Genomic DNA, 57671 nt, shown 5'->3' with positions numbered 1-57671 from the left:
CACAGAACTATCTATAAAAGTAAAAACGTTCATATCTGGATGAGGCCCTTGAGCAACAGGATCTACCAGTCCCGGTTTTGGAAAAGTAGTCACTTCATAGAGCAATGCTCTCAAAGCATCAGAACCAATTTGATAGTATTGTGCATTGATGACCGATCGTCCTCTGCTCATGCCATCTCCCCGTTTCCAAATTCTTTGTCATACACCTGAGTAATTTTTGCTTGTAGATCCGCAACAGTATGCCGTCTGGATCTCGCACATTCTCGAGCGGGTCTATTACAAATGAAGCATCTCCGAACAGGCAGATTTAACTCTGTCCGCGACATAGGACCTTTGTGACTGCTGGTCAAAACATCTAAATCAAATAATCGTCCCAATCTGTCAGTATCCTCAAATTCTGCTGCTAAGGCTTTTACTGTGAGTGCAGGTTCTCTTAGGAGAATAAATGCCTCGCTTCCTGAATCTTTATTGGCTTGCTTTAATATGACTGGTTCATATGTTTGTTCCTTCATAAAACTCAAGAATCGAGCCATTCCCGTTTCGAACAATTGATTAATCCACTGATTATTTTTAATTGGGCCCGGAATATTCAATTTAGCCGCAATGATAGTGTGTTTAGGATTCTCTTCCAAAAGCTGTTGCTGGTACGAAACCCGATCATCTTTATTTTTCAAAACGTCACTAATTCCCTGAGGATTACCTTCCCTGAAAATAGATTCCAATTCGATTCACTTCCTCTTAAAAAAGCACCGTTTATTCAACGGTGCTTCACTATTATATAACTAATCTTTAACTTCTCGAATTGTGTCAATCAATGTACCATCACGATATTCAATGAGTGCCACAGTACGATCTGTAAATTCTAGTGGCTTAGGTTCACCCACTTTATCTTGAGCCATTTTTTGTAACTCTTCAATAGAATAAACTGGCACACCTGGCAACGAACTAAGTGCAGAAATTAAGTCTTTTCTATTTGGATTAATCGCAATCCCATATTCTGTTACAAGAACATCTACAGATTCACCTGGAGTAACGACTGTGGTAACGTCTGGTACCACAGTTGCAATACGTCCACGAACCAATGGAGCAGAGATAATTGTCAATTTTGCAGTTGCTGCATCTTGGTGTCCGCCGATAGCGCCACGGATAACCCCATCAGATCCTGACATAACATTAACATTGAATTTTGTATCAATTTCTAGTGCACTTAAAATAACAACATCCAATTGATCTACCATTGCACCTTTGTTATCTGGATCTGCATACCATGAAGCATCAATTTCTTGTTGCTTCCCATTTGTGTGCATTGATTCAGCTGCACCTTTATCAAAATCTTGAACATCCATTACTCGGTCGATTAAACCTTCGTTCAACAAATCAGTAGTAGGCTTTGTTATTCCCCCAAGAGCAAAGGACGCATGAATTTGATTATCAATCATTGCTTGTCGTAAATAACGTGTAACCGCTAATGCTGCTCCACCGGAACCAGTTTGGAAAGAAAAACCATCCTTGAAGTATGGTGAGTTAACGATGACGTCGTTTACAGTTGAAGCAATTTTTAATTCCTTAGGATCTTTAGTGAAACGAGTAGCACCTGACCCAATTTTTTCTGGATCACCAACTTTATCAACTTTTACAACGTAGTCTACCTGTGTTTGACGGATAGAAGCTGGTGTATTGGGATATGGTTTAATATTGTCTGTCAACAATACAACTGTATTTGCATACTGAGCATCCATTAAAGCATAGCCAAGAGAACCAAAAACTGCATCCCCTTCCATACCATTGGCATTTCCTAATCGGTCTGCGTTTGGTACGCCTAGGAAGGCAACATCAATCTTAATGTCACCATGCTCGATTGCTCTGGCGCGATTACCATGTGAACGGAAAATCACTGGATTTTCTAGTCCACCATGAGATACAAAATCACCTAACGAGCCGCGCATTCCTGAACTTGTAATATTAGTAACTGTGCCGGCTTTAATGGCTTCAATCACCATATCATTCATTACATTAGTCAATGAGGAAGGCGCTAACGTCAAATCTTTAATGCCTTGGTCAATAATTTCTCGCATTACGGCATTGAACACAAAGTCCCCATTTCGGAAATGGTGATGGAATGAAATTGTCATGCCATCTTTTACAGTGTTTTTAACGACTTCCTTGATAGAATCGACAACTTTATCATCACCAGTTGAAACATGAACTGTTGGTGCGACACGCTGAATAGATGGATGGCCTATTTCAGTCGTCTCAAAGGCCTCGTAACTAAGGCGCTTCAATAACTCCTCTGGTAATTCGCGATTTACACTATTTTTCAAGATAATTTCCCTCCTCATCAAGTAAGTTAGATGCCTTGGCTAGCATCATAACTCTTTGTGCTCTTAGAACAACTGGCCGATCAACCATTTGACCATTCATTGAAATAACACCTGAGCCCTTTAACTTAGCTTCTTGAATGGCATTAATCACATTTTTAGCATTCTCAATTTCCTTTTCAGTAGGTTGATAAACTTCATTAACCATTGGAATTTGACGTGGATTAACTAATGATTTTCCATCAAATCCAAGTTGATGAATATAACGGGTCTCTCGATAGAAGCCTTCTGTATCATCCATATTTGTAAATACAGTATCAAACGCAGCAATTCCCGCTGCACGAGCTGCATGGAGAACCATGTTTCTAGCAAATTCAAGTTCCGCACCATCAGGATATCGGTGTGTCTTCATATCTGTTGTGTAATCTTCTGCCGAAAGTGCAACCCCAATCATTCTGTCAGATGCCGCTGCGATTTCTGCCGCGTTGATAACGCCTTTTGCACTTTCAATGGCAGCCATAACATGTGTCGATCCCACTTCACGACCAACCTCTTTTTCGGAGGCTTCAACATCTTTAACAAGCATTTGAATCATTTCTGCAGATTCTACCTTGGGAAGTCTAATAACATCAATACCAGCTTTAACCATTGCTTTAACGTCATTAGGATAATATGGTGTGTCCTGCCCATTCACTCTGACAACAAGTTCAGCTTCACCATAGTTTTGAGATTTCAGTGCTTCATAAACCAAGATACGTGCTGCGTCTTTTTCAGTCATAGATACAGCATCCTCTAAATCAAACATAATTGAATCTGCACCATAAATTCCAGCATCCTTCACCATCGCTGGATTATTTCCTGGAACAAACATCATTGTTCGGCGCAAACGTTCTTCAGTATCTGCCATGCTTACAGTACCTCCCATTCTGGTTTATCAGTAGTTCCCAATGCTCGTTGACCAGCAGCAATAGTTCTGGCCTTAATAACACAGTCTAAAGCGCCCTTATCTACGGCCTTAATTTTTGCACTTGTGACACCCAATTGTTTTAATGTATCTGTAATTACCTTAGTAATTTGATCACCAAATTGTTTCTTAACATCAGATTCCAGCTCAATTTCAAAATCGTTTGTACCTTTTGAAATCATAATTTGAATATCTGATGACTCTAAGGTCCCTGCGACTGCAGTTTGTTTAATTTCCATTAATATTCATTCCTTCCTGAATACGATGACTTAGTTGTTCTTGATTATCAGTAATAAATTGGTATGTCGGTGCTGGAACCAATGATTCAATTGCAGTAATTCTATTTTCTTGAATCAAGTGTCTAACCTCAGTGGCAGTGATAAAGTTCTGACTTTTTGATTTAAGACGCTCAATTTCCACTACTTGAATTTCCGGTGAAAGTTCCCGTTTCAATACCTCATTATATTTTTTGGTTGTTTTGGATAATGGCTCAGTTCCAACAAATCGCTTTTTTATGTTGAGGAATGGTGCGATTTGAGTTTTAAAAACCTGAGCATCTAAGGTGGTTTGATACTCTATTTCTTCGTCAGTAGACTTCAAGAAATATGCTGGAAATGTCGTATAGCTCACTAAATAGTCATTACCATTAATCACCGAAACATTTTCGAGATCACCGGTCCCCGCTTTAACCAGGCTAGTTCGCTCAACAGTAGTAAAAAGGGATAAATCTGTGCTTACAACGAAGACGTAAACATAGTCACTTTCACATGCTGCCTGTTCGACTAAATAACGATGACCATTCGTAAAGGGATTCGCATTCATCACAATAGCGGAAATACGCTTTTGACCTTGGTTACTAATTTGCGGGATTTCAGCAAGAAAATCTTGGATGCCTGGAGTTCCAGTTTCTAAAAACGTCCCCTCACTTGATCGTGCAAGCTCGTGAAAACCAAGGTGTTGAAAACTAGTAGAATATTTGACCTTGGTAAAAACAAAGATATGAAAAATTTTATTCTGAAATAAATAGTTTACTAAAGCATTTACGATTGTGTTAAATCGAGATCCTTGTGTGACGCCTTTGTTACAGACGCCAACATACTTTAGTGTGTTGCCAGCTAAAGAGCCAGTGGCAACAAGCTGATTATCCTCATAAATACCTAAAGTTTTATCAATTTTCTCAACTTCTTTGTCGGAAAAATTGCTAATATCTAGCGATTTCAAAAAATTTTGCCACCGCAACCTAACTTTAGAATCATGGAGATTTAATTCGACAATTTCGTTCAACCTACCACCTCCTCAACTATTTATTTTCAGAAGCATATTTAACTATTGCATTTACAACACTTGGCACGACTTTTTTATCAAAAACACTGGGAACAATATTTTTCTTTGTGGGCTTTTCTATAACATCAGCCAAAGCTAAAGCCACAGCTTTTTGCAAACTACTGTCAACCTGCTTAATGCCACTTTCTAGTAACCCTTTAAATAACCCCGGAAAAGCTAAAATATTGTTCACTTGATTAGGATACTGGCTTGAGCCAGTCGCCACAATTGCGGCCCCCGCTTCTGACGCTACTTGCGGGTTAATCTCTGGTTTGGGATTAGCTAACGCGAAAATAATAGGTTGGGCATCCATTTGTTTGACATCATCATCAGTCAAGACGTCTTGATCTGATAAGCCTATAAAGACATCTTGTCCTGAAATTACCTCTGAAAGAGATTTATGCTTGTCAGAACTGGGAGTGTCTAACTTTTGTGCTAAATTTTTCTGATAGTTATTGGCTGCTTCATCATCGCCTGTAATAACGCCATTAATGTCAACCAAAGTAATGTGCTTCGCACCTACTTCATACAATAGATTGGCCGTAGCAAGACCCGAAGCGCCAACACCATTAACAATAATATTGGCCGTTTCTAACTTTTTCCCTACTAGTTTCAACGAATTGATAAGTCCAGCCAAGACAACAATTGCGGTTCCTTCTTGATCGTCATGATACACAGGAATATCAAGTTCCCTTTTTAGTTTTTCTTCAATATCGAAACATCTTGGTGCTGCAATATCTTCCAAATGGATTCCAGCAAATGATAACGAGGTATTCTTAATAGTTGACACAAATTCATCAACATCTACCTGATCAATTGCAATTGGAATCGCATCTATACCAGATAAGTCCTTGTACAGAAGCGCCTTACCTTCAATGACTGGTAAGCCGCCTGCTGGACCTATGTTGCCTAATCCCAATACGGCTGAGCCATCAGTAATTAGAGCGATAAGTTTCCCACTCATTGTGTATTTATTTTTTAATTGGGGATTTTCCGCAATTAACTTTGAAATAACAGCGACTCCAGGAGTATAAGCCTGACTAAGATCATGTTTAGATTTCACATCCAACTCAGAATTAATATCTAGTACACCTGTATACTTTTCATGAAGCTTTAATATCTCATCCGTTTCAGTCAAAACATCATCCTTTTCTTTATGATTGTGCAGCATTTATCAAATCAATTAATAATTTAAGTTTACCTCTATTTTTAAATATTTTCAAATTTAGGATGTATTTTTAATAAATTTAAATTAGTTTCGACTTAAATGTAAGTTAATTAAACTTTTTTCTCAAAAATTGATATGATAGACCTTAATTAGGAGGCACATTATGGATGACACTAAAAATAAAGAGCAGCTAGCTAATCTGGCCAGAGACTTCTATCTCTCTAAAATGACAATCGCAGAAATATCGAAAAAATATAACCTAAGCCGTTACTTAATTTCAAAATCACTTGACGAAGCGCTTGAAACTGGTCTTGTTAAAATAAATATCAACGCCCCAATCGATCGAAATTTGGAGTTAGAAGCATTTTTTAAAAAGAATTTTAATATCCAAAATGCCTATATCATCAAGGATGCTGATTCTTCAAATGAAGACAGCGAAAATATTGTTGAATTCGCAGCTCAGACCATTCAAGAAATGATTACTCGAAATCGAATTATTGGTGTTTCCTGGGGTGGTACAGTTCTTAACACCATTAATCATTTTCAAAGCGAGGTGCGTGACGACACAGTTTTCACTCAATTTATGGGCGATAATTTGAAGTACAATTCCGTTTCTGGCTCGACGCCACTTGTTCAAAAGGCAGCATCCAAATATAGTGCAAAATACGTTACCGTACCAGGTCCACTATACATTCTGAACGACAATATTAGGCAATCACTTCAGGAAGAGCCTGCACTAGTTCCCGCATTTTCAATGATGTCTAAGATGGACATGCTATTTACCGGAATCGGGACCATCGCATCTATCAATTCAATCAGTACTTGGCGACAACACGTTCCTGAAATTCTTGAAAATGTTGATTTAGATAAGGTAAGCGGCATGCTGTACGGACGCCCATACGATATCAATGGAAATATTTTAACTTCCGGTAAAGATAAGTTTTTTGGCGCTTCAATGGATACTATTTTGTCTGTTCCTACTCGTTTGGGGATTATCAAAAGCAAATTCAAAGGACGTGCACTTCTTGGCGCCTTGCGTGGCGAACTTTTAACCGATTTTGTCACCAATGAGGGCGTGGCCAATCGAGTCTTAATGGAAATGAATAGTTAAGATTCTAGCCGATTCAAAAATTCCTCCAATATCTGGTTGAAACGTTCCGGTTGTTCCGCCATTACTAAATGCCCCGCATCTTCAACAATTTCGTACTCACCATGAGGTGCAATTTCTGAACTAATTTTTGCAAAATCTGGATTGAAGTATGGGGACTTTGCGCCAGCAACTGCTAGAAAGGGGACTTTCATGGTTCCTAAAACATCTCGCCAGTCTTGTGCATTGTGATCAAGCCGGAGCGGATAATTTAGTTCAGCATCGTAGGGATGTTTTAACCTCGCATTTTGTACTAAATCACGCGTTTCATCATCTATTTGCACTATATTTGCTTTTGCCATTGGAAGCCTCAATATTTCTGGAAATTCTGACCAGGTGAGCCCTTTATAGCCCAATTGCCAATTTTCATCATTTACCATCTTAGGGCTTTGATCTATATCCACAAAACCACTAAGTTTACTATCTCCAAACAAAGAAATATATGAAAAAATTGTCGCTACTCCCATAGAGTTACCTATAGCTATAAAATGATCTAACTTGAGCGCATCTAACACTTCAGCGAGGTCTTTCCCATGACGGCTCATGCGTCGCCCTAACACCGTATGCTCGGAACTTCCCTGATTACGCTCATCAAGGCAAATTACTCGAAAGCCCATATTGAGCAAAAATCGTTCAGTTGGATGCCATAGTTCTTTATAGCTTCCTAATCCCGCTAAAAGAAGAATCGGTACCCCTTGTCCTCTATCTGTATATTCTAATCGTACATTATCTTCCGTCATCAATTTCATTTTCGTACCTCAATATCTAATTAAAAAACAGCCCTGAATAATTCAGCACTGTTTTTTATTTTTACCAAAGACCGATAAGCTTCATCCATAAAGAACCAAAGCCAATCCAAATAATCAAATATACGATCCCTATAATGAAATTCATTTTCCACCAATCTTTTTGTGCAACATATCCTGAACCGAACATAGCTGAAGCAGAACCACTCGCATAGTGAGTCGTTGAGCTAAACAATGAAGCTGTATATCCAAGCATCAGCGCAGACATCGTTGCTGGTGCACCAGCAGCTATAGCAACTCCGAGCAAAGCACCATACATAGCCGAAACATGTGCTGTACCACTCGCAAATAGATAGTGAATATAGAAATAGAAGACACATAGGATAACCAACACAATCCCCCAGCTCATACCGTGAAGCGAGTTAGCAATTGTATGTGATAACCAAGGAATAAATCCGAGCTTTGTTAATTCATTCGCCATGAAGATTAAAATTGAAAACCAAACAACAACATTCCAAGCTCCACGTTCATTTAAAACATCATCAATGGTGATAACCCCAGTGATTAGCAATAATGAAACAGCAATAAATGCTACCAAAGTTGCTTCCATTCCGATGAAACTAGAAAGAATCCAAAGAACTAAAGCAATGCAGAAAACAGCCGCCATTAACTTTTCTGCAAGTGACATCTTGCCCATTTTCTCAAGCTCATCTTCAGCCCATTGTTTTGCATCTGGTGTATCCTTAATTTCAGGTGGATACATTTTATAAATAATATATGGCACAACCAAAAAACTAATAACACCGGGCAGAATACTTGCTGCCAACCAGCTAAACCACGAAATATGAACGCCAAAAGCAGTTGCTAACGATACCGAAACTAAGTTAGGCGCCATAGCAGTTAAGAAAATAGCACTATCAATAACGTTCCCGTGAAAGGCAGTATAAACAAGAAATGATCCAATTTTACGTCCTGTCCCATCCTCAGCTCTAGAACCAAATGAATGTGCAATAGAATCGACAATTGGTAAAACAATCCCACCAGAACGGGCAGTATTACTTGGAGTGGCTGGTGAAAGCACCAAGTCCACGCCCATTAATGCATAGGCAAGTCCCAAGGTTCTTTTACCGAATAATTTTACAAAGATAAGGCCAATACGCTTACCAAATCCAGTCTTAATAAATCCGCGAGACAAAATGTATGCCATGGCAATCATCCAGACTGTTCCGTTACCGAAAGCTAACATTGCATCGTCCAATGGCACTATGCCAAACAATACTGTTAGGGTAATCCCAATCAATGCAACAGCAGCAATTGGCAGTGGCTGTGTAATACAACCTAAAATGGTAGCAACGAAAATTGCTAAAATGTGCCAACCAGCCATAGAAACACTAGCTGGTTTTATTGGTGATGCAAACCAAACAATCAAACCCACGACAAGGGGTAAAATAAATTTTTTATAATCAACTTTAGACAGTTGTGACATTAGGAACACTTCCCATTTTTATTTTTGTGAATCAATTAACAATTGTTAGCAAAAAAATTTTAGGCTTTAACTTCCTCTAACACTTTATTCATTTCATATGCTGAATGCTGCATTTTTTTAGTTTCTTCTTCTGACAGCGGTACTTCTAGGACCTGTTGAATACCGTTACCATTAATGATTGATACAGTACCCAGATAAATATTCTTTAACCCATACTGACCATCCAGAGGTGCTGAAACCGGCAGTACCAAATCTTCATTCATCAGAATAGCTTTACAGATAATGCCAAGACTCATTGCTACACCATAGAAAGTAGCACCTTTGTAGCCAATAATTTTGCCACCTTTTTTCTTCACTTCAGACTCTAATTCTAGTAAATCATCGTCTGTAATATTTTGAATATCTCTAATTGCCTCTCCGGCAACTTTTGCCTCATCAAAATTGGCAAACGAACTATCACCATGTTCTCCCAAAACGTATGCGTTAATTTCTCGCACATCAACATCTAATTTATGAGCCAGCGCAACTTGTAACCGTGCTGAATCTAAAGAAGTTCCGGTACCAATGACTCTTTCTTTTGGAAATCCTGATAATCTTTGTGTCATGGTCGTTAAGATATCAACTGGATTGGCAGAGACTACAAAACAACCCTTAAATCCGCTCTGTACAACCGGTGAAATTATTGATTCTAAAATCTTAGTGTTCTTTTCAACTAGGTCAAGACGCGTCTCCCCAGGTTTACGCGGTACTCCGGCCGTAATAACAACAATTTGGGCTTCTGAAGCATCACTATAATCCCCAGTACGAACGGTAGCTGAACCAGAGAATGGTGTAATATCCTCTAGGTCCAATGCATCTCCCATAGTGTGATCTTTTTTTATGTCCACAATGACTAATTCATCAACGCCACCACTTTGCAAAATTGAAAAAGCAAAGGATGACCCAACGGCACCGTCACCAACCAAGATGACCTTATGCTTCTCTTTATTCATAAATATAAACTTCTTTCTTTTCCAAAGTTTGAACTATATTTCACATAAATTATAACATAATTATTTTATAAATGTTAAAAATATAAATAAATATTTATATTTTTAAAATAATAATTAATTAATTGACATTTATCTATAATTAATGACTATTTTTAAAAATCCAAAAAGTCAAAAAAATAAATAGCCTATCGCTACTATATTTTTCTATCAATCACTCAGTACAATTTGACTCATTAAATTAACGAACTGATCCTCTAATTCAGTCAATGGATAATCTTTTCGTATAGCGATTGAGATATTAAATCGTTCAGGTACCTCATCCTCCAACGGTATACTAACTAGTCTGTCTGTCGGATTAACTACATCTTTCACAATTAAACTAATACCCAGATTAGCGGCAACAAGCCCCTTTACCCATGCAATATCCGGGGGAGTATAAGTTACTCTAGGCGTTACTCCCGCAGATTCTGAATATGCTTTAAACGCTAAAGGATGTACATACTTACTGTCCAAATTAATAAAATCTTGATCCTTTAATTCAGCGAATTTTACTGAGCTTCGTTTAGAAATCTGATTATCAGGGCTTGCAATAATATTGAATGGTCGTTTACCTAAGTGAATAGATGTAAATTCTTCAAAATCCAAGGGTTTTATTGAACCCAACAATGCAATATTAATTTCTCCTTTTTTCAAGGCCGAAATCAAGTGACCGGATCCAGTCTCGACGACATCTGTCTGCTGCAAAATGCCACTTTTTAGCAATTTACCGGCTACTTGGGGAAAGTAAAGCATCCCAATAATTGGTGGTAATCCAAACTTGATTCTTTCTTGCTTAGCATCATTTATCTCAACATGTGCTAGCTGTAACTGTTTATTAATCTTTTGCGCATTCTTGTACAAGAGCTGGCCAGCTCTTGTTATATGGGTCTGCTGGTGAGCCCTATCTTGCGTAACTAATTCTACCTCAAACTCACGCTCAAGCCGCTTAACCGCCTGTGTAACTGCCGGCTGCGAGACAGAAAAAGTTGCTGCTACTCTCGTATATTTTCGTAATTCTACCAAGGACATAAAGTAATCTAGATCTTTTGTATTCACCGTGATCACCCATTTATCAAATTTATTATCAGAGTTATTCTAACACGATTGAATTTATTAGTTTTCTAAATACGTAAACACTTGTTGTCCCGCTTGGCGGCCAAAAATAACGGTTTCCGCAATGGAGTTACCACCAATTCGGTTGTTTCCGTGAAGACCACCAACAATTTCACCGGCTGCATATAGGCCTGGAATCGTTTGACCGTCTTCTTTAAGCACTTGCGTATCTTTGTTAATTGCAATACCACCCATAGTGTAGTGAACGGCAGGTGCGATATGGATTGAGTAGAATGGGCCATGAGAAATATCACGATCCATACCAGTTGTCCGACCGAATTCTGCATCATTCTTGTTTGCAATTGCAGTATTCCAAGTAGCCACTGCGGCTTGAAGGTTAGCTGCATCAACACCAGTCTCCTGGGCGAGTGCTTCAAGCGTTTCACCAGTCTTAACCAAACCAACGTGATCGTAAAATTCGATTGCTTTTACACGGTCACGAATACCGCGGTCGAATACTAAGTAAGCACCAGTACCACCGAGTGAATCGATAGCAGCTGTGACGTTCTTACGCGTATCAAGTTCGTTCACGAAACGCTTACCTTCGTTGTTAACCAAAATGGCACCTTCACCACGAACTGCTTCGCCAATCAAGAAAACATGGTCGAAGTCTTGTTGAACCGTTGGGTGAACTTGAACTTGGTCCATATCAACTGCTTTAGCACCCAATTTAGTAGCCAAGGCAATTCCGTCACCCGTAGCACAAGGTTGGTTAGTCGTCTTGTAGCCTTTAAGATCAGGACGGTATTTTGCCAATAAATCTTGGTTGGCACCAAAACCTCCAGTTGCAAGTACAACGGCACCAGCTTTGATTTCCTTTGGCGTACCATCAGCCGTTACCTTTAATCCACTGATTTTACCGTCTTGTTCAGTAATTTCATCCACTTTTACCTTATGGAAAATTGGAATTTCAAGTTTTTGGGCAAGTTTCAATAATTCGGTCACCAAGAAACCGCCGATTGGAGCCATTGAACTTGGACGATGGGTTCTCATCTTACTCATCCCACCGGTAATGGTGATGTCATCAAGCTGAATATCATGGTCAGCTAACCAATCAATTGCAAGCGCACTATGTTCCGTAAAGTACTTCAAGAGCTCAGGGTTATTGAGATTGCCACCACCCTTATAAGTTTCAGCATAAAAGTCTTCGAAACTGTCGACCACTTTGTGCTTTAATTGCACGAGTGTCTCAGCCGCGTTCATTCCTGATGAAGCCCGCGTGGTGTTGCCACCTAAACGGTCCATCTTTTCAAGAATAACGGGATTCAAACCTAATTCTTTTGCTTGGACAGCAGCTGTCAGACCCGCACCTCCTGAACCAATAACAACAAGGTCATATTGATTTTTTAACTCGCTAGCATCAGCGGGTTCGAATACAAATTTTTCTGGCATCGTAATGTCTCCTCTATTTTTAGTCTAGTTCATTGCGGGTTCTGCTAAAAAAGCCAAGTAGTTATCCATGCAAGTATCCAAGAACTTCAGAGTTCCTTCATCATTAAGATTGCCATTTTCGTCGAATTTATCCTTAACATTTGAAAGCATAAACTCGTTACCCGGTATCACCTTGGCGTTAACCCCTGGTGAGTCTAAAATCTGGCGTAAGTTCATTTGAGAACGAACCGTTCCCTGAATGCCGTATGAGGCGCCGACAATCATGACTTCCTTGTTATCAAATGGGTGACGTGAGCTAGATAACCATTCGATAACACTCTTTAATGCGGCTGGAATGGCATGATCATATTCTGGTGCTGCAATGATGACACCGTTAGCGGCTTCGATTTTATCCGCCATTTCGTTCACGATTGCTGGCGGATTCTTCATCCCATTTTCGCAGAACAATGGTACTTCGTTGATTTCTTGAATTTCAATATTAACTTTTTCCGCAAAGTGTTGCTTCATGAATTTTAACAGAATTCGGTTAAACGAAAAGTCTGCATTACTGCCGACAATTCCAATTAATGTTGGTTTCATTGATAATTCCTCTACTTTCTAATTCTCGTCTCTCAAAAAAACTAAAACGTGGCCGATACACAGGCCCATTACGCCAAGTGCTAATAGTAAAATACCTTCTACCATAGTTCAGGTCCTACTTGGTTTGATCGATGTTGGTCATCTTCAAAGGATCAACCCACTTGTCAAAGTCTTCAGCAGTGACTTTGCCAGAGTTGATTGCGGCTTCACGAAGCTTAACACCTTGCTTATCGGCTTCTTGGGCAATCACAGCACTGTCGTGGTAACCAATGTGTGGTGAAAGCGCCGTAACCGTCATTAATGAGTTATCGACCAATTCTTCCATTCGTTCAGCATTGACAGTCAAACCGTGGATCATCTTGTCGGCAAACCCGGTCATCGTTCCACGAAGCAAGTCAGCTGATTCCAAGAAGGCATCAATCATAACTGGTTTGTAGACGTTTAATTGGAAGTTACCTTGTGATGAAGCCATCGTCACAACAACGTCATTACCCATGACGCGAACAGCTGCCATTGTTAGGGCTTCTACTTGGGTTGGGTTAACTTTACCTGGCATAATGGATGAACCTGGTTCGTTAGCTGGAATGTTTAATTCGCCATAACCGGCACGAGGACCACTTGCGAGGAAACGAACGTCATTACCAATCTTCATTAAATCAGCAGCTAATGACTTGAAAACACCGTGGACCGCATTCATGCCTGAGTGAGCTTCAAGGCCGTAAAACTTGTTGGTATCAGCATCAAACGTAATGCCGTAAACTGCTGAAATACGTTTGGCAATTTCTGCATCGAAACCTGGTGCAGCGTTAAGTCCCGTTCCAACAGCGGTACCGCCCATTGGGAATTCGGCAACTGAACTGGCAAGTGCCTTCAGTGATGCAAGATCATGTTCCAACATGCTTGCCCAGCCACTGACCTCTTGACCAAATGTAAGTGGCGTTGCATCTTGCAAGTGAGTACGGCCAATTTTAACCGTTCGCCAGTACTTGTCTTGCTTAACTTTTAATTCAGCAATCAGGTGTTCAATCGCTTTTTCCAACTCTTGAACGGCAACACTTGCTGTGATGTTCATAGCCGTTGGGAAAATATCATTTGAACTTTGACCCTTGTTAACATCATCGTTTGGCAAAATTTCGATAGCTGAGTTTAACTTAGCAGCTTGGTGAGCCACCACTTCGTTGACGTTCATGTTGGTTTGAGTACCTGAACCCGTTTGGTAAACTTTTAGTGGAAAGTCCTTACGGAGGTCTTCATCAGACAATTTCAATAATTCGTCGATGGCTTCAACAATTAATTGACCTTTTTCTATGCTGATTTGGTTTAATTCTTGGTTAGCTTGTGCGGCAGCCTTCTTAATTTGAAGCAAAGCCCGAATAACATCAATTGGCATCAATTGACCAGTTGGAAAGTTGTTACGACTCCGTTCTGTTTGAGGACCCCATAAAGCTGAGGCTGGAATTTTAACTTCTCCAATGGTATCTGATTCAATTCGGTAATCGTCGACTGTTTGCATAATGATTCCCTCCAATAAATATTTTGGTATTTTATAAATGTGAAATTAGTAACATGAATAGGCAAAAAAACTTTACGCTGGAATAATAACTTACTTGTGAAGTTATAGTCAAAACCTGCCATACCTATAAATTTAACTTATGAGGTTGATATATCAACACTTTCGGTCGCTTTTTTAAATTGTGAAAACTAATTCAAAAATTTCATTTAAAATAAATATCAGTTTTTTATTGTATAACTATCGAACAAATCATTCCGAACAAAAAAAGATTCCAACCCTCATCCGAGGATTGGAACCTTCATCTAACTATTCAATTATGATTACTTCGTTGTAGTCGTTAATACCAGCGTTTCAGTCGTCACGTCATTTGCAACAGGCTTGAACTTCATGATACCAACAGCATCCATATTGGTGATAATCACGATCATTGCGGTGTCCTTACCGGCTGCCTTAATGGCATCCAGGTCAACTTGCGCCACAACGTCACCGTGCTTAACCGCTTGGCCGTCACTGACTTTAACGTCAAATGGATCACCCTTCAATTCAACCGTATCTAGACCCATGTGCAACAGGATCTCTAAGCCAGCGTCGGTCTTAAAACCAATCGCATGCTTAGTTGGGAAAACCGTCATCACAGTACCGTCAACTGGGGCCGTAATGGTACCAGTGGTTGGATTGATTGCAAAACCATCACCCAGCATTTTTTCAGCAAAAGTCTTGTCAGCAACATCTGCTAAATCAACGTAGTTACCGGTAGCAACACTGTAGAAGCTTTCAGTGACGCCACTAGTTGCAGTTGATGCAGCTGGTTCAGTAGCTGGTGCTGCCGTAGTTTCAACCTTGGTGATAGGTGCCTTAGTCTTGTACAAACGTTCCAACTCATCGGCGACGAATTGAACTTCGGTACCAATAACAATCTGCAAGTTGGTCTTATCAAGCTTGTTTAAACCAGGTGCCCCACTCCGCTTAATGGCGTTTTCGTTAATGGCATCTGTATCTTCTAGTTGTAAACGCAGACGAGTTGTACAGTTATCAACTACCTTGATGTTGTCTGCACCACCAATAGCTGCGTAAATTTTCTTTGCTTCAATCGTGTACTTATCATCACTGTCACTTGTCTCAACAGCATCTTCGCTATCCTCGTCATCATCAGTCACTGCCTCACGACCAGGGGTCATCAAGTTAAACTTCTTAATGGCGAAGTTGAAACCAAAGTAGTAAATAACTGCCATGACTAATCCTTGAAGGATCAGCATGTATGGCTGGTTAGCAATTGGGTTCTTGAAACTCAACACAAAGTCGACTAACCCTGCTGAGAAGGCAAATCCAGCCGTCCAGTGCATAAATGCAGCGAGCGCCAATGATAAACCAGTAAAGAGTGCGTGAATCACGTAAAGTGGCCATGCCACAAACATAAATGAGAATTCAAGTGGTTCAGTAACCCCAGTAAAGAATGAAGCTAAGGCGCCGGCTAACATCAATGAACCGACTTCCGCTTTTCGTTCTGGACGGGCATTTTTATAAATGGCGAATGCACCAGCTGGTAAGCCAAACATCATAACTGGGAAGAATCCAGCTTGGAACATCCCCGTAACCCCTTTAGTACCCTGTGAGGCAAGGAATTTACCAATATCATTGATACCAGCAACATCAAACCAGAAAACAGAGTTTAAGGCCTGGTGCAATCCAGTTGGAATCAACAAACGGTTGAAGAAACCGTAGAGTCCGGCCCCAACTGCGCCCAAGTTCACGATTGCTTCACCGAAACTAACGAGTGCTGAGTAAACAGGTGGCCAGATAAGGAATAAAATAGCACTAACAATCATCATGACGAATGCTGCCATGATTGGTACGAACCGTTTGCCACTAAAGAATGAAAGTGCCATTGGCAACTTAATCTCGTGGAAACGATTATATAATGCGGCCGCAATCAAACCGGCCATAATCCCGATAAAGACGTTTGAAATTTGAGAGAATGCGGGATCAACAGCGGTCAATTTAGCACCGGTTAACGCTGCAATAGTTTCTGGTTTCAAAACGTTGACTGGCAGTTCAAAGGCAACTAATCCGGCAAAGGCTGCTGCCCCGTCTTTGTCTTTAGCCATCCCCAGGGCCACACCAACGGCGAATAGGATTGGTAATTGGTTTAAGACCGCCAATCCACCTTGTAAAATAAAGGTCGCAACTGAATTTTGACCAAATGACAGCCAGTAATTAGCAATACCGACCAATAGTGCGGCTGCCGGTAATACGGCAACTGGAAGTTGCAGTGAACGTCCTAACCTTTGTATGTAAGCTTTCACGATGATTCCTCCTCGGGTTTCTTTCTATCTCTTGCTATCATGAGGTTTACCATTCTATGAAAGCGTTTGCAATTAGATTACAATTAGGATTTTTTTCGCTGTCATTGAAGTTTCGATTGATTGACTTCCATATAGGCAGCTGTATAATTTCCTTAACTATTATAAGCGTTATTTTATTCATTACAAGTCCATAGATAGGAGTGTTTATTCATGTCCTCGCTAAACCCAACGCATCGTTATTCACAACAAGCTGATCGTCGAACTAAGCAATTATTCAATACCTCCAATATTTTGATTTTACTGGCCGTCGTTTTAGCCATTGTCCTCAAGTCTTAGTGGTACCTGCTCATCATCGTGGCAACAGTGCTCTTTTGGCCAATTTACGTCCAAACTCGCAAGACGGTTGCTGTTTACGATTTAACCGACCAACAAGAACTGACCGTTAACAATCGTGAATGGATTCAATTTAAAAAAGACCATCCCGACCAAATTGGTAAGAATGGCGAAAAATAAGCATATTTCTTTTAACCCGATTCCGTCCTCCCTTACACTTGAGTCAATCAAGCAAAGGAGGACGTTTTTTATGCCATGGAGTATGACCGACTACCCTAATTCAATGAAAAATATGGATAACCTAGTTCGTAAAAAGGCCATTGATATCGCCAACGCCCTTGTTGTAGACGGCTATGCCGAGGATCGCGCCATCCCCATCGCCATGAAACAGGCCGAGCGCTGGTTCGAACACGCCTCTACCTCAGAAAAGACGGATTTCGATGAGGAACCTAATCCCACCAAACGGGACCACCATGAAAAGGATCCTTCCAAGGCCCGCCTTCTCGATGCCGATGAGGTGGTGCAGCATCAAGAAGATGGTTGGGCCGTTTTTGCGAAAGGCGCAGAACGCGCGAGTGATGTTTTCGAAACAAAGGCCGAAGCCGTTAAACGTGCACGAGAAATTGCTAATAACAAAGCATCTAACGTCCGAGTCTACCGAAAGGATGGGACGTTGCAGGAAATTCAAACACCTTGATGAGCGGACAATCAAAAAAAAACTAGCCTCTAAAGGCTAGTCAGCTTAAATCATCTATACTTGTATCAGGGACGTTGGTGAAAAACCAGCGCCCTTTTTTCGTCCAAGGCAGTATGACATCATAGCTAATGGGTTACATTTCCCCATTTAATCTGGATTATTTACTCCTATTCAGAATAGTCATCAGAAACTACATTCCATTCATCGCCATCCACCGTAATCTTATATTTTTCTAATTGCCCATTTTCATTGATTCGATAAAGTGCAGCTCGTGGAGATACAGACGGGGCAGCTCCTGCTGCCTTCATATTCTTTGAATCATGATTTTCTCGTACATCTATATACAGCAAGCCATCCTTTTGAAATTGTTCAAAGTAATAATCTGCCATCGTAAATTCATTATTCTTTCTAACATCGGACCACACCCACTTTTTAACCTGTTCCTTTGTTAGATTCGTTGTATCTTTACCCACTGAATTTGAAACTGCGTAACTTTGACCAGCTCCTACTTTAGTTAATGAAACCAACTTAGATCCAAAGCGAGTTCTAATCTTGCGACTACTTACATATTCAACCTTATATACGCTAAATAGCTCATTTCCAGAATATGATTTTAATAAGTAGGTATTCAGTGCAACCTGTTTAGACATTAAATGGTCGTTAATTCCCCAGCCATTCCCCTCAAGTTTCGCTTTTTTATCAGATTTATATAACACATTAACGCCCGTCAGACTGTCTGGCATGATACTAAATGTCACCTTGATGTACGGGTAGGTTGAATCATCGTCCCCCATAACAGTTCTTGTTTTCTCGAATCCTGACCGCCAACTAGCCTGTAACTTTGCTGGTGCGCTATCAGTCCATTTTCCATCCGTATCACCTACGACATAGCTCCCTTTGATATCCTTGTAGGTTGTTTGAATAGTGTAAAATTCGCCAGTAACTGAAAGTTTCAGCGAATAATTTTCCCCGGACGAACTGACCATCCGCAGATTATCTGGATTTCCAGCCTTTCCAATAGAAATAGAATTCACTTTACCATCTGCAATTACGCCGCGTTTTTCAGATATTAACTCCCAATGCCATGCCGAATTTTTCCAGTAAAAACTCGAGTACGTGAGCTCTCCACCATTAGTCCTAGTTTGTTGATCTTCGGCAAACTTCCCCTTGATCCGATTCAACGTGGACGTAATGTCAGAAGGTTTGGGACGAGCTGTTTTCGACTTTTTCGCTACCTTGGTGTCACTTGAAGACGAGTTAGCTTTATTTTGAGTTTTGGTCTGACATCCACCTAAAATAAGTGCAATCACGACAAAACCGGTAATCAATGAAATTTTCCCCTTCATAATATCTTCCAAATATCATTAATATTTTCTTCTTAATTCTAATATAATCATAATACAACATAATGTTCCTTTATAGCGATCAAACCTGGAATGACTTTCGCTATAGGGCTGTCAAAACCAAAACACCGTGGTAACCACATTGGCTATCACGGTGTTTTCTATCTAGTAAATCAGCACTTGTGCCACCAAGATACTGCCACCAAATACGAGCACGAAGACCACAACCGGCCAAACAAAACGCAACCAGTGAGAATACTTCATATCTAGCATTTGCAGCGTTGCCATCACTAACCCGGTTGGGGCCAGGAATAGCATTGCGTATTGACCAAACTGGTAGGCCGTCACGACGACGAACCGAGGAATGTTCACACTATCGGCAAGTGGTGCCAAGATTGGCATCGAGAGCACTGCCAACCCTGAAGAAGAAGGAACAATAAATCCGAGAACAAAGAAAATTAACAACATGACAATAATAAACATTGGACCGTTCATGTTCTTAACTAAACCAGATGAGAATTGAAGCATGGTGTCTGAAATCATCCCTTCATTTAAAACGAGGTTGATACCACGTGCCAATCCAATAATGAGTGAAACCCCGACAAGACTTGAAGCCCCATTCACAAAGGCATCCACAACCCCTTTTTCGCCGATTCCAAATTCACCGGTTGCCGTTAGGAACATGATTAAAATGGCAAAAAGTAGGAATGATGAGGCCATGGTTGGAAACCACCAACCTTGGGACATTACGCCCCAAACCATAATTGGGAAAGTAACAACAAATAGAACTAAAATAATCTTTTTTCGAATCGTGAAGGCCGCTTTTTTTACTTTAGTTTCGTTCGATTCGCCGGTAAATTCCTCCTCTGAGGTGACCGACCACATTTTATCGAACGATTCCTTGTCTTCATATGAATATGAAAACTCTGGATTCGCTTTGACCTTTTTGCTGTACCAGTGCAGGTAGACAATGATGAAGATGGCCGCAACCGCACAACCAAAGATCCGCCAATCTAGTCCTTGCGTGAAACTGGTTCCAGCAGCATTAGATGCAATCACAACTGAAAACGGGTTAATCGTTGAAAACGAGGTCCCGACCGAACTGGCCAGGAAAATGGCCCCCACGCTGACAATCGAGTCGTAGCCCATCGCAATGAAAACGGGGACCAAGATTGGGTAGAATGCCACGGCTTCCTCTTCAATCCCACACAGAGTACCACCCAGCACCATTAGAATCGCAACGAAGAAGATAAGTAAGAACTCATGACCCTTGGTTTTTTTGGTAAGTGCCAGGAGGCCGGATTCAAACGCCCCGCTGGCCTTAACGACACCAATTAATCCACCAAGTACGAAAATGAAGACCATAATATCTACGGCTTCAATCGTACCCCGGACCATGCTACCAGTCACATCCCACAAACTAGCTGGTCGCTGTTTCAACCGTTGATAGGTATTCGGGACTGATACCGCCTGCGTAATACCGCCGTTAGTAAACTGGGAAATTTTAATTTTAACACCCAATTGATCTAGCGACTTTTGCGTTGCCGGCAGCTTCTTATCGCCACTGTTGGGCTGTTGAACCACCAGTGTCGAACTAGTAGAATCGTATGAAAGTTTTGAATAGGAACCGGCCGGAACCGCCCACGTTGCCAGAACGGCAATAATGGTTAATGCAAACAAAATGACAAAAGCCCCGGGCATTTTCAGCTTAAATTTTTTCTTCTTATTAACTGTCGCATCCATGATTTTCCCCCATTTGAGATTTAATAATAGCTAAATAAAAACACGATTTAATGACTTTAGGGTAAGCCCATTAAACCGTGTTATTTGAAATGACAGGTTTTATTCCCCTAAAGTGGCTACCATCACAGATTTGATGGTGTGCATTCTGTTTTCGGCTTCTTGGAAGACGACAGATGCTGAACTTTCGAATACTTCATCCGTGACCTCCATTTCAGTCAAGCCAAATTTCTCCGCAATCTCTTTGCCAACGGCCGTTTCAGCATTATGGAATGAAGGCAAGCAGTGTTCAAAAATGACATTCTTGTTCTTGGTTTTAGCCATCAAGTCACTATTAACTTGGTACGGCTGAAGCAATTTAATTCGATCAGCCCAGACAGAATCAGGCTCACCCATTGAAACCCAAACATCGGTATAGATGACATCAGAATTTAGAACACCCTCGTCGATATCGCTGGTCACCAGAATTTCTGCCCCAGTGTCCTTAGCGATAGCTTCACATTGCTTTAATAACTTTTGGGTTGGTCGTAATTCTTTCGGACAAACGATGTGGAAGGTCATCCCCATGATAGTTGCCCCAATCATCAGTGCGTTGGCCACGTTATTGCGACCATCACCCACGTAGGTAAAATTGATTTCACCGTATGGCTTCTTTAAAACCTCTTTGGCAGTCAAAAAATCGGCTAATACTTGAGTCGGATGGTCCTCATCGGTCAATCCATTCCAAACTGGAACCCCAGAAAATTCAGCAAGTGTTTCAACCGTGCGTTGTGAGTAGCCACGATATTCGATACCATCGTACATACCCCCGAGCACTCGTGCCGTATCCTTCGCAGTTTCTTTTTTGCCCATTTGTGTTCCAGTTGGTCCGAGGTAAGTGACATGAGCACCCTGATCATAGGCCGCCACTTCAAAAGCACAACGAGTTCTAGTAGAATTTTTTTCAAAAATTAAAGCCACATTCTTACCTTTTAACTTAGGCTGTTCTGTCCCCGTATACTTGGCTTTCTTTAAATCTTCAGCTAGCTCCAATAAATAGCCCATTTCTCGTGGTGTGTAATCCAATAACGTCAAAAAACTTCTATTTCGTAAATTAAACATTGTGTCGTCCTCCTCTATTCTTTACACTATCAGTATAGAAAGCGGTTTCAAAAAACTTCATAAAGTTTCAATTTGTGAATAATTTATTTTAGGAGCTCCCAATGTTTAGACAAAATCGATTCATCATGCACGAACGTTATCAACGGATTCTGATTGCTGCAACCTGTATTGCTCTCGCTTCACAGGTTAACTTTCAAACCTACACCCCGGGATTTATTTTGACCCTATCCGTTTTTTTGCTGCCGGTATTTCTGTACTTCAACGCTGACTTAAATCCACTCCAATTAACTGCGGCCATTGCGTTCGCCTCACCAGTTTTCCGGGGCTTACTACTGTTCATTGGTCAAGATGCTAGTGTCGGCAAAATTTTACAATTCATTGCAACTGACATGGTTTTCTACCTCAGTTACGGCGTACTTTATTATTTTTTGTATTGGCGGCACGGTCAGCGCAACAATAGCTCGTTTCTCCTGACCATCATTATTTGTGACTACGTTTCTAATCTATTAGAAGTCAGCTTGCTGACCGGATTCACTGATTATAGCTATCGTTTATTTCAAATCTTATTCGTGGCGGCACTAGTACGGAGCCTCTGTAGCGGCTTATTTGCCATTTTGTACCACTATTTCACGCTCATGCTTCGTGACGAAAATCATGAACGCAGATATTACCACTTTATTTGGATTTCATCTTCCATTAAAAGCGAAGTCTACTTTATGCAAAAGAATATTACCGAAATTGAAAACATCATGAAAAACGCCTATTTATTGAACCAAGACCTCCAAGAATTAGCGATTGGTCAAAAACAAAAAGCAATGGCGTTGGACATTGCCCGCGACGTTCACGAAGTCAAAAAGGATTATCAAAATGTGATCAGGGGGTTAGGAGATTCCTTTAGTGATGAGCAAAACGAAGCCATGCCACTCGCCGACATTTTACGGGTGACGACTGATTATATTCGCGAGTCAATCAAGACTAAAAAACAAAGCGTCGTCATCGACGTCCATAATCATGTCGATTTAGTGATTCCTAGTCACTACTACGTTGTCTCCATCCTGTCTAATCTGATTTTTAACGGCGTCGATGCGCTTGACCACACTACTAATGGTCGAGTACGAGTAACGGTGGTAGATGACGGCAGCGATATTCTCGTTGACGTGTCAGATAATGGTAGCGGTATGGATGACCAGACCCTAGGCATGATTTTCCAGCCCGGTTTTACGACCAAATTCAACGAAACGACCGGCAATGTTTATCGGGGGATTGGTCTTTCACATGTTAAGATAATTGTCGAAGAGCAGTTTGGCGGCAACATTACCGTTGATTCAACACTCGGCAAAGGCACCGTTTTTCATTTAACCTTGAACAAACAAAAATTAATGCAGGAGGTGACAGCATGAATTTCTATATCGTCGATGATGACCCTTCAATTCCAATGATCTTACAGCGGATTTTAGAAAAAGAATCTTCGAATACTGTCGTTGGCACGGCTGCCGGAGCGGACAAAACCCTGGCGGACCTCATGCATTTGGAGGTCGACATCATGCTAGTCGACTTACTCATGCCGGGCACTTCTGGTATTGAACTCATCAAACAAGTTCGCCAACTCAAACCAGCGATCCGATTCGTCATGATTTCGCAAGTCAAAGATAGCGATTTACGCGCCCAAGCTTACGAAGCCGGCATTGAATTCTTCATTGATAAACCCATTAATGTCATCGAAGTCAAAACCGTCGTTGAAAAAGTTGGTCAAAGCATTCAAATGGCGCAAAAACTGGAGAATATTCAATCCCTTGTGGGCGGTGGCGCTACAGCGGTAGCTACCCCAAATCCACCATCGACTAGCCGAGCCCAGGTTCTTGCCATTCTACGCTTTCTAGGCATCACCTCGGAAGCCGGATCATCCGATATTCTATCTGTCAGTCAAATCATGCAGGAACAACGCATCAGTTTTCGGGATATTGACTTTGAAGCCCAATACCACATTGATGACCGAGAGAAAAAAATCATGTTTCAGCGAATTCGGCGGGCCATCAAGACCGGTTTAACCAACTTGGCCACCCTTTGTATGGATGATATGGGGGACGAAATAGTGGTCGAGTACGCGAACACGCTTTATGATTACAAAAACGTTCGAGACGAGATGCTATATCTAGAAGGCAAACGCAGCACTGGCGGAAAAACCTCACTCAAGCACTTCTTTGATGGTTTAGTCCAAGAACGCTAAAAGCACCACCCGAGCGGCATGACCGCAGAGGTGGTGCTTTTTCAATTACTTGTTGATTCGCTAATAACGTCTTCGTTGTTTTGACCAGCTTCGCCCATGTAAGTAATCTTGGCAAATTCTGGAACAACGAGCTTTGGATAAGTTTCGTACTTTTCACGTGATTCTTCCATCAAATCGATGTGCTCGTTTTGGTAAGTAACCGTGATTTCTGGATGTTCTTCAACCCACTTAGGGAAGAAGATCGTGCCGTGTAACTTGCCTTCATTTGGTAAGAAGTCCAATGTAACGTCAGTTCCAGTTGGTTCCGTCCATGAAATCTTGTAAACGCCGGCAGTCAACATCACGATGTCTGCTTCTTGATCCGTTACCCAACGGCCAGCAACCATACCGCCATGGATTCGGTAGTCAACTGTGTGGTCATTTTTAGCGTACCCTTCGTATTCCCAACCGTTATCGTAAGTGTAAATAAAGTGAGTGCCCAAAAAGTCATCAAGTGATTCAAATTTCTTTGTCATATTTAAAGCCTCCGGTTAAGTTTATATATGTAAATATATACATGTTTTTGATTACGTGATTATGTTAAACTGAACCTAACTTAAAGTCAAGGGGGAAAATCGTGTGGCACAGCGAAATCAGTTAAAATACATTATTTTGGGGTTACTCAGCGAAAAAAAGCTCACTGGGTACGATATCACTAAGGCTTTCGATTCAGACATTGGCGAATTTTGGTCCGCTAACCACAGCCAAATCTACCCCTTGCTCAAACGATTAGAAGACGACGCCCTCATCACCCACGAACTGGAACTTGTCGGCGAAAAATTAGAAAAGAAACTCTATTCCATCACATCAGCTGGGAAAACGGTCCTGAGAGAGTGGCTGAGCGAACCGACACCAGAAATATCCGCTACTAAAGACGAATTTATCCTGAAACTCTACTTCATTCACTCGGCGGACGATCCCTTGTTGCTCCCGATGCTGACTGAACAACACCAACTTCATCAGGCCAAACTTACCCATTTGAAAAACCAAATGAGCCGCAAGTTCCCTGACGAAACCAGTCAAAATAACCTCGGCCACTTTCTGATTTTGCAGCACGCGATTCAGCGTGAAACCCGGTATACCGCCTGGCTACAAGATATTATTGATAAGGTAAGTCGGTAAAGGCGAGTCCATCAAAAAAAGACGTCACCAAGCTACACGCTTGATGATGTCTTTTTTTGTTAATCGCATTTGATTAGATTAGGAGAACATTTTCTTCGTCGCTCTTGCCAATACCTTTGGATCCTTATCGAATCTTGGATTGGTCACTAACTTATCCATTGGGACACCGGCAAAGTGGTAAGCTGCCACTTCACCCGAACGAACAGCGCTTTGTTCCGTAAAAATCATCTGATACGGTTGCTCCACGAATTCACCCGTAAAGGCGAGGTTCGTGGAGTGCTCTGGAATAATTTCCGGACGGTCGCTCTTAGCCCGGTTATTAAAGAGGGCTGAAGCATATGGCATGTAAACTGGGATGTTGTTGATGACACTATCGTAAATGGCATCAGCCTTTTCCATGATGTTATTCGGGCCGGGATCCACTTTCGACAATTGCCCCAACAATTCTTCTAACATTTCCTTCCCTGTCATCTTAATGTACTGCTTATCGACGAACTCACCGGTTCGGCGTGGATACAGGAAGTAGCCCCAGATGACGGATTCATTAGCCTTTTGGGTCGTGAAGTGCGGTTGGTGGTGCACCACAATCGACATATTCACGTCCTTTTGTCCAAGTGGCGTAATCGGCGTGGTTGATAAGAATGAATTCAAGGCATTCCCGGGAACCTGTGTGGTAATTCGGGTAATTTCATTCAGTAAAACGTGATCCTTGGTTGTCAATGTGAAACTGACCCATTCACTGGCATCACGATCCGCAAAGAATTTATCCGGATTGCCCAGATTGTAGAAGTGCTCCGTCGCTTTCTTCCACAAGCCTGCAGCAGCACCATAGTCCATATTTTCGGCAGCTGGGGTATCGTAATCGCCCAGTGTTGCTGAATCAGTAATCGAGCCGTTGGTGAAAATCACTGCCGTATCATCCGGTACTTCAACGGTTTCAGTTTCACCGGTTTCAGTATTTTCCATCACGAGACCAGTCACCGTAATTTCATCCTGCATTGGCGTGTCCTTAAACTGCCAGTCCGTTACCCGACGATTGAGTACGATGTTGCAACCTTGATCTTTCAGATAATTAATCAGTGGCAACATCATGCTTTCGTACTGGTTATAACGTGTCCGGTTAACGCCCACAAGGTGTTCAATTTGCGTGAATTCGTAAATCATTTGGTGCATGTAACGTCGGAGTTCTTGCGCCGAACTCTGAGTTCTAAAGGCAAACGTGGTCTCCCACATGTACCAGAAATTAGTTTGGAAAATGTGCGGGGTCTTCTTAAAGTATTCCGCGATGGTTATGTTATCGAGCTTTTCTTCCTGACTATCTGGCATCAAAACTAGGCGACTCAAATACATCCGATCAAGATTATTCAAGCCAAGGTGACCACCATTAATGATGCCCTTCCCCCCTTGAAGCAAACGCGCCTTATCAAAAGTCCGATGTTTACTATCAAAATCACGGGTATCTTCGGCTGCCGTCATATGAGGTTCAGTCGCCGAAGGAATTCGGTCCAGTAAATCCATTAAATCGACGTACGTCCGGTAGTTGAGCATCCGGCCGCCTCGGGCAACATAGCCTTTGGTATTGGTCATTGGATGATTCTTGTTCCAATACTCATCCGTCACCGTATCGGTTGGCGCACCATCGTTCGATCCGTGATCATCCAAAGAATAGAACGTGATACGATCACCTTGCCAGTGACCCTCTTGAATTAAATAAACGGCTGCTGCCATGTTTGAAAGACCGGCACCAATCATGATTGCTTTTGATTTTGTCATTATAAAACACCTCCGCAAGTTAAATGGAATCGTTTTTATTTTTATCATAGTTCCATGTTAGACACTTGTCCAGTAAAATTCATAACCATTTTATATTTAGCTGTTTCGTAACTATCTGAAAATACAAAAAAATCGCTATCCAAAACTGGATAGCGAAACAGTTAAACCGTTTTTGTTTTGAAAATATACCAAATTGATATGAGTAGTAATAAAACCCCACAGCTGATGAATAGCCAAACCATCGGAAAGACATCGGCCAGTGGTCCCAAGCCCAAACTACCAATCAGTAACATAATATTCCCAATCATTTGAAAGGCGGCAAAAGTTCGGCCCATAAATTCTGGGGCTGATTCCGTTTGAATAATCACGGCTTGGTTCGTGTAATAGTACGGCGACGCCACTCCCAGTAAGAACATCATCGCAAGATAGAACCAAATGGTCGGCGACAGTGCGGTTACGACCATGACGGCTGCAAACGTCCCAACGCCAAGTCCTAGCACCGTGGCATTATTCTTAAATTCTTTGTGTTTAGCCACCAATAGTCCGGCAATCACCGAGCCCGCCGCCCAGGCAATTTCTTGAAGCGTCAAGTTGACCACCGAAGCCCCAAAGTGTCGTTGCACGAACAGTAGGCTCAATACATTAACCGGCGTCATCAATAAGAAGCCCGCCGCGTAAATATAGAATAAATAGCGAAGACTATCATTTTTGAAAATGTACTTAAAGCCAGATAGTAATTCCTCTTCAGTCACTTTGGCCGACTCTGCTACAGCTTCAGCCTTTGCTTTAACGGCTTGCAGCTTAATTTTAGTCATACACAAGAGTTCAATGGCGGCGGTGAAAACATCGACCATCAAAGCCCAATATAGATTAAAATTAGCCAGGATAATACCGCCCAGAACCGGTGATAACAGTGTCGAAAGCGACATAATCGTTTGGTTGATGCCATTAATTCGCGTTAACTCGTCTTCCGGTACTAATTGCGGGTACGCTGAACTAACAGCAGGTTATTGAATGCCTTGTCCCAACGACCGTAGCCCTGCAAAGAGCAATAAGAGCCAAATCTCTTGCACGCCCAACGACCAAATCACGGCCAGTAAAAGCGTCAATAGCGCGATTGACCCATCCGCCCCCATAATCAGCCATTTCCGGGAATACTTGTCTGCCCATGCACCCCCGACCATACTGATCAAAATCTGAGGTAACAGGTAACAGACCGTGGCAAAGTACGCTGACTTGAGAGCAGAACTGAAGCGTAATCATGATTACGTAGGGTTAAGTAAGCTCCCACGTGATGCATCCCCTACACGGATGCACAACCGTGACGAGCTGGATGGTCGGCCACACGCTTACATGCGTAAGTTTAAGCTATCTCGTTTGAACTTTAGAAAGTATGCCCATGCTGGACAAATTCCCGGTGTGAAAAAGGCAAGCTGGTAAAACCAGAAGAGTGACGGCAATCGATTGATTCTGAGGATTAGTATCACCTGACAAAAATCATCGACTTTGGATGATTGTCAGGTGGACTAAACGCAAGAATTAGATTGACGGAACATGATCAAGAGTGTGAATCGGCACGGTTCTCACCTGAGGATTAACATAGTCGCGCTAAAATCATCGGGTTAAGATGATTGCGAGACTGGGTTAAACGCAAGGTGTGGTGCTGAGAATCACGTTTATGACTAAGTGTGACAGCAATCCGTTGATTCTGCTATCTGTGAGTAGCACCTCACACAACATTTAAATAAGCCTCTCCGTGGACCGCGACATCAGCCAAGATGTTGCGGTTTTTATTTTGGTTTCGTAAATAAGCTGTCCCTTCGGTCCCCATGCGACCTTAAGCAGTGGTCACAAAGACCGAAGTGAACTGGCTATATAGTGGCAAAAAAACGGCATCTCCAGTTATAGGAGGTGCCGTTTCGTGTTAATCACTTTACTCATTTTTCAAAGTATTTTTTCGCTATTTGATAAATATCTTTCCTATGCCCAATAAGCACGATATCGATTGTGACAACGTCGTCATCGATAGAACATATCAGTCGATAATTTAATACTCTATAACGCCATAATCCAGTTAACTCTGCACTCAGCGCTTTCCCATGAAAATATGGATTGATGGATCCCTGCAAATTTTTGCCAATCCATTCCACAATAATTTTTGCGGTGTTTTTGTCCAATTTTCTTAACTGTTTGGTCTCTTTTTTAGAAAAAACAACTTTATAGCTCAACGTTGAATTCCTTGGCAACTTCTTCAAACGGAATTTTAGTCCCATCATCCGTTTTCAGGAATTCTTGGTAGGCTTTAATATCGATTTCATCTTCAATCTTGTTAACAATATTTTCATGGACTAACTGGCTAAAAGTTTTGCCAGTAGCTTTCAAATAAGCATTAACAAGTTCTTCATCTTCTTTATTAAATCGTACCGTTTTTGTCGATCCCATCGTTGCACTTCCTCTCTTTAAATTCATTGTAACACAAATGTGTTACCACCTCCTGCTCTATCTACTTTGATGGTACGATTTTAGATACGTAAATTCTCTGATCTTTCTACTACGGATAAAAGTTTTTCAAAAGAGAGCCACCTAGTTAATCCAAAACTAAAGGGTGTGGAATATCACCCCAGCTGGCGAAAATGATTACACGAGAGCTTATTTGAAATAGCGTGAAACTTCGGTCTTTGCGACAAGCAGTGAAATTGGCGTTAGCGATTTGGACTCGCAATCTTCGCGGTAGTCCTATCGCTTAGGCCAACTAGCAATGGTAAGACCGCCTTTTGGCTTGGCATTGTGCCCACTGCGTAGGTCGCATGGGGACCGAAGAAGACAAAATGGTACTCTTCCTCAAATTACTTGTCACAGTTCATTTTTTAAAATTCATTTGACAACCAGTTCTTCAAAGCCTATGATGTGATTTAACAAAAACATCTAATCTCATTTTAATAATTACACGTTGATAAGAACAGTACGTCAGTCCCGCACTCTTAGAGACCTCCGACTTTGGTTGAAACGGAGGAGTCGCGCGACTGACCGAACATCATCTTTGAGTGTTAGGAGCGAATCATTGAGTTCCTAATGGGTACGCCCACTACAGCGTTATTCGTTGATTGACGAAGAGAGTTCAATTTTTAATTGAAAGTAATAGGTGGTACCGCCACAAAGGCCCTATAGGAATTTTTTCCTGTAGGGCATTTTTATTTGAATTAGATTAGAAAAACAGCATTGGAGTGATTAATTTGGTATTAAATCCAACTAAAGTCGTAACTAAGCAGCACGAAGGCACAAAAATTCTAACCCTTTCAAATGGATTCCACCTTTTCTCACGCACCGTTGGTCAAGGACCTATCAATCTACTTTGTCTTCATGGTGGTCCTGGTAGTAACCATGTTGAGTTTGAAAACTTTGCAGAGGAACTATCTAACTACGGCGTTCGCGTTTCCATGTACGACCAGCTAGGTTCCTTTTTCTCAGACCAACCCGACTTCTCGTTACCCGAAAATCAAAAATATCTGGATTTGGAATACTATCTGAGTGAGTTGGAAGAAGTTCGGCAACAACTTGGCCTCGAGAATTTCTATCTGCTAGGCCATTCATGGGGCGGCTTATTAGCCCAAGAATATGCGTTGCGACACCCTGAACATTTAAAGGGATTGGTTGTCATGAGCATGATCGATAGCATCACCGAATACACCCCATACATAAATCACCTTCGCGAAACCACACTGACCGATGATCAAGTTACCTACATGAAGCAAGTCGAGGCCGACGAGCGTTTCGACGATCCGTATTACCAAACACTGGTCGATGAGTTAAACCGAAATTTCGTAATGCGCCATCCTGAAAATGGTCCTCACCATTTGGTTAATACCACGGCAACCGCCGTTTATAACACTTTCCAGGGCAATAATGAATTCGTCATGGTCGGTAAATTAAACGGCTGGGACCGGCGTGGCGACCTCAAAAACGTAAAGACGCCGACACTCCTCACATTTGGCGATCACGACACGATGCCACTCGATACGGCAATGCGAATGAATCGCGAATTACCAAATTCCCGATTAGTTCTTACTCCGGACGGTGGTCACTGTCACAGCGTTGATAATCCCAAAGCCTTTTTCCATAACCTCGGCACTTTCCTCACGGATGTCGAAACCGGCAATTTCTAACTTAGTTCATAGCACATAGCTTTAATCATTTAGGGGGAGACACATATGAAAAACACACATAAATTATTACTTGGTGCAGCACTGCTCACCTTATCAGGAACATTAGCCGCTTGCGGTTCTGGAGAAGCCAACAGCGATTCGAATCACAACAAGGTCACTCTAATGCAAAATACCGAACTCTTGTCACTAGACAACTCTAGCGTTGCAGACTTCACTCAGTGGAACACTTTGGAAAACAGTATGGAGGGCCTCTATCGTCAGGATAAAAATAATAAGTTAGCACCTGCAATGGCTACCAAGGTAGTTCAACCGACTAACAACGGTAAAACCTACACCTTCCATTTACGAAAAAATGCTAAATGGAGTAACGGTGATGACGTCACTGCGCAAGATTTCGTCAAATCATGGCAACGCTCCGTTTCTGACAAATCAACTTCCGGTTATAACTACATTTTCTCCGGCGTTAAAAATGCCGACAAAATCAGTGCTGGTAAAGCTGACGAAACGGCTTTAGGAGTTACCGCGGTCGACAAGCACACCCTACGCGTAGACTTAGACCATGCAATGCCATACTTTAACAAAATGATGATTTTACCCGCCTTCTTCCCACAAAACACGGCAGCGGTTAAGAAATATGGTAGCAAGTACGGTACCACTTCAGCCAAAATGGTCTACAACGGTCCGTTTAAAGTGACAGGTTGGACCGGTAGCAACAACAGCTGGAAGTTCCTACGTAACAAGCATTACTACAACCAAAAGGCCATCCATTTGAAGGAAATCGACATGAAAGTGGTTCAAGATCCAAACACCGCCCACAACATGTTCACCAAAGGCCAACTGGATGACGCCCAAATCACTGGTGTTACTGCACAAGGCCTACAAACCAACAAAAATTTACGTCACGTCACGAAGGCCGGAACCTACTACACGCGTTTGAACGTTGCTAAAAATAAGACCCTCTCCAACAAGAAGTTGCGTCGGGCGTTGAACCTCGTGCTTGATAGAAAAGCCCTGACCAAGAAAGTGCTAGCTGATGGCTCGGAACCTGCCTACACGTTTGTCGCAAAAGGGTTATCCACTGACCCAACGACTGGTAAAGATTTCGCCGAAGAAAATCAACCAGCTGAAACTCACAACGTTAAAAAAGCTAAAAAGCTTTGGGCTGAAGGCTTGAAGGAAACTGGAAAATCTAGCGTTACCCTTTCACTTCTCGGTAACCAGGATACGGCCACTAAAAATGTGAACCAATACATCCAAAGTACCGTTGAAGAAAACCTAGACGGCGCCAAGGTTAACGTTGAAAGTTTGCCTAAAAAAGCTTTATCTAGCGATGTGGAATCAGGTAAGTTCGACATGGAAACCCTGTTCTGGCTCGCCGACTTCGGTGATCCTAGCAACTTCCTCTCCATCAACCAATCGACCAACCCTCAAAACTACGGTAGTTACAACAGCAAAGCGTTCGATACTGCTTTGACAAACGCTGCTAAAAAGGATGCCACTAACACCAAGGCTTACTGGGCCGATATGCGGAAAGCCCAACAGGTCATGAATAGTGAAGTGCCATTGGTGCCACTCTACTCAATGACAGAGAGTCACCTAGTTAATCCAAAACTAAAGGGTGTAGAATATCACCCAGTTGGCGAAAATGATTACACGAGAGCTTATTTGAAATAGCGATTAAGCCTCTTTCTACAACTTCCTTAAAGTCATTTTTCAAAATTCATTTGACAATCAGTTTGTCTGCCAGTAGGATGAGTAACATTAAATAGAGATGAGAAACACGTGTTGAAATTTTCATGGAGTATAAACTAGCGACTTGTCAGAAAGTGCTTGGGGCTGCGAAAGCACATTTCCTAGTTTAAAAAGATGTTAACGAGCGGAATCATCGTTAAGATGATTATGGTTGCACCCAATATCGTACCAGTTTATCAACTGCTTTTTGTGGTTCGTACATGGCAAGACAGGTTTCGTGAGAGGCTTGTAAATTAAGGTGGTAACGCGTGCAAACGCCCTTTGGATTTTATAATCCGAAGGGCGTTTTTTATTTCTCGTTGTGAAGGAGATGTTATTGATGGAACAAACACGCAAATTTACGTGGAAAGAATTGATTGTGGTGGCTTCAATGTTATTCGGAATGTATTTTGGTGCCACAAACTTAACGTTCCCAGTTCAAATTGGCCAACAATCCGGTTCCGCATTTGCAAGTTCAATCATTGGTTTTATTATTACTGGTACGATTTTGCCATTATTAGGTGTTGCCGCTATCGCGATTACGCGAACGAGCGGGGTGTTTGAGCTCGCTCGACCCATTGGCAAAACCTATGTCCTTATTTTTACGGTTATTCTGTACATTGCGATTGGTCCAGCCTTTGCAACGCCAAGAACCGCAACCGTCCCTTTTGAGTTTGGGATTGCCACTCACGTGAGCGCTGCATCGGCACCTATGTGGCTATTCATTTATTCAGCTGCCTTCTTCGTGTGTGTGACGCTATTGTCACTTAACCGCCACAAGATTGCCGACTACCTTGGCCGTTATCTCAACCCATTGTTCATCTAGATGGTGGTCATCCTGCTATTGGTTGCCATCTTCAAACCCATGGGATCTACTGCCGGCCAAGTCGTAACCGGCGCTTGGCGTCACGGTGCCATGACAAACGGGATTATCCAAGGCTACCAAACTATGGATGCCCTCGCTTCCGTTGAATTTGGCGTAGTCGTTATCACCGCAATCAAAGTCTTTGGCGTTAAAAACGAGACCAGGGTTGCTCATTTGACCATCAAAGCCGGTGTCATTGCCGCAAGTGCGATGGCTGTACTGTATGCCGGTTTGGCCTACATCGGCGCAACTAGCCTAGGCCATTTTAAAGTCGCTGCGGATGGTGGCGTTGCCCTTGGTCAAATTACCCAGTACTTCTTTGGAAATGCCGGCGTGTACATTCTCGCCATCATGGCCACCATTACCTGCATGACCACTGCAATCGGTGTCACCACCTCATTTGCGACGGCCTTCAGCAGTATGTTCCCACGTTTTGGCTATAAAACTTACGTTGTGATCGTTTCGGTGATTTCTTTCGGAGTTTCTAACTTTGGGTTTGCCACCATCATCAACGCCGCCGTTCCGTTCCTGATGTTTATCTACCCACTCTGTATCACCTTGATTTTGCTTTCGTTGGCTTCCCCATTCTTTAACCGGGCACGAGTTGTGTACATCATGACGACTATTTTTACCATTGTACCTTCGATTGTCGACGGTCTTAATGCTGCCCCTGCATTCATCGCTAAATCAGCATTCGTGCAAACTTTGATCCAACTGGACAGCAAGTATCTTCCCTTCTTTGCGCAAGGATTAGCCTGGCTTGTCCCAGCCATCATCGGTTTCGTTATTGGGATTGGCATCTATGCGGTGCAACGCATCCGTGAAACCAAAGCGGTGACTGCAGGCGAATAAATGAGGTTGCCTTTAGTGGTTCATAGCCAATTATGATAAAATAATTAGAAATGCTTTGTTGGCTATTGGAGGTCATTCATCATGAAAATTCTTGTCACCGGTTTTGATCCGTTTGGCACCGACATCATTAATCCCTCAATTGAGGCAGTTAAATTACTGCCCGATATGATTGCGGGTGCGGAAATTGTGAAGTTGGAAATCCCGACTGTCTTCGGTAAATGTGCCGAGGTGGTGCATGCCGCTATTTTAAAAGAACACCATGACTATGTCCTAAATATTGGCCAAGCCGGTGGTCGCTTTGGCCTCACACCTGAACGAGTGGCGATTAATTTTGACGACGGCCGAATTGCGGATAATGCGGGCTATCAGCCAATCAATGCAACTATTCATGAGGATGGTCAAAACGCCTATTTCACCCAACTACCAGTAAAAGCAATGGTGCAGGCAATTCGTGGTGTAGGCTTGACAAGCAGCGTTTCAACAACCGCCGGAACATACGTCTGCAACCACATCATGTACCAGGTTCAATACATGATCGATAAAGAATTTCCAACTCTAAAAGCCGGTTTCATGCACATCCCCTTCCTACCAACACAGGTTCTGACACGACCAAATACGCCATCATTGAGTTTGATAGATGACGTTAAAGGGATTCAGGCTGCCATTGAGGCGATAGTGGGAAGAGATGGCTTGGAGGATGTTGAGAGTGTGGAAGGAATAATTGCATAGAAAATTGGACGAAAAAACCGGAATCCTGTTTGGGGATTCCGGTTTTACTTGTTTATGAGTATTGAATACCACCGTCAACCATGATTGACTGTCCGGTAATGTAATCTGACTTCTTGTCTGCAAGGAAGGAAACTAAATTGGCAACATCAGCTGGTTGTTCGCCACGACCTAAAGCAATGCCATCAATATACTTTTGCTTGGTTTCGCCTAGCGGAACATCATATATTTTAGCCATTGCGGAATCAATTTGATCCCACATTGGCGTCAACACAATCCCTGGGCAGTAGGCATTGACCGTAATCTGATCCTTAGCTAATTCCTTCGCGGCTGCTTGCGTTAAACCACGGACCGCAAATTTGGTTGCCGAGTAAATGCCCAAAAGTTCAAAACCTTCGTGTCCTGCAATAGAACAAGCATTGATAATTTTACCGCCCTTACTCTGCTTCTTAAATTGTGTAGCCGCGGCCTGGATGCCATAAATATCACCATTAACGTTAATTTGGAAAATCTTATTTATATCTTCTTCAGAGGCATCAATGACTTCGCCAATTTCTGCAATTCCAGCATTATTGACCATCACATCGAGTTGACCGAAGTCTTTCACTACTTGATCAACTAAATCAAATACGGCTTGCTTCTTTGAAACATCGACAAAGTAACCCTTAGCTTCTCCACCAAGTTCTGCAGCAACTTTTTCGGCATTGACCCTGTTTAAATCAGCAACTGCAACCGTTAAGCCATCTGCTGCAAGCTGTTTTGCAATCCCTTCGCCAATACCTTGTCCGCCACCTGTAACAATTGCAACTCTTGCCATAACGTGTGCCTCCTAGAAGGATAATTTTTATAAATATTAACGCTTTCATTATGGCATAGTGAAAAAAGTAAAACAATATCATTCTACTTTTCTCTATAAAGAAACTCGATAATTTATAGCATCAAATTTCAGGTTATTTAAATCCTCATCTTTTATAATTCGAAGCCGTGCAGGCCTGATCGCTACTGCATCTAGTTCAAATACTCGAAAAATTTGATAATCTTCTACATCGGAGTTTTTAGTTAATTTCATTTTAGCTACTTCATTCGCAGACATGAAAAATGGGCTATCTTTACCAGTGGTAGTTTTGACTTCTATATAAATTTTATGACCACTTTTCTCATGAACTAGTTCTATATCATATCCTGCACTATCGTTCCCACTGCTTCCATCCAGATTACTCGAAATTGGTTTTATTTGATAACCTGCATATTTTTCATTTTCTCTTAGGTATTTTAGAACAGATTCTTCTCCACTTAATCCAACTTGTTTATTAACTTCGTTGTTATCATGGAATACTTTCTTAGAGTTCGTTAATGCATAATATGATTCAGTCTCACGCAAATTTCGTCCCGAGTTCATCTCTAATACCAATTTGGAGACAACATGTGTGTCAGTCTCCGTGCTCAGTAAATCGATAAGAATATTTTCAGATTTCTCAGTAATTAATTTCAGCAACATTTCTCCTTGAGTTTGGGAAAGTTGCATCAAATACCGTTGCTTATAGGTTCCGTTTTTTGCAAAGATACTGCTTAATTGGTTCATTTGAGAATCATTTAAGCTTGAAAACGGGATTTGTATTTCATGCATTCTGCAGTTTACTTCCCAACCATCATCATTCCATGTTTGATTAGAAAATGCGGATGGTTTGGGTGCACTATGCGATCCTACTATTACCCGGCTGACTGCATATATAACCTTTTTATAAACATGAAACACAATATCGCCCTTCTGGACGTCTCCCATCAATGTATACGGACCATAGTGTTTATTATTAGCATCCAATTTAGGAGACCACATAATTTGTCTTTCCGACTCAAACTTCTTTGTCTGATTTTGTGAAACGATATAGAATTTCGACATACATTCCCCCCTAACTATTACTGATAATCTTTTTCTTTTTGCAGTTGCAGTAATTTACTTTGAAGTTCTTCATCAACGGCGTAAATATAAAGTCCTCTCATACCACGAGTTAACAAGACGTTCAGTTCATTGGCTAATAGTTCATCTGCAACCTTAATTTTCGAATGATCTTTTAATGTCCGATTTTGAATTGCCTTACTGTTAAAACTAGCTTCTGGATCATAAATAATTCTGCCGTTCCGATATTTAACTGATGGACCAATAATGACCCCACTATAATTCAAATCAAAGCCTTGGATAGTATAAGTTGAGCCAACCTCGTTAATCGTCTGAGGTTGCTCTGCCCATGATAGAGATTTATTGTTTCGTTTCTCTTCCTTACTTTGCTTCAGCTGTAAATTCCAGGCTTTCTTCCAATCACCAATTTCGACATTCCAGTATTCATCGCCATTGTCAGGATGTTTCTGTTGAATATACTTCCAGTCATAGGTTGCAAGCATTCGAGATAATCCATTTTCTTTAATTTCTTTATCACTGACATGCTTTCTAATTTCGTTTTCTAAATTCTCTGGTGAAGTCATGATCTTCAAATCATACCCGCGTGAATCTTTGGGAATATTACTTAGTTTTCTATCGTAAACCATGGATTTTACCCATTCTACAGTTTCTGGATCAGCGTCCATTCGCATTTGATTTCTTAATTGAATTAGATTATTCTGCCGCTTAGCTGATTCCCGTAATTCATCCATTTCAGAATCTTCCCAATATTCCTCGGTTGTTAAGGTCTGATGCTTGTCGAAAATTACTATTACAACTCTTGCTCGTTTCAGCAAATCTACAAGTTGGTTCTCCCCTCGATAAGACATTTTTCCTTGAGTCCATAGTAAATGAGCTTCATCTACCAGAATAACGTCTACTGGATCATTAGGTGAATGTGTATTAATGAAATGTGTAGGTTTGCTGACTGCGCCATCGCCTTTCTTAGTTAAACCTAGCTTCACTGCAATTTCTTGGTAGACCTTAAGTTGCTGATCATGATTCACTAATAAATAGTTACGCATGCTAACGTCAGTTTCCAAGGTGCTTAATAAGTAAAACAAACTACTCAGAAGAACCGTTTTTCCAGAACCAGCTTCACCTTCTACAAAGATTAATTGGCCCCTTTTTTCTTCTTTTAATGCCTCACTCACTTTATCCATAATCCGTTCACGGGATACAGATTGCTCCTTAGTCAATGAATGAAACGGAGAAGCTTTAAAGATTGCCTTCTCACGTATAATACTTTCTAAAGGAAATAATTCCTGATTTTGCTTATTTAGCTTTCTCCAAAGTTTGGTAAATATTTTCTCCATTTCAGTACTAGTGTAGTATTTATTTTGACTATTAGAACGACGATTATTTAATTTTTTAACAGCATCCACACTACTCAAATAAAGCATTAGGCGATTCTCGATATCTAAAGTCAGCGATTTATTGAAATGCTCGTGACCTATCACCAGCATCTTAACCTCATCTACGTTTGCTAATCTTTCCCAATCTTTTCTTTCTCTTGGGTCATCATCTAAATGTTGCAACGTTCGCCGCCCTATGTTGTTTGTTTCACCAACGTAAACTTCATATGTATTGGCTGTTTTACCCTTTTTTGAATAATAAATGACATAATCTGTGGGATAGTCCATGATCAATTCTCGTTTCTCATCACTATCTTCCAGAGAATGGCTAAGTGAGCTAACGACGTTGTGATCATACTTCACTTCTTCTACAATTGGGCCTTTCATAAAGATACTCCTTCCTTCTCTATTAAATGCATCAATCAAATTTCCATTTTCTGCCTTGATTTTCATCCATCTTATTCCGAATAATTTCGTAAGGATTCACATTTAACTTCTCACACATATAAAAAGCATAAATTAATGTATCTGCCAGCTCATCCTCTAAGTGTCGCTGTTCTTTGGAAGAGAGTTGCTTCGACTCATCTTTCCATTGAAAAACTTCAAGCACTTCACTAGCTTCTAAATTTAAAGACAAGGCAAGGTCTTTCAGATTATGATATTTCTCCCAGCCTCTATCATTCCTAAATTTAATAATCTCATTTTGTATTTGCTCGTACTCCAATTACCGACACCTCCTACGTTCTTTATGCTGCATGTATCTTATTATATAACAGGCCTTGACATAAATACTGATTGTTAACGATTTCCCCCTTCCCTTTCTCCCCCTTCTCCTATACAATTCAAAATAAAAAAGGAGCTTCACTCCCATGAAAATCCCCAAGATTGTTTGGTTTGATTCGATTGGCGTCGGTCTCTTCACATTCATATATAGCTTAATCATGACTGGCTTCTCACTGTGGATGGGTGCCGCCGCATTTATCGCAGTATCTTTCTTCTTCGGCGCCGGTTTTCCCAAGGATAAAATCTGGAATATCATCGCTAGCTTCATTGCTGGTATCATTTGGGGACTCATCGCCTATAATTTGCTGCAGATACCCGCTATTTCGACGATGTGGGCCTCTGCCATCATGTTTGGCATTATGACCTTTCTCGCCCTCTTTTTGCAGGGAACAGTGCTTAAATTCACGATTGTCCCCGCCTGGCTGATTACCTGGGGAACGTTCATGCTGATTGTCAGTAATATCGCGGTCAACAACTGGCCTCTGTTCGTTTTCCAGCTACTGGCTTCGATGCTACTTGGCATCTTCGGCATCGGCTACACGTCTCACTATTTAAACAAGTGGTTGTTCCACCTGTTTCCGGATAAAGACGACCAATCTAAATAAATCGGCAAAGAGGCCCCGCTCACTATGATGTGAACGGGGCCCTTTTCAAGTCCATTTAAATTTTTTTAATCATATAGTCTCTCTTATTGTGCCGTATATCCGCCATCAACCACGAATTCTGCACCCGTCGCAAACTTAGACTCATTTGAAGCAAGATAGACACAAATATAAGCAATGTCGTTTGGTTCACCAATGTGTCCCATCGGCGTCTTAGTGCGTTGTGACATTGCTTCTTCAGCACCTGGCAGGTCATCAACTAGTGGCGTCTTAATGTAGCCTGGGTGAACGGTATTAACTCGAACATCGTAGTCCTTCAGCGCACAGTCTACGGCGGCCGACTTACTCATGATTCGCACGGCACCCTTTGAAGCGTTGTAGGCACCCAAATTAGGATCTCCAACAAATCCTTCAATTGATGACATGTTAATAATTGAAGCCCCCAGATTCTTATTCTTCATTCGTTGAATCCCTAGACGAGTTCCAAAGAAGACACCATCAAGATTGACTGACTGCAGTTGACGCCATTCCTCAGTAGTGGTTTCTTCAAGACTCTTATTCACGGCCATTCCAGCGTTATTAACCACCGTTGTAACTGGTCCAAAGACCTTTTCGGTTTCATCAAACAAATCAGTCCAGCTTTGCTCGTCGGAAACATCCTGTTTGAAGTAACGAATCACGTCATCCCCGCCAATTTGCTTCGCGGCAGCTTCCAAAGCGTCAACGTGACGGCCAGTGATCATTACCTTGGCGCCTTCTTCTACAAATTTATTGGCGATTGCTGCCCCAATGCCTAAGCTACCACCAGTTATAATTGCCACCTTACCATCTAATCGATGCGTCATCTGTATTACCTCCGTTTGTTTGGTAAGCTAAAATCAATACCACTTGTTCATTATTTCACTAAGATAGATTTACTTCAAGTGCTTTATTTTTTATAACCGTCGTTTTTATTGCTACCGCCACCATACCAATTTCCTCATTAGCGTCATGCAAACGACCAAAACTCTCGTCCACACAACTCAAATGTTACCTCCATCAGTGGAACCTCCCCTAATTTTACGGTATACTTAAACTTCTGTGCGTGGCTTCATACAAGCCATGTAAAATTAGGATGATTCAACAGAAGGAGTACATACATGAAAGTTTCGAAACAATCTTTATTTGACAGCATCGGCATCGGTCTATTTACCTTAATTTACAGCATCGTGATGAGTGGTTTTTCACTCTGGATGGGTGCGAGTGCGTTTATTGCCGTCGCCTACTTTTTCGGTGTCGGTTTTCCAAAGGACCAAGTTTGGAACATTATTGCTAGCTTTACCACCGGAATTGTCTGGGGACTAATTGCTTTCAGCCTGCTCCAAATGCCAGGTATGGATCAAACATTACCTACCGCTATTATTCTTGGAATCATGACGTTCCTAGCCATCATTCTTCAAGGTTCCATCATGAAATTCACTATCGTCCCTGCTTGGTTTGTTAGTTGGGGAACGTTCATGCTAATCGTATCCAACGTTAAATTTGATAGCATGCCAATATTCATGCTTCAACTCTTTGCAACGATGTTACTGGGTATTTTTCTCATTGGCTACGGATCTGATGCGCTTAACAAAGTGCTATATCGCTTCTTCCCTGAAGAAGGAACAGAACCCGAAGTAAAAATCGAAGAACTTGATGAACTCGGTGAAATAGAAGATTAAATAACCAGCGTTACTACAAAGGCCCCGCTCACACGATGATGTGAACGGGGCCTTTTCAAGTACATTTAAATGGTTTAAATCTTAACGTCCAGTAACTGTTTCAGCTGCTTCGGGAGCTTCAACGGCTTCTGCACTTTCCTCAGAAATGATTGCTTTACGGTTCCAGACCATCAATGCCAATGCGAAGACAACAAGGACAGCGGCACCAACGACAGCAAAGTGAGTTGACAATTCATATACGGCCCATGCTAATGGACTCGTTGCAAAATCAATACTGCCAACATAAGTAGTACCGGCAGGAATCAAGTTTGCTTGCACCATCTTGACAGATTGTGTGAAGATTTGGCCAACACTAGTTGCGAACAACAAGCCAAAGACCATCATGATTGCACCAGTGATGAATGAACGGATTAAGTTTCTCTTCGTGTATGGCAAGATTAATGGGAAGATGTAAATCAAACCAGCTAAGCTACCAAGTGGCAGGAATTGGTTTCCTGGAATGATAACGGCAAGTAACAAGATTACTGGTACAAGGAATAATGAAGCAACAAGGGTTACTGGATGTCCAACAAGCAACGCTGGTGTCATACCAATGCTGAATGAACGACCAGGAAGCTTAGTGCTAATAAGTTCTTGTGAACGTTTTGAAATTGGGCTCAAGCCTTCAATAAACATACTGGTAATCCGAGGAATCAAGACCATTACAGCACTCAAGATAATGGCGAGCTTCATGATCTTGTCCACTGGATATTGGGCCAAAACACCTAGGATAGCCCCGATGACAAGACCAAGGAAGATTGGGTCACCAAGAATACCAAAGCGCTTTTGCATCTTTTCAGCATCCAAATCAATACTACGAAGACCAGGAATACGCTCGATTACCCAATTAATCGCAATTGCGAATGGTGCAAAGGCGACTGTGTAACCGTGAGTAATTGAGATACCCTTCAAGTCTTCGCCATAGAAGTTTTCCATCTTCTTCTGGGTCCGATCGGCTGCAACCATCGAAATAATGTAAGTAATCGCAGCAGCGAATGCGCCCCACCAGAAGCTGTTCGTTTCAATAGAAACTAATGAACCGACAAAGGCATAGTGCCAGTAGTTGAACAAGTCAATGTTCAGCGTCTTAGTGGTTTTCGTCACCAACATCACAACGTTTAACAGTAGTCCCAAAGGAATGACCAAGGCACCAATTTCAGTACCGAATGCAACCGCTGACGCAGCTGGCCAACCAATATCCAATGTTTTCAAGTGCAAACCATAAATCTTGACCATGGCGCTAACCGCTGGTCCAATGTTGTCAGCCAATAATGGCGTTAACACTGATGCTTTGATTCAAAAAGCCCACGAATATACCGGTTTTTACTTTAAAAATCGTGTCAGCGATGGTGATCCTCAGGTTGCCTATTTCCGCAATAATTCAGCCGTCAACCGTCTCCAACCTGAGGACATTGACGACGCAATTTTTGACGGCCTTAAGGTGCTTCACATCACTGGAATTTCGCTGGCACTTAGTTCTTCGTGCCTAAAAATGGCCGAATACTTAATTGATAAAGCGCACTCTTTGGGCGCAATCGTTACATTTGACCCCAATATTCGTCCACAACTTTGGGCTTCCAAGGAACAAATGCGTGAAACGATCAACCACATCGCAGATCGATGTGACATCGTCATCCCAGGCGTTTCTGAAGGAACGCAACTGACAAGCGAAACAACATTAGAAGATATCGCTGATTTCTACCTCAACATGACGACACCTTCAATGGTCGTCTTGAAGAATGGGACAGTGGGCGCATTTGCTAAGGAAGCGAATGGTGACATCACTAAAGTCCCTTCCTTCCACGTCAGCCACGTCGTCGATACGGTCGGCGCTGGAGACGGATTTGCAACTGGTTTAATCTCCGGATTAATCGACAACCTCTCTGTCAAAGAAAGTTTGGTTCGAGCAACCGCAATTGGTGCCTTAGCTATTCAAAGCGAGGGTGACAATGCCGGCTACCCAGTTAAATCTGATCTTGAAGCCTACATCAAAACTAATGCCGTAACTGATTAACCAGGAATCCATTTAAGATGGGTTCTTTATTTAAAGATTTATGTAAGCGTTTACATTACGATTAACTAGGACTATACTAATGGTGTACAAACCATTAATGGAGGTCCTAATCATGGGTAGACTAGATGGAAAAGTAGCAATTATCACTGGCGGCGTCAAAGGCTTTGGCTTAGCAAGCGCCAAAATATTTGTGCGCGAAGGTGCTAAAGTCGTCGTCACCGATGTTGACGAAACCGGCAGTTCTGATGTGTTAAACGAACTCGGTGGCGTTAATGCCATCTTTGTTTCACAAGACGTTTCCAAAGAAGATAGTTGGGAACCCGTTTTTAAAGCTGCGGTCGAAAAATTTGGCCATGTTGATGTTTTGCTCAACAACGCTGGTATTTTGTCATTCAACGATGCGGAACATGTCGATATTGATGAATGGCACAAAATTCTTTCGGTCGATTTAGATGGCGTCATGCTAGGTGTCAAGTACGCCATCAAGTACATGAAGGACGGCGGAGGCTCCATCATCAACATGTCGTCCATCGCTGGCCTGATTGGGATCTCTAATCTATATGCTTATAATGCCGCTAAGGGTGGCGTGCGGATTTTGACGAAGTCAGCTGCCCTTTACTGCGCAGAGCAACACTACCCAATTCGCGTTAACTCGATTCACCCCGCCTACGCTCATACACCAATGGTTGATGCGTACCCTGAAATGCGTGAGACGTTAGAAAAGCTGCATCCAGTTGGCCGTTTGGGAAGTGCTGAAGAAATTGCCAATATGGCGCTTTACCTTGCGTCAGATGAATCATCCTTCTCCACAGGTTCCGAATTTGTGGTAGATGGTGGTTACACAGCGCAATAGATTTTAATTGAATCCCCCTCCTAAAAAAAACAATCCCGTCACTCAAATTGAAGTGGCGGGATTGTTTTTTGAAGTTCATTCGCTGATCAAGAGATGCCGGAACTTTATCATATCTATTATTTCCTATGCCACGCCATCTCATAATCATTTTGCCCAGTATCCTCATCTATTCCCGTATTGGTAATTTTAAAACCTTCTCGCTCGTAAAATACGATTGCTCGCTGATTTAACTGGTAAACATATAGTGTTAATTCGTTTCGAATTATTTTAGCGTGATCAAGTAATTGTTTGCCGACACCCTTAGAACGTGCATTTTGGGCAACAAAAATCCCTGCAATATAATTGTCCATTAATCCAACGAATCCGTTAATATTTCCATTTTCAACGTTAACAAAAACCTCAGCCTTAGGGAGCATTCCCTCAATCAAATCATAGTTGCCTTGCCAATAACTGGTCGAAATAAAATCGTGTGCCTCAATGTTAGCCGAAAGCCAAATTTGCATCACTTGTTTAAGTTCATCTTGTTTCATTAGTCTAATCATAGGAGTACCGCCTTTGCTGAGAGTATAGCATACCGCCTTCAATCTTAATCATTATTAAATTACCAGTTCCCCCGCGCTAAGCTTATAATAAAAGCATCAAAGGGAGGAACCACTCATGAAAAAGCAACTCAAATTATTACTCGCCATTGTTACAATGGCCGTTTTTGCCATCGTTGGAGTAAGCGCCAGCCAGCAAAACGTACATGCAGCCTCAACCTACGTCCAGGTTGGTAACTGGAAACTATATCGCAACGGACTGCAAACCCAGACCTACTATAAAACTACAGCAAAAGTTTCCGCAACCGTTGAATGGTACACCGAATCTGGCACAACGCTTCACACCTCAAAAGTCTCCCTACCAAAGGGAACTGTTGTGGCCGGCCACAAGTATTCTGGTGGCAACACATTAAATGGGCAAAACGGTGTCGATATTGCCTATGATATGCTGAACTATTCTATTTTAAAGACTCACGAAAATAATCAGCATCGCATCATTTCAATTTTTGCGACTAAGAACGCCAAATTTACGCATGTTAAAGCGCCAACCTACATGCCTACCTAGAGTAAAGGGGCACTTCTACAAGGTAGCAAGAGTACAATTGCCGCCGGGAGCAATAAGCAAAAGGTTCAAATTACTTCGAACGGCTACATTGAATTACACAAGAATAGTAGCAAAAAGCCTTCTGCCTCAGTTAAGATCAACAAAACGCTGGTTAAGGGCAGCACCCGCTACCTTTATACCAGCAAGAAAATTTCAGGAATTACGTTCAAACACGTCAGAACAAGTGGCAAATATCAATATCGCTTGGCTCTAAAGAACCTGCACAAGCCTTTCAAAATCGCTGGAGATTCATCCAACGATATTAACAACACCTACTACAGCACTTATTCTGTAGGCGGCAAAACGTACTCCGTTTTAATCTCAAATAACGAAGAAAATTAGATAGTTCGTAACCGAAACGACAATAAAGTGAACCCCCAAGATTGGACAGAAAAACCAATCTTAGGGGTTCACTTTAGTTTACGGTGTTTCTTTTGCACTTTTTATGCTGGTTGGTAACTTTCATCAATGACCAATACTGGCTTGATGGTCTTACCACTGATTGAATCAGCATTTGCTTGGTTAATTTCACTAAACTTGTAGAACTTTTCAGTCTTATCGAAGTCAAACATGCCCTTACGATAGAACTTGATCAAACGAGGAATATCGATTTGAGGAATTGAATCACCCATGTTAACACCAATAACGGATTGATCGTTCACACATAAGTCGTTCCAAGTGTCCAAATCAACGTGGTTTGGTGTAACGGCGATGCAAGCAGAAGTGCCACCTTGGTTTAAGGCGTGAATGGATTGTTCCATCACGGCACTAACACCAGTGGTATCAACAGTAAAGTCAACGCCACGACCTTCTGTTAACTTCTTGATAGCTTCGACAGCGTCTTCCTTTTTACTGTTAACAACGTCAGTAGCGCCAAGTTCCTTCGCTAATTCCAAACGAGAATCAACGATATCGACGGCGATTACCGTTGTACAACCGGAAATTCGACCGGCCATCATTGCAGCCAGGCCAACGGCACCAATACCGAATACGGCGATTGTTTGACCTGGACGAGGTTTCAAGGTGTTTAAAACCGTTCCTGAACCAGTAACGTAGCCACACCCAGAGGTCCGAGTTTACGTAAATCGAGGTCCTTTGGTACTTTAACCGCATTCCGCTCACGGACAACCGTGGTCGTCGTGAATGATGATTGGTCAAACATATCGGCGACATCATGGCCATCTTCGGTGAAGTGTGCCGTTTCATCAGGACGGACACCTGACAAATTATTAGCAGCATAGTGTAAACACTTGGTTGGTTCACCCTTCAAACAGTTTTCACAGTTACCACAAGCGTAGAAGGATAACACAACGTGGTCACCGGGGACGAAGTTTTGAACGTTCTTGCCGACTTTTTCGACAATTCCTGAACCTTCATGCCCTAATACGATTGGATATGCAATTTCTGCATCACCCTTACGTAAAGCTTCATCCGAGTGGCAAATCCCACTGGCGACCATCTTAACTTGGATGTCGTCATCAGTCATATCGGCTAATTCAACGTCATCCCTAATGTGGAAATCTGAACCCTTTTTGTCCACAATAGCTGCACTAATTTTCATAACAGATCGCACTCCTTATCATAATGAAAACGCTTACTGAAATTCAGTTATAACAGTTTGTGAATGAAAATTCAAATGATTTTTCCAGTGTTCATTCTTTCGGAATCTGATTTGCCCCGTTTTCAAAGCAATCTTTCATCACCCGTCGTTTGAATTTGTTTCACATGAAACTTTCAACACACAAAAAAGGCATTCATCTCTGAATGCCCTCTTCCATTCTATTCACCAAAATAGCTAACCGCCTGTTTTGTATCGTCCGTAAACAAGCCATCGAAATCACTTAAAATCTCATTCACATAAGCAGCATGACCATCAAGTACGTAACCGACCGCCTTGCGATGGTACTTATGGATTAACTTAGCATTTTCCGATGTCACCCCCGGTGTATAAACGGCCACAATATTAACGGCCCTGGGTAAAGTCTTCAATCGTTTTTCTAAGTAGGTGTAGTTCGAATTGGCGCCATTCACCAGTAACATTTCCGGCGCTTTGGGTAACTTTTTGTGCATGTAGTTCAAACTTGCAAGGCTAAACGACTGGAGAATCACATTACTCTGGAGTTTATGCTTCTTAATTACCGCAATAATCCCCTTTTCGAGCTTATAACCACCCTTGGCCGTTTTCTTAGTTTCGATGACATAGTTGATCTTGTTTTTATAGCGGCCCATCACATCTTTTAGCGTATGCAATTTTTCACCATTTTTGAGCTTGGCCTTTTTAATTTGCTTATATGTCGAACCGGTAATCGTAATGTTTTTACTCGTATTCTTTTTCAAGTTGTTGTCGTGAGACACCACTAACTGGTTATCCTTCGACAAAATAATATCCTGTTCAATGAACTTGCTACCATTCTTGATGGCAAAATTATAACCGGCAAACGAGTGCTCTGGATAGTTTAACGGGCTTCCTCGATGTGAAATAATCATCGGCTTTTCTAAATTGTAATTGTTCAACGAACCAACTGTCGCCGCCTGGACATTCGTTAACCCTAACGAACCCAATAATAATGCAATCAAAACTAAATAACGCTGATGCTTCCTGTGCATGTGTCTGTTTCCCCCTGAGAATTACAATAACTCTTCTCAGTTTACATGAAGATATCATAATTGCCAGAATAAATTGAAACTAAATGAGACGTTAAATTAGGCTTCTGGATACTTTGCAACTCTGTCAATGATAATTACATTTTTTCTTACATAAGGTTAAAAAATGTTCATGTATGCTTTTTAAACATATGTAGGACGGCATTTTTGTATTTAATTCTTTGTGAAAAATTGATATGATTAAGTTCCAATTAATGGGGAGGTTTTTAAATTGGATATCACAGTATTGCGTCACTTTCTAGTAATCGTTGAAAAACATAGTATTTCTAGCGCTGCACATTACCTACATATGTCTCAACCAACGCTTTCACGCCAAATCGGTGAGCTAGAACGGGACCTGGGTGTCACTCTTTTTACACGGGGTCCACGTGAAATCACGATGACTCAAGATGGTCATTATTTGGTTGCACGCGCTAAAGATATCATTGCACTCGTCGACAAAACCACTAATAACCTTCATGCAGGAGAAGGCACTATCCGTGGTGAATTAAATATTGGCGCCGTTGAAAGTACCAAATTAACGAGTTACATGAAAGTCATCGACGCCATCATTCAGGATTTTCCGGATGTCCGAATTCAACTGCATACCGGTAGTAACAGTGAGGTTCAGGCTCAACTTGATTCTGGTGTATTAGATTTTGGAATTGTGGTCGGTAAAATGCCACTTCACCAATATTCCACTCTTAAATTCCCAGAAACTGAGTGTTGGGGACTCAGTTTACCGAAGAATCACGCCTTGGCAAAAGAGTCATCAATTACAATCACGTAAACGGCTGACCTACCAATTTTAATTCCAGAAGAAATCGCTATTCACGAGAATCTACAACAATGGTGGACAAAAACGCCAAACCAAACTAGAATCGCTGGTACTTACAATCGAGTGTTCAATGCTCTGTCTCTGGTTAATAATGGTCACGTAAGCGCACTAAGTCTGGAGCAACCAGTCGATACTGAGATTCATCCGAACGTGACGTTTAAAAAATTAGATCCCGAAGTCAATGAACCTGTTGTCTTGATTTGGCAAAATAGTCTGACAATGTCGACCGTGGGCCAAGTTTTCATTGAACGAATGCAAGAAGCCCTACAAAACAATGAATCCTAACACAAAGACGTCTCCCGATTTTAATCGAGAGGCGTCTTTTTACATGGTAAATACTAACCGCTTATCCGGTTCCCTTTGCCAGTCCTCACTGACATCGGCGAGCGGAACTGCTTCAGTCTCAACAATGAAATGACCGGCTGAAATCAATTTGGCCAATTCTGGTAACTCTTTTAAAAATTCAGTTGGCGCTACAGAGCCCATTCCACTTCCAACTAAATTCAAAGTAACTGCCCTTAAAGCAGCTGCCGGTAGCTTAATATCGGCACCGGCCATGCTGCCGATTTCGACCCAAGTTATCGTCTTTTGTGGCTTTACAATCAAGCTTAGTAAACTTTTCCACCCAGTTTGCGAGGCCAATCAGATTTTCTTGAACCGCCTGAGCAAATGCATCGGCACGGGCTTGGTCACCCCAACTCGAAACCGTGACCACGATATGTTCCGGCATCACGCCGTAGTAAACGCCGAGACCGTCTGCCGATGTTGGTGCGAATGAGAAGGAACTCACCAACTCATTAGGCACTGCCGTCGTAGATAGGTAATCCGTCCTTAATTTAGCCAATTCTGGTGACTCAAACAGGGCGTGGGCTGCCACAAACTTTTGGCTAGTATCAGCTTTCATCATGTTTTCCAGCCCCAATAAGTGTCGTTCCACTCCTTTTATATCTCTTTAAATTCGATTTTTCCATTATATCGAATTTATAAAATGATTTTTACACTTAATTATTCGATTTTAGCCGTTTATCGAATTTATATTTAGATATTAAGTTTCATAAAATTGATTTTCGGTGTTTTTAGGATTTATATCTTCAAAACGATAATTAAAAATTCGATTTATCAGAAACTACAAAAAAGCTCCCAACCGAATTACTTCGATTAAGAGCTTCCATAATTTATAAATTTTAAGCGATAACGCCGACTGTTTGGAGGATCAAGTAAATATTTAAAATAATCAGCACAATCGTTGCAGTCCAGGCACTGTAATTCACCCAAGGACCGTTCGCGAATTCCTTCATCAGCTTCTTGCTACTTGTAAAGATAACCAGCGGTACGACCGCAAATGGTAATGCAATACTCAAGAAGACTTGCGAGAAGGTCAAAAGGTTTTCAATCTTGGCTTCGTCACCATGGTAGTAAATGGCAAATGCCAGCACTGGGGCAACTGAAATTCCCCGAGTAATAATCCGTTGAGCCCAAAGTGGCATCTTCAAGCGGATGAACCCTTCCATGATGATTTGACCAGAAAGCGTTCCAGTAATCGTTGAGCTTTGACCAGATGACAGCAAAGCAACTGCGAACAGCATACTCAATACTGGACTGGCAATGGCACCAACGATTTGGGAATTGCTTAAAGCGTTGAACAAATCAACGAAACGGCCGAGGTCACTGCTAGTACCGTAGAACAGTGAAGCTCCTAAAATCAGGAGCAAACTGTTAACAACGAATGCGACAGTTAGTTGTAAGTTTGAATCAATCTTTGAAAAACGAACTGCTTGAGCCAGGCCCTTACGATCTTCACGATCAACCTTCCGAGTCTGAGAAACGGATGAACCCAAGTACAGGTTATGAGGCATGACCGTTGCACCAATAATACCTAATGACAGGTAAAGCATTGAATGGTTCGTTAAAATCTTATCTGAAGGAATGTAACCCTGGATAATACCACCGATACTTGGGTTAGCAAGTAGTACTTCATATGCGAAAACCAGTAAGATAACGCCGACTAGTGTTGCGACAATAGCTTCAATCTTCCGGAATCCTAAACGCATCAGTAACAGCAGGATTAAAACATCCAACGTTGTAATAATGATACCGACAATCAACGGAATATCGAATAATAACTTAATTGCAATCGCAGATCCAATAATTTCAGCAATATCCGTTGCCATGATGGCTAGTTCGGTAATCACCCAAAGGAAGAAACCCATCCCCTTTGACGTATGTTCCCGAGTTAATTGTGCAAGGTCCTTTCCCGTCACAATTCCCAACTTAGATGCCATGGCTTGCAGTAGCATCGCAATCAAACTTGAAATCAGGATAACCGCGAGCAGCGAGTACTTGTACTGTGCCCCACCAGCGATTGACGTAATCCAGTTACCTGGGTCCATATACCCCACGGCAATCAATACGCCCGGTCCCGTGTACGCCATTAAAGTCCGCCAGAAACCGGCTCCTTGTGGCACGACAACGCTACCGTTTACCTCATCCAAACTTTTGCTTTCAGTTGGATCCAACGCAAACTTCGATTCTTCATTAACACTCGTTGCTTTCATAGTATTCCCTCTTTTCTATTGGCTTAGAAATTCAGGTGATCTCAAAATTGAACAAACTGATAGATCTTGATTTATAGAAGTTTAAACTCAGCTAGTGCTTCAAAACTAGTTATTTTTAAACCGCCATCAATCGCCATCACTTCAACAATCCAAAACCTCCTCAAACTGCGGACTCTTTAAGCCCATGATTAATATAACACGAAAACTTGCTAAGTCAATATAAATTGGTTAACTATTTTGTGAAAAATGAAAATAGTTGTGAAAGCGCATACTCTGGGCAATTATTTGCCATTAGTTTTTTAATTTCACAAATCAAAAAACCGATTATTTTTTTGTTATTCTGGATTAATTTTCTACTTATTAATAACCAATCCACTTTAAAGTTTTAGGGACTAAAAAAGAGCTAACCATTTAGATTAGCTCTTTATGCATACCGCACTAGATTTGCGAACTTGGCCTCACAATAATCGGCCCACATTTTTGAACATCCAACTATCAATCGTTTGGTCAATTTTATCGATTATTGTGCCACGGTCTGACTTAATTCGACTAAGGTTTCACCAGCTCTTTGGGTGCCATGCTGGAAGACCAACTTTTCGCCCTGCAGTTGTTTGAGATCAGTTAGTGGTGACTTTTCGGTAATAATAAAATCAGCAAACTTTCCAGTTTCAAGCGTCCCATAGTCGCCATCAATCCGTAACAATTTGGCACCGTTTCGAGTTGCAGACTGCAAGATTTGTAGTGGGGTCAGATTACTTTGCGTTTGCATCAGCTCCAGTTCCCACATGCTGTCATTGGCAAAGTCGTTAAATGGCGTCCCTGCATCCGTCCCCATCGCGATTGGAATACCAGCTTTAGCAGCTTTTTCAACACTCGCTTTATGTGCTAACCAGTGTCCCGTTGCCTTTTCCATCATCCAATCCGGCAATAAGCCTTGCCCACGATTGATAATGGCCCACATCGCGTTAAGCGTTGGAACCAGCGTTGTACCGTGTTCCAGCATTAACTCAACCGCCTCATCATCGATGTAAAAGCCGTGCTCGATTGAATCGACACCAGCGCGAACAGCATTCTTAATACCTTCATTTCCTTGGGCATGGGCCGCAACCGGAATGCCCTTATGATGGGCTTCAATAACGCCGGCGCGCATCTCTGCTTCGGTTAATTGAATATCATTTGGTGTCTCACCATCCCAAGAAACACCACCAGTAGCCATAAATTTGATGTTTTTAGCGCCCATCTTGAGTAATTGACGAACGCCCTTCCGCATCTCATCAGGAGAATCCACCTCATGAGATGATTCACTGAAATGACCACCCGTCATGGTGAAGGCACCACCAGATGCAATTACACCTGCACCGGTGATAAAGCCTTCCCGTTGCATGGCCGAAATCGCAATATCAATATCGTTTGCCACTCCAACACTTCGCGTGTATGTAATCCCGTTTTCAAGTAAGCTCTTCATATTTTTCATCGCAAATTGGGTTTGCCAAGCTGGGGTTTCAAATCGTGCGTCAGCGGACGTCATCCCGGTTGGGCCACTTGTAATGTGAGAGTGAGCGTTAATCATCCCCGGCATCAAGAATTGCCCGTGCAAATCAAACGTTTGATCGTAAGTTGCAGTTGCCGTGCCTTGACCCGTTTCAATAATGCGACCGTCCTCATTGTTAAAGCCAATAAAACTGTTGGCCTGAAAATCATCGTGATTGCCATCAAATAAGTTTGCGTTCATTAATAAAGTTTTTGTCATAAAGGTTCCCCCCAATTGTTATTTCCAATAAGCGTATTTATACAAACTGTAATTCAACATGCCGTAGTGAATACCGCCGACTTTAGTGCTCAACAGGTGCGCAGTTGCTGGTTGATAAAGCGGAATCGTGCCTTGAATGGCCATCAAGCGCTCATCAGCCTGCTGAATATAAGCAGCCCGCTCTTTGTCACTATACTTACCGAGGTTGTTGGCTTTTGCCATCAGTGCCTCGTATTTGGCATCCGTCCACTGAGTAAAGTTGATGGTGTTGCCCTTAGTGGCCAAGTTCATCATGTCGGTTGGATCTGGATACTCAGTGGAATACCCGGTTAAATTAAATTCAAACTTCCCAGCAAAATCACGTGAAACGTGCTGGGCGTGCGGAATCGACGTCAAATTGATTTTCAATCCGGGCAAGTATTTCTCAAGTTGGCCCTGAACGTACTGGCCAACCTTCTTGTCGGAATCCGTATCATCCGTCAATAGTTCAACCGTCAAACTCGTCTTACCGGTCTGTTTCTGGAACGTTTCCCAGTAAGCCTTTGCCTGCTTCAAATTGTAGGTTTGAAGCTTATGACTACCGTAATAATCCTTGCCAGTTCGTGGATCTTCATACTGATCCTTGATAATCTCGCTTTGGGCGGCAACGGAACCGTCCTGTAGTACTTGTTTGGTAATCGCGGTTCGGTCTAGCGCTTTGCTAACCGCACGAGCTAAGTTTGGATTGTTCAATGTCTTGTTTTGAGCATTGAACATCAGGTAGTTCAATCGATTTTGTGGGGTGATGTAAAGACTTTTATCATTTTCATCAGCCTTAACAAACTGGCCTGAGACTTGCGTTTCTTGAACCTGACCGGATTTAAACAGGTTCTGTGCGGTACTTGGATCCGATACCACCCGCGCCTTGATTGTTCGAATCTTGGTTGTCTTGGCATCCCAATAGTCATCGTTGGCCTTATAAGTCCAACTATCCTTAGACACATTCCAGTCAGCTAATTCATAAGCACCATTACTGACCGTCTTTTCACTGCTTGTGCCATATTGACTGCCATACTTGGCAATGGCGTTTTGACTCAGTGGATAAATTTCCGTCAGTAGGAAGTCAAACCAAGTGGTCCGCTGATTCAACTGAATTTGCAATTTGTGCTTGGATAACGCTTTGATACCTAGCTTGCTAGTGGGTAATTTACCTGTGTAAACCCCCTGATAATTCTTGATAGCCTTGAGACTATCTGTATTTTGCGACTTCGTTTTCGGATCAAGATGCCGTCGTAATGAGAACACGAAATCCTGAGCAGTAACCGGGTCGCCATTGCTCCATTTGGCGTTCTTTCGAAGGTTAAAGGTATATGTCTTGCCGTTATTAGTCGGTTTGACAATCTTGGATGCCACCCCAGGAATGATCTTACCGTTAGCGTCCATTGAATAGATGCCCTCGTAAATTTGTCGTTGGATCAAGGATGAGTTTGTATCCAACGCTTTATCGGGGTCGGCCGTCATTGCTTTACCGGGAATGGTAATATTTAGCGTCTTGTTACTACTCGCCTGCGAGTTACTACACGCGCCTAATAAAAGACTACTCGCTCCGAGAATTAAAATACCGATCAACTGATTGTGTTTCATGAAGATCCCTCCAAAAAATGAATTTTGGCAAATAATCGATTACTGCTCAAAAAAATAAACAAAAAACGCCCTGCCAGGTCTAAGCCTAAACAGGGCGTTTACACGCGGTACCACCTGATTTTGAAGTCCTTAAGACTACCTTATCCGTACAGCAACTTTCGTTACGATACGTCAACACGGTAATGGGTGTCACCATCGCGAACTTTGATTACTCATCGCTCGCGCCACTCAAAGGCTACTTTCATTTAGCTGACTGGGCTTCCTTTCACCGACCGAAGCTCGCTTCACCAGTCTAATTAAATGTTCTCCTTATCTGTGCGTTTTCTCATTTATTTTTAATGATTGTAGTATGCGACTATTTAAAAGGCTTGTCAACACTAAAAATGAAAAATAAATGAGAATCCTTCTTCTTAGTCTGCTGATCCAAAAATAACTTGGGTAAAATATCCCCCTAACTATCTTACCCAATCATAGCCTTTATTTTTTCCCAGTTTGGATTATCATAAATATGAAGACCGATTTGAGGAGACTTTTAAATGAATTCAAACACACGTCCACAATGGCAGAAAAATTTGACTGCATTGTGGCTAGGTAACTTTGTAACCGGAGCGGGGTTCAGCATGAGTTTGCCGTTCCTGCCCTTATTTATTTCGACCATGGGCACCTATTCCAAAAGTGAGCTCGCGCTGTATAGTGGACTGGCCTTCTCGGCAACCTTTCTAAGCCAGGCGATTGTCTCACCACTCTGGGGTAAACTCGCCGATCGTACTGGACGGAAACCGATGCTAATCCGAGCAGCTGCCGGGATGACGATTACCGCCACCTTAACCGGACTGTCACAAAACGTATGGACATTGATTCTTTTGCGATTAATTCAAGGAACCTTTTCGGGCTATATCAATAATGCGTATGCATTAATGGCCAGTGAAGTGCCAATGACCAAGAGTGGTAAAACAATGGGCACCCTCACGACCGGAAACGTTGGCGGCCAGCTGATTGGTCCCATCATTGGTGGTTATTTGGCCGGTTTTCTCGGCTATCGCGTCCCATTTTACTGTTTCGGGGGCTTGATGCTGATTGCCACCTTGACGACCCTGTTCTTCGTCAAAGAAGACTTCACGCCAGCCACTAAAAACAGCAAATCGAAAGAATCACCTTTCAAACGGATTAAGAACCCAACAGTCGTTTGGGCCATGATCATTTCGTCCATGCTCATTCAAGCAGCAACGACTTCCATCAACCCCATTCTCAGTTTATTCGTCAAAGAACTGATGCATGGCACTGGAAACGTCGCATTCGCCAGTGGGATTATTGCGGCTCTCCCCGGTATTGCGACTTTAATGGCCGCACCAAGTTTGGGAGCCCTCGGCGATCACATTGGTGCCCAACGTGTGCTGGTAGCCGGTCTGATTTTCTGTGGTCTCGTCTTCTTCCCGATGTTTTTCGTCGCTTCGGTCATTCAGCTCGGCATTCTGCGATTCCTCGTTGGTATCTCAGACGCCGCATTGTTGCCCGTGACCCAAACCGTTATGACGCTAAACACCCCAAACGATGTGGTGAGCCGAATTTTCAGCTATAATCAATCGTTTCAGGCCATTGGTTCCGTTATTGGACCATTATTAGCCTCGGCGGTCGCAGGCGTCTTAGACTACCGATACGTCTTCTTAATGACCACTATTCTTGTCATCATCAACTTAATCATCGTCGTTGGCGCTTATCGCCACGATGCCCAACAAAAAGAGCCGATCGCATAACGATCGACTCTTTTGCGTTATTTTGTAGCTGTGACAAACAAACGATTAGCGGTAACGTAATGGCCGTTCGTCAATTGAAAACGAGTAACTGATCCAACTGTTACAATTCGCTTAACTCGCATTGCGACACCCTTTTTGAGTAGGCAAATTACAAGTTTAATCCGAACAAGCCCGGAATCTTTCAACGGCAGTCTGTTGATGATGTATTTTTAATGGTCGTTGATTAATTAGTTCAAGTGCTGCTAGGATCTCATCAGTCGTTACTTGGCTAAAATTGGTCTTTTTCGG

Annotated in this window: 54 protein-coding genes, 5 pseudogenes and 1 other annotated feature (1 of these 60 running past the window's edge); of the genes and pseudogenes, 20 read left to right on the top strand and 39 right to left on the bottom strand. The window is 42.0% G+C overall.

Annotated features, from left to right (window positions below; translation table 11 throughout):
* The 7 genes in view from citG to LOSG293_RS03340 are tightly spaced (at most 60 nt apart) and all read right to left on the bottom strand, a layout consistent with a single transcriptional unit that may run on beyond the window.
* Window positions 1-171 carry the 5' portion of a triphosphoribosyl-dephospho-CoA synthase CitG gene (citG, locus tag LOSG293_RS03370; protein ID WP_034527019.1) on the bottom strand. It extends 702 nt beyond the left edge of the window, so 171 of the gene's 873 nt are visible here — the first part of the coding sequence; its start codon is at window positions 169-171; the stop codon falls past the left edge of the window.
* Entirely contained in the window at window positions 168-722 is a 555-nt protein-coding gene (gene citX / locus LOSG293_RS03365) for a citrate lyase holo-[acyl-carrier protein] synthase (RefSeq protein WP_051907191.1), read from the bottom strand. The genes citG and citX overlap by 4 nt, the downstream gene beginning before the upstream one ends.
* A 60-nt stretch (window positions 723-782) precedes the next feature.
* On the bottom strand, window positions 783-2321 hold the full coding sequence (citF, locus tag LOSG293_RS03360; RefSeq protein ID WP_034527013.1) for a citrate lyase subunit alpha: 1539 nt from the start codon (window positions 2319-2321) through the stop codon (window positions 783-785).
* A complete protein-coding gene (gene citE / locus LOSG293_RS03355) occupies window positions 2311-3225 on the bottom strand; it encodes a citrate (pro-3S)-lyase subunit beta (RefSeq protein WP_034527010.1) in 915 nt (304 codons plus the stop codon). Before citE ends, citF begins: the two co-directional genes overlap by 11 nt.
* A gap of 2 nt (window positions 3226-3227) precedes the next feature.
* A complete protein-coding gene (gene citD / locus LOSG293_RS03350; RefSeq protein WP_034527007.1) occupies window positions 3228-3521 on the bottom strand; it encodes a citrate lyase acyl carrier protein in 294 nt (97 codons plus the stop codon).
* The gene (gene citC / locus LOSG293_RS03345; protein WP_034527005.1) at window positions 3511-4566 is read right to left on the bottom strand and encodes a [citrate (pro-3S)-lyase] ligase; all 1056 of its coding nucleotides are present in this window, start codon (window positions 4564-4566) and stop codon (window positions 3511-3513) included. The genes citD and citC overlap by 11 nt, the downstream gene beginning before the upstream one ends.
* 16 nt (window positions 4567-4582) lie before the next feature.
* Window positions 4583-5743: an NAD(P)-dependent malic enzyme gene (locus tag LOSG293_RS03340; RefSeq protein WP_034527048.1), complete on the bottom strand. Its 1161-nt coding sequence runs from the start codon at window positions 5741-5743 to the stop codon at window positions 4583-4585.
* Between the two features lie 193 nt (window positions 5744-5936).
* Here LOSG293_RS03340 and LOSG293_RS03335 point away from each other — a divergent pair, with 193 nt between their 5' ends.
* The gene (locus LOSG293_RS03335; protein ID WP_034527004.1) at window positions 5937-6884 is read left to right on the top strand and encodes a sugar-binding transcriptional regulator; all 948 of its coding nucleotides are present in this window, start codon (window positions 5937-5939) and stop codon (window positions 6882-6884) included.
* Here the strand turns inward: LOSG293_RS03335 and LOSG293_RS03330 are convergent.
* The 8 genes from LOSG293_RS03330 to nagE form a co-directional block, all read right to left on the bottom strand.
* Entirely contained in the window at window positions 6881-7669 is a 789-nt protein-coding gene (locus tag LOSG293_RS03330; RefSeq protein ID WP_034527003.1) for an alpha/beta fold hydrolase, read from the bottom strand. The two genes, LOSG293_RS03335 and LOSG293_RS03330, sit on opposite strands and share 4 nt — an antisense overlap.
* A 61-nt stretch (window positions 7670-7730) precedes the next feature.
* Window positions 7731-9152: an anion permease gene (locus LOSG293_RS03325; RefSeq protein ID WP_034527001.1), complete on the bottom strand. Its 1422-nt coding sequence runs from the start codon at window positions 9150-9152 to the stop codon at window positions 7731-7733.
* 59 nt (window positions 9153-9211) lie between these two features.
* Complete coding sequence (locus LOSG293_RS03320; protein ID WP_034526999.1) at window positions 9212-10144, bottom strand: L-lactate dehydrogenase; 933 nt, start codon at window positions 10142-10144, stop codon at window positions 9212-9214.
* A 207-nt stretch (window positions 10145-10351) separates the two neighbouring features.
* Window positions 10352-11239 (bottom strand): LysR family transcriptional regulator, encoded by an 888-nt coding sequence (locus LOSG293_RS03315; protein WP_034526996.1) that lies wholly within the window; start codon window positions 11237-11239, stop codon window positions 10352-10354.
* A gap of 57 nt (window positions 11240-11296) precedes the next feature.
* Window positions 11297-12688 carry a flavocytochrome c gene (locus LOSG293_RS03310; RefSeq protein WP_034526994.1) on the bottom strand — a complete coding sequence of 464 codons (1392 nt, stop codon included), beginning with the start codon at window positions 12686-12688 and terminating at the stop codon, window positions 11297-11299.
* Between the two features lie 24 nt (window positions 12689-12712).
* Window positions 12713-13267 (bottom strand): NADPH-dependent FMN reductase, encoded by a 555-nt coding sequence (locus tag LOSG293_RS03305; RefSeq protein ID WP_034526991.1) that lies wholly within the window; start codon window positions 13265-13267, stop codon window positions 12713-12715.
* Window positions 13268-13382: 115 nt separating this feature from the next.
* Window positions 13383-14780 (bottom strand): class II fumarate hydratase, encoded by a 1398-nt coding sequence (locus tag LOSG293_RS03300; protein WP_034526989.1) that lies wholly within the window; start codon window positions 14778-14780, stop codon window positions 13383-13385.
* Between the two features lie 320 nt (window positions 14781-15100).
* Window positions 15101-17083 carry an N-acetylglucosamine-specific PTS transporter subunit IIBC gene (gene nagE, locus LOSG293_RS03295; protein ID WP_034526987.1) on the bottom strand — a complete coding sequence of 661 codons (1983 nt, stop codon included), beginning with the start codon at window positions 17081-17083 and terminating at the stop codon, window positions 15101-15103.
* 210 nt (window positions 17084-17293) lie between these two features.
* Here nagE and LOSG293_RS10255 point away from each other — a divergent pair, with 210 nt between their 5' ends.
* The 3 genes from LOSG293_RS10255 to LOSG293_RS03290 all read left to right on the top strand — a co-directional run bounded on the left by LOSG293_RS10255 (window position 17294) and on the right by LOSG293_RS03290 (window position 18113).
* Complete coding sequence (locus tag LOSG293_RS10255; protein WP_268870189.1) at window positions 17294-17419, top strand: hypothetical protein; 126 nt, start codon at window positions 17294-17296, stop codon at window positions 17417-17419.
* Window positions 17420-17437: 18 nt separating this feature from the next.
* Window positions 17438-17596 carry a hypothetical protein gene (locus LOSG293_RS09920; protein ID WP_160171697.1) on the top strand — a complete coding sequence of 53 codons (159 nt, stop codon included), beginning with the start codon at window positions 17438-17440 and terminating at the stop codon, window positions 17594-17596.
* Between the two features lie 70 nt (window positions 17597-17666).
* Entirely contained in the window at window positions 17667-18113 is a 447-nt protein-coding gene (locus LOSG293_RS03290; protein WP_034526985.1) for a DUF2188 domain-containing protein, read from the top strand.
* Window positions 18114-18280: 167 nt separating this feature from the next.
* Here LOSG293_RS03290 and LOSG293_RS03285 read toward each other — a convergent pair whose 3' ends face one another.
* The 3 genes from LOSG293_RS03285 to argF all read right to left on the bottom strand — a co-directional run bounded on the left by LOSG293_RS03285 (window position 18281) and on the right by argF (window position 22297).
* Window positions 18281-19459, bottom strand: coding sequence for a hypothetical protein (locus tag LOSG293_RS03285; protein WP_034526983.1), 1179 nt, complete (start codon window positions 19457-19459; stop codon window positions 18281-18283).
* 162 nt (window positions 19460-19621) lie between these two features.
* On the bottom strand, window positions 19622-21199 hold the full coding sequence (locus LOSG293_RS03280; protein WP_034526980.1) for a YfcC family protein: 1578 nt from the start codon (window positions 21197-21199) through the stop codon (window positions 19622-19624).
* A 99-nt stretch (window positions 21200-21298) separates the two neighbouring features.
* Window positions 21299-22297 carry an ornithine carbamoyltransferase gene (gene argF, locus LOSG293_RS03275; protein WP_034526978.1) on the bottom strand — a complete coding sequence of 333 codons (999 nt, stop codon included), beginning with the start codon at window positions 22295-22297 and terminating at the stop codon, window positions 21299-21301.
* A 101-nt stretch (window positions 22298-22398) separates the two neighbouring features.
* On the opposite strand from argF, the gene LOSG293_RS03270 reads away from it, so the two are divergent.
* Together LOSG293_RS03270 and LOSG293_RS03265 are read left to right on the top strand one after the other, a co-directional pair.
* Complete coding sequence (locus tag LOSG293_RS03270) at window positions 22399-23697, top strand: sensor histidine kinase (protein ID WP_034526976.1); 1299 nt, start codon at window positions 22399-22401, stop codon at window positions 23695-23697.
* Window positions 23694-24524 (top strand): DNA-binding domain-containing protein, encoded by an 831-nt coding sequence (locus tag LOSG293_RS03265; protein WP_034526973.1) that lies wholly within the window; start codon window positions 23694-23696, stop codon window positions 24522-24524. The genes LOSG293_RS03270 and LOSG293_RS03265 overlap by 4 nt, the downstream gene beginning before the upstream one ends.
* 53 nt (window positions 24525-24577) lie before the next feature.
* Here LOSG293_RS03265 and padC read toward each other — a convergent pair.
* Window positions 24578-25039 (bottom strand): annotated as a pseudogene (gene padC / locus LOSG293_RS03260) (phenolic acid decarboxylase); the annotation flags it as partial.
* Window positions 25040-25142: 103 nt separating this feature from the next.
* Between padC and LOSG293_RS03255 the strand changes: the two are divergent.
* Complete coding sequence (locus LOSG293_RS03255; RefSeq protein WP_034526970.1) at window positions 25143-25685, top strand: PadR family transcriptional regulator; 543 nt, start codon at window positions 25143-25145, stop codon at window positions 25683-25685.
* A gap of 78 nt (window positions 25686-25763) precedes the next feature.
* Here the strand turns inward: LOSG293_RS03255 and LOSG293_RS03250 are convergent, their stop codons facing one another.
* Both LOSG293_RS03250 and LOSG293_RS03245 read right to left on the bottom strand, forming a co-directional pair.
* Entirely contained in the window at window positions 25764-27458 is a 1695-nt protein-coding gene (locus LOSG293_RS03250; protein ID WP_034526967.1) for an oleate hydratase, read from the bottom strand.
* Window positions 27459-27619: 161 nt separating this feature from the next.
* A pseudogene (locus tag LOSG293_RS03245) lies at window positions 27620-28642 on the bottom strand (MFS transporter).
* 34 nt (window positions 28643-28676) lie between these two features.
* Between LOSG293_RS03245 and rpsN the strand changes: the two are divergent.
* A complete protein-coding gene (gene rpsN, locus LOSG293_RS03235; RefSeq protein WP_051907190.1) occupies window positions 28677-28898 on the top strand; it encodes a 30S ribosomal protein S14 in 222 nt (73 codons plus the stop codon).
* A gap of 497 nt (window positions 28899-29395) precedes the next feature.
* Here the strand turns inward: rpsN and LOSG293_RS03230 are convergent, their stop codons facing one another.
* Entirely contained in the window at window positions 29396-29686 is a 291-nt protein-coding gene (locus LOSG293_RS03230) for a type II toxin-antitoxin system RelE family toxin (RefSeq protein ID WP_034526960.1), read from the bottom strand.
* Complete coding sequence (gene relB, locus LOSG293_RS03225; RefSeq protein ID WP_152551086.1) at window positions 29676-29927, bottom strand: type II toxin-antitoxin system RelB family antitoxin; 252 nt, start codon at window positions 29925-29927, stop codon at window positions 29676-29678. The genes LOSG293_RS03230 and relB overlap by 11 nt, the downstream gene beginning before the upstream one ends.
* 764 nt (window positions 29928-30691) lie before the next feature.
* Here relB and LOSG293_RS03220 point away from each other — a divergent pair.
* The 4 genes and pseudogenes from LOSG293_RS03220 (at window position 30692) to pcp (ending at window position 35798) form a co-directional block, all read left to right on the top strand.
* Window positions 30692-31621, top strand: a complete 930-nt coding sequence (locus LOSG293_RS03220; RefSeq protein WP_051907189.1) for a proline iminopeptidase-family hydrolase — start codon at window positions 30692-30694, stop codon at window positions 31619-31621.
* 45 nt (window positions 31622-31666) lie between these two features.
* Entirely contained in the window at window positions 31667-33295 is a 1629-nt protein-coding gene (locus LOSG293_RS03215; RefSeq protein WP_034526954.1) for a peptide ABC transporter substrate-binding protein, read from the top strand.
* Window positions 33296-33683: 388 nt separating this feature from the next.
* Window positions 33684-35069 (top strand): annotated as a pseudogene (gene brnQ / locus LOSG293_RS03205) (branched-chain amino acid transport system II carrier protein).
* An 81-nt stretch (window positions 35070-35150) separates the two neighbouring features.
* A complete protein-coding gene (gene pcp, locus LOSG293_RS03200; RefSeq protein WP_034526952.1) occupies window positions 35151-35798 on the top strand; it encodes a pyroglutamyl-peptidase I in 648 nt (215 codons plus the stop codon).
* A gap of 52 nt (window positions 35799-35850) precedes the next feature.
* Here the strand turns inward: pcp and LOSG293_RS03195 are convergent, their stop codons facing one another.
* The 4 genes from LOSG293_RS03195 to LOSG293_RS03180 all read right to left on the bottom strand — a co-directional run bounded on the left by LOSG293_RS03195 (window position 35851) and on the right by LOSG293_RS03180 (window position 39810).
* Window positions 35851-36612 carry an acetoin reductase gene (locus LOSG293_RS03195; protein ID WP_034526949.1) on the bottom strand — a complete coding sequence of 254 codons (762 nt, stop codon included), beginning with the start codon at window positions 36610-36612 and terminating at the stop codon, window positions 35851-35853.
* A gap of 93 nt (window positions 36613-36705) precedes the next feature.
* The gene (locus LOSG293_RS03190) at window positions 36706-37695 is read right to left on the bottom strand and encodes a protein NO VEIN domain-containing protein (protein ID WP_034526947.1); all 990 of its coding nucleotides are present in this window, start codon (window positions 37693-37695) and stop codon (window positions 36706-36708) included.
* 17 nt (window positions 37696-37712) lie between these two features.
* Window positions 37713-39539 carry a DUF2075 domain-containing protein gene (locus tag LOSG293_RS03185; protein WP_191976210.1) on the bottom strand — a complete coding sequence of 609 codons (1827 nt, stop codon included), beginning with the start codon at window positions 39537-39539 and terminating at the stop codon, window positions 37713-37715.
* Window positions 39505-39810 carry a nucleotide pyrophosphohydrolase gene (locus tag LOSG293_RS03180; protein WP_034526943.1) on the bottom strand — a complete coding sequence of 102 codons (306 nt, stop codon included), beginning with the start codon at window positions 39808-39810 and terminating at the stop codon, window positions 39505-39507. The genes LOSG293_RS03185 and LOSG293_RS03180 overlap by 35 nt, the downstream gene beginning before the upstream one ends.
* 145 nt (window positions 39811-39955) lie before the next feature.
* On the opposite strand from LOSG293_RS03180, the gene LOSG293_RS03175 reads away from it, so the two are divergent.
* Window positions 39956-40474, top strand: a complete 519-nt coding sequence (locus LOSG293_RS03175) for a DUF1097 domain-containing protein (protein WP_034526940.1) — start codon at window positions 39956-39958, stop codon at window positions 40472-40474.
* A gap of 83 nt (window positions 40475-40557) precedes the next feature.
* Here LOSG293_RS03175 and LOSG293_RS03170 read toward each other — a convergent pair whose 3' ends face one another.
* Window positions 40558-41316 (bottom strand): NADP-dependent (R)-specific alcohol dehydrogenase, encoded by a 759-nt coding sequence (locus LOSG293_RS03170; protein WP_034526934.1) that lies wholly within the window; start codon window positions 41314-41316, stop codon window positions 40558-40560.
* A 294-nt stretch (window positions 41317-41610) separates the two neighbouring features.
* On the opposite strand from LOSG293_RS03170, the gene LOSG293_RS03165 reads away from it, so the two are divergent.
* A complete protein-coding gene (locus tag LOSG293_RS03165) occupies window positions 41611-42171 on the top strand; it encodes a DUF1097 domain-containing protein (RefSeq protein WP_034526931.1) in 561 nt (186 codons plus the stop codon).
* An 81-nt stretch (window positions 42172-42252) separates the two neighbouring features.
* On the opposite strand, the gene LOSG293_RS03160 is transcribed toward LOSG293_RS03165, so the two are convergent.
* The gene (locus tag LOSG293_RS03160; protein ID WP_235786790.1) at window positions 42253-43494 is read right to left on the bottom strand and encodes a PTS galactitol transporter subunit IIC; all 1242 of its coding nucleotides are present in this window, start codon (window positions 43492-43494) and stop codon (window positions 42253-42255) included.
* Between LOSG293_RS03160 and LOSG293_RS03155 the strand changes: the two genes are divergently transcribed.
* Window positions 43466-44224, top strand: coding sequence for a sugar kinase (locus LOSG293_RS03155; protein WP_160171696.1), 759 nt, complete (start codon window positions 43466-43468; stop codon window positions 44222-44224). The genes LOSG293_RS03160 and LOSG293_RS03155 overlap by 29 nt on opposite strands.
* A gap of 112 nt (window positions 44225-44336) precedes the next feature.
* Window positions 44337-45077 (top strand): glucose 1-dehydrogenase, encoded by a 741-nt coding sequence (locus LOSG293_RS03150; protein ID WP_034526927.1) that lies wholly within the window; start codon window positions 44337-44339, stop codon window positions 45075-45077.
* Between the two features lie 116 nt (window positions 45078-45193).
* Here LOSG293_RS03150 and LOSG293_RS03145 read toward each other — a convergent pair whose 3' ends face one another.
* Window positions 45194-45619: a GNAT family N-acetyltransferase gene (locus LOSG293_RS03145; RefSeq protein ID WP_034526925.1), complete on the bottom strand. Its 426-nt coding sequence runs from the start codon at window positions 45617-45619 to the stop codon at window positions 45194-45196.
* 115 nt (window positions 45620-45734) lie between these two features.
* Here LOSG293_RS03145 and LOSG293_RS03140 point away from each other — a divergent pair, with 115 nt between their 5' ends.
* Window positions 45735-46181 (top strand): hypothetical protein, encoded by a 447-nt coding sequence (locus LOSG293_RS03140; protein WP_034526923.1) that lies wholly within the window; start codon window positions 45735-45737, stop codon window positions 46179-46181.
* A gap of 482 nt (window positions 46182-46663) precedes the next feature.
* On the opposite strand, the pseudogene LOSG293_RS03135 reads toward LOSG293_RS03140, so the two are convergent.
* Together LOSG293_RS03135 and LOSG293_RS03130 are read right to left on the bottom strand one after the other, a co-directional pair.
* Window positions 46664-47781: pseudogene (locus LOSG293_RS03135) on the bottom strand (NAD(P)-dependent alcohol dehydrogenase).
* Between the two features lie 218 nt (window positions 47782-47999).
* Window positions 48000-48827: a glycerophosphodiester phosphodiesterase gene (locus LOSG293_RS03130; protein WP_034526921.1), complete on the bottom strand. Its 828-nt coding sequence runs from the start codon at window positions 48825-48827 to the stop codon at window positions 48000-48002.
* 268 nt (window positions 48828-49095) lie between these two features.
* On the opposite strand from LOSG293_RS03130, the gene LOSG293_RS03125 reads away from it, so the two are divergent.
* Together LOSG293_RS03125 and LOSG293_RS03120 are read left to right on the top strand one after the other, a co-directional pair.
* Complete coding sequence (locus tag LOSG293_RS03125; RefSeq protein ID WP_051907185.1) at window positions 49096-49653, top strand: LysR family transcriptional regulator; 558 nt, start codon at window positions 49096-49098, stop codon at window positions 49651-49653.
* Window positions 49654-49764: 111 nt separating this feature from the next.
* Window positions 49765-49986: a hypothetical protein gene (locus LOSG293_RS03120; RefSeq protein ID WP_152551083.1), complete on the top strand. Its 222-nt coding sequence runs from the start codon at window positions 49765-49767 to the stop codon at window positions 49984-49986.
* 39 nt (window positions 49987-50025) lie between these two features.
* On the opposite strand, the gene LOSG293_RS03115 is transcribed toward LOSG293_RS03120, so the two are convergent.
* The 5 genes from LOSG293_RS03115 to LOSG293_RS03095 all read right to left on the bottom strand — a co-directional run bounded on the left by LOSG293_RS03115 (window position 50026) and on the right by LOSG293_RS03095 (window position 55629).
* Window positions 50026-50259, bottom strand: coding sequence for a hypothetical protein (locus tag LOSG293_RS03115; RefSeq protein WP_034526919.1), 234 nt, complete (start codon window positions 50257-50259; stop codon window positions 50026-50028).
* Window positions 50240-50638 (bottom strand): choline/carnitine O-acyltransferase, encoded by a 399-nt coding sequence (locus LOSG293_RS03110; RefSeq protein WP_054645607.1) that lies wholly within the window; start codon window positions 50636-50638, stop codon window positions 50240-50242. The genes LOSG293_RS03115 and LOSG293_RS03110 overlap by 20 nt, the downstream gene beginning before the upstream one ends.
* Window positions 50639-50885: 247 nt before the next feature.
* Window positions 50886-52256 (bottom strand): Nramp family divalent metal transporter, encoded by a 1371-nt coding sequence (locus LOSG293_RS03105; RefSeq protein ID WP_051907184.1) that lies wholly within the window; start codon window positions 52254-52256, stop codon window positions 50886-50888.
* A gap of 520 nt (window positions 52257-52776) precedes the next feature.
* Window positions 52777-54006, bottom strand: a complete 1230-nt coding sequence (locus LOSG293_RS03100; protein ID WP_034526914.1) for a metal-dependent hydrolase family protein — start codon at window positions 54004-54006, stop codon at window positions 52777-52779.
* A gap of 18 nt (window positions 54007-54024) precedes the next feature.
* Window positions 54025-55629: a peptide ABC transporter substrate-binding protein gene (locus tag LOSG293_RS03095; RefSeq protein ID WP_034526910.1), complete on the bottom strand. Its 1605-nt coding sequence runs from the start codon at window positions 55627-55629 to the stop codon at window positions 54025-54027.
* A gap of 87 nt (window positions 55630-55716) precedes the next feature.
* Window positions 55717-55954 (bottom strand) — a binding site (T-box leader).
* A 211-nt stretch (window positions 55955-56165) separates the two neighbouring features.
* Here LOSG293_RS03095 and LOSG293_RS03090 point away from each other — a divergent pair.
* Entirely contained in the window at window positions 56166-57383 is a 1218-nt protein-coding gene (locus LOSG293_RS03090; RefSeq protein WP_034526908.1) for an MFS transporter, read from the top strand.
* Window positions 57384-57400: 17 nt separating this feature from the next.
* Here the strand turns inward: LOSG293_RS03090 and LOSG293_RS10315 are convergent, their stop codons facing one another.
* Both LOSG293_RS10315 and LOSG293_RS03085 read right to left on the bottom strand, forming a co-directional pair.
* Window positions 57401-57568 carry a DUF5776 domain-containing protein gene (locus LOSG293_RS10315; protein ID WP_369690583.1) on the bottom strand — a complete coding sequence of 56 codons (168 nt, stop codon included), beginning with the start codon at window positions 57566-57568 and terminating at the stop codon, window positions 57401-57403.
* A pseudogene (locus tag LOSG293_RS03085) lies at window positions 57540-57671 on the bottom strand (IS30 family transposase); the annotation flags it as partial. The pseudogene LOSG293_RS03085 and the gene LOSG293_RS10315, both read right to left, overlap by 29 nt.

This window comes from Secundilactobacillus oryzae JCM 18671 (assembly GCF_000740055.1).
Classification (GTDB): domain Bacteria; phylum Bacillota; class Bacilli; order Lactobacillales; family Lactobacillaceae; genus Secundilactobacillus; species Secundilactobacillus oryzae.
This window is presented reverse-complemented; position numbering and strand designations above follow the sequence as displayed.

What these genes read in the sequence shown, in the direction of transcription:
- citD (WP_034527007.1), bottom strand. Translation starts at nt 3,521, where the DNA reads ATGGAAATTAAACAAACTGCAGTCGCAGGGACCTTAGAGTCATCAGAT.
- LOSG293_RS03145 (WP_034526925.1), bottom strand. Translation starts at nt 45,619, where the DNA reads ATGATTAGACTAATGAAACAAGATGAACTTAAACAAGTGATGCAAATT.
- LOSG293_RS10255 (WP_268870189.1), top strand. Translation starts at nt 17,294, where the DNA reads ATGTCCTCGCTAAACCCAACGCATCGTTATTCACAACAAGCTGATCGT.
- LOSG293_RS03165 (WP_034526931.1), top strand. Translation starts at nt 41,611, where the DNA reads ATGAAAGTTTCGAAACAATCTTTATTTGACAGCATCGGCATCGGTCTA.
- LOSG293_RS03185 (WP_191976210.1), bottom strand. Translation starts at nt 39,539, where the DNA reads ATGAAAATCAAGGCAGAAAATGGAAATTTGATTGATGCATTTAATAGA.
- LOSG293_RS03100 (WP_034526914.1), bottom strand. Translation starts at nt 54,006, where the DNA reads ATGACAAAAACTTTATTAATGAACGCAAACTTATTTGATGGCAATCAC.
- LOSG293_RS03115 (WP_034526919.1), bottom strand. Translation starts at nt 50,259, where the DNA reads ATGGCCGGTGCCGATATTAAGCTACCGGCAGCTGCTTTAAGGGCAGTT.
- LOSG293_RS03265 (WP_034526973.1), top strand. Translation starts at nt 23,694, where the DNA reads ATGAATTTCTATATCGTCGATGATGACCCTTCAATTCCAATGATCTTA.
- LOSG293_RS03300 (WP_034526989.1), bottom strand. Translation starts at nt 14,780, where the DNA reads ATGCAAACAGTCGACGATTACCGAATTGAATCAGATACCATTGGAGAA.
- LOSG293_RS03140 (WP_034526923.1), top strand. Translation starts at nt 45,735, where the DNA reads ATGAAAAAGCAACTCAAATTATTACTCGCCATTGTTACAATGGCCGTT.
- LOSG293_RS03330 (WP_034527003.1), bottom strand. Translation starts at nt 7,669, where the DNA reads ATGAAATTGATGACGGAAGATAATGTACGATTAGAATATACAGATAGA.
- LOSG293_RS03290 (WP_034526985.1), top strand. Translation starts at nt 17,667, where the DNA reads ATGCCATGGAGTATGACCGACTACCCTAATTCAATGAAAAATATGGAT.
- argF (WP_034526978.1), bottom strand. Translation starts at nt 22,297, where the DNA reads ATGTTTAATTTACGAAATAGAAGTTTTTTGACGTTATTGGATTACACA.
- citE (WP_034527010.1), bottom strand. Translation starts at nt 3,225, where the DNA reads ATGGCAGATACTGAAGAACGTTTGCGCCGAACAATGATGTTTGTTCCA.
- LOSG293_RS03195 (WP_034526949.1), bottom strand. Translation starts at nt 36,612, where the DNA reads ATGGCAAGAGTTGCAATTGTTACAGGTGGCGGACAAGGTATTGGCGAA.
- LOSG293_RS03305 (WP_034526991.1), bottom strand. Translation starts at nt 13,267, where the DNA reads ATGAAACCAACATTAATTGGAATTGTCGGCAGTAATGCAGACTTTTCG.
- LOSG293_RS03105 (WP_051907184.1), bottom strand. Translation starts at nt 52,256, where the DNA reads ATGAAAGCAACGAGTGTTAATGAAGAATCGAAGTTTGCGTTGGATCCA.
- LOSG293_RS03170 (WP_034526934.1), bottom strand. Translation starts at nt 41,316, where the DNA reads ATGACGCATCGATTAGATGGTAAGGTGGCAATTATAACTGGTGGTAGC.
- relB (WP_152551086.1), bottom strand. Translation starts at nt 29,927, where the DNA reads ATGAATTTAAAGAGAGGAAGTGCAACGATGGGATCGACAAAAACGGTA.
- LOSG293_RS03250 (WP_034526967.1), bottom strand. Translation starts at nt 27,458, where the DNA reads ATGACAAAATCAAAAGCAATCATGATTGGTGCCGGTCTTTCAAACATG.
- LOSG293_RS03285 (WP_034526983.1), bottom strand. Translation starts at nt 19,459, where the DNA reads ATGAAGGGGAAAATTTCATTGATTACCGGTTTTGTCGTGATTGCACTT.
- LOSG293_RS03215 (WP_034526954.1), top strand. Translation starts at nt 31,667, where the DNA reads ATGAAAAACACACATAAATTATTACTTGGTGCAGCACTGCTCACCTTA.
- LOSG293_RS03335 (WP_034527004.1), top strand. Translation starts at nt 5,937, where the DNA reads ATGGATGACACTAAAAATAAAGAGCAGCTAGCTAATCTGGCCAGAGAC.
- LOSG293_RS03090 (WP_034526908.1), top strand. Translation starts at nt 56,166, where the DNA reads ATGAATTCAAACACACGTCCACAATGGCAGAAAAATTTGACTGCATTG.
- LOSG293_RS03150 (WP_034526927.1), top strand. Translation starts at nt 44,337, where the DNA reads ATGGGTAGACTAGATGGAAAAGTAGCAATTATCACTGGCGGCGTCAAA.
- pcp (WP_034526952.1), top strand. Translation starts at nt 35,151, where the DNA reads ATGAAAATTCTTGTCACCGGTTTTGATCCGTTTGGCACCGACATCATT.
- LOSG293_RS03175 (WP_034526940.1), top strand. Translation starts at nt 39,956, where the DNA reads ATGAAAATCCCCAAGATTGTTTGGTTTGATTCGATTGGCGTCGGTCTC.
- LOSG293_RS03130 (WP_034526921.1), bottom strand. Translation starts at nt 48,827, where the DNA reads ATGCACAGGAAGCATCAGCGTTATTTAGTTTTGATTGCATTATTATTG.
- LOSG293_RS03270 (WP_034526976.1), top strand. Translation starts at nt 22,399, where the DNA reads ATGTTTAGACAAAATCGATTCATCATGCACGAACGTTATCAACGGATT.
- LOSG293_RS03280 (WP_034526980.1), bottom strand. Translation starts at nt 21,199, where the DNA reads ATGGATGCGACAGTTAATAAGAAGAAAAAATTTAAGCTGAAAATGCCC.
- LOSG293_RS03155 (WP_160171696.1), top strand. Translation starts at nt 43,466, where the DNA reads ATGTTGTCAGCCAATAATGGCGTTAACACTGATGCTTTGATTCAAAAA.
- LOSG293_RS03325 (WP_034527001.1), bottom strand. Translation starts at nt 9,152, where the DNA reads ATGTCACAACTGTCTAAAGTTGATTATAAAAAATTTATTTTACCCCTT.
- LOSG293_RS03320 (WP_034526999.1), bottom strand. Translation starts at nt 10,144, where the DNA reads ATGAATAAAGAGAAGCATAAGGTCATCTTGGTTGGTGACGGTGCCGTT.
- LOSG293_RS03310 (WP_034526994.1), bottom strand. Translation starts at nt 12,688, where the DNA reads ATGCCAGAAAAATTTGTATTCGAACCCGCTGATGCTAGCGAGTTAAAA.
- LOSG293_RS03095 (WP_034526910.1), bottom strand. Translation starts at nt 55,629, where the DNA reads ATGAAACACAATCAGTTGATCGGTATTTTAATTCTCGGAGCGAGTAGT.
- LOSG293_RS03190 (WP_034526947.1), bottom strand. Translation starts at nt 37,695, where the DNA reads ATGTCGAAATTCTATATCGTTTCACAAAATCAGACAAAGAAGTTTGAG.